Source organism: Flavobacterium sp. Root935 (genome assembly GCF_001429295.1).
Taxonomy (GTDB): domain Bacteria; phylum Bacteroidota; class Bacteroidia; order Flavobacteriales; family Flavobacteriaceae; genus Flavobacterium.
On record NZ_LMJL01000012.1, the window covers coordinates 687,171 to 744,841 of the forward strand.

At 33.4% G+C, this 57,671-nt stretch carries 47 protein-coding genes (2 of these 47 cut by a window edge); 22 read left to right on the plus strand and 25 right to left on the minus strand.

What is annotated here, in order from left to right; all coding sequences use genetic code 11:
• From ASE40_RS17745 to rpsF, 7 genes are all read right to left on the minus strand, one after another.
• Window positions 1–144, minus strand: the start of a protein-coding gene (locus ASE40_RS17745) for an OmpA family protein (protein WP_057118462.1). 1,794 nt of this gene lie to the left of the window's left edge; the window shows 144 of its 1,938 coding nt (coding positions 1–144); it begins with the start codon at window positions 142–144; its stop codon lies off the left edge, out of view.
• Window positions 145–155: 11 nt separating this feature from the next.
• Entirely contained in the window at window positions 156–1,088 is a 933-nt protein-coding gene (locus ASE40_RS17750) for a type IX secretion system membrane protein PorP/SprF (protein ID WP_057118463.1), read from the minus strand.
• Window positions 1,089–1,135: 47 nt separating this feature from the next.
• Window positions 1,136–10,840: a gliding motility-associated C-terminal domain-containing protein gene (locus ASE40_RS17755; RefSeq protein WP_057118464.1), complete on the minus strand. Its 9,705-nt coding sequence runs from the start codon at window positions 10,838–10,840 to the stop codon at window positions 1,136–1,138.
• Window positions 10,841–12,064: 1,224 nt separating this feature from the next.
• Window positions 12,065–12,538: a DUF6495 family protein gene (locus tag ASE40_RS17760; RefSeq protein WP_057118465.1), complete on the minus strand. Its 474-nt coding sequence runs from the start codon at window positions 12,536–12,538 to the stop codon at window positions 12,065–12,067.
• A gap of 144 nt (window positions 12,539–12,682) precedes the next feature.
• Window positions 12,683–13,123 (minus strand): 50S ribosomal protein L9, encoded by a 441-nt coding sequence (rplI, locus tag ASE40_RS17765; RefSeq protein WP_057118466.1) that lies wholly within the window; start codon window positions 13,121–13,123, stop codon window positions 12,683–12,685.
• A gap of 66 nt (window positions 13,124–13,189) precedes the next feature.
• Window positions 13,190–13,486 carry a 30S ribosomal protein S18 gene (gene rpsR, locus ASE40_RS17770; protein ID WP_002987043.1) on the minus strand — a complete coding sequence of 99 codons (297 nt, stop codon included), beginning with the start codon at window positions 13,484–13,486 and terminating at the stop codon, window positions 13,190–13,192.
• A 5-nt stretch (window positions 13,487–13,491) separates the two neighbouring features.
• Window positions 13,492–13,833 (minus strand): 30S ribosomal protein S6, encoded by a 342-nt coding sequence (gene rpsF, locus ASE40_RS17775; protein WP_007810575.1) that lies wholly within the window; start codon window positions 13,831–13,833, stop codon window positions 13,492–13,494.
• Between the two features lie 177 nt (window positions 13,834–14,010).
• Here rpsF and ASE40_RS17780 point away from each other — a divergent pair, with 177 nt between their 5' ends.
• Window positions 14,011–14,709, plus strand: coding sequence for a LytR/AlgR family response regulator transcription factor (locus tag ASE40_RS17780; RefSeq protein WP_057118467.1), 699 nt, complete (start codon window positions 14,011–14,013; stop codon window positions 14,707–14,709).
• Window positions 14,710–14,715: 6 nt separating this feature from the next.
• Here ASE40_RS17780 and priA read toward each other — a convergent pair whose 3' ends face one another.
• From priA to nadC, 5 genes are all read right to left on the minus strand, one after another.
• The gene (gene priA / locus ASE40_RS17785) at window positions 14,716–17,163 is read right to left on the minus strand and encodes a primosomal protein N' (RefSeq protein ID WP_057118468.1); all 2,448 of its coding nucleotides are present in this window, start codon (window positions 17,161–17,163) and stop codon (window positions 14,716–14,718) included.
• A 24-nt stretch (window positions 17,164–17,187) separates the two neighbouring features.
• Entirely contained in the window at window positions 17,188–17,934 is a 747-nt protein-coding gene (bla-B1-FLAV, locus tag ASE40_RS17790; protein ID WP_057118469.1) for a subclass B1 metallo-beta-lactamase, read from the minus strand.
• Window positions 17,935–17,943: 9 nt separating this feature from the next.
• Window positions 17,944–18,372 (minus strand): DUF2147 domain-containing protein, encoded by a 429-nt coding sequence (locus tag ASE40_RS17795; RefSeq protein ID WP_057118470.1) that lies wholly within the window; start codon window positions 18,370–18,372, stop codon window positions 17,944–17,946.
• 1 nt (window position 18,373) lies between these two features.
• Window positions 18,374–19,297, minus strand: a complete 924-nt coding sequence (locus ASE40_RS17800) for a YihY/virulence factor BrkB family protein (protein WP_057118471.1) — start codon at window positions 19,295–19,297, stop codon at window positions 18,374–18,376.
• 77 nt (window positions 19,298–19,374) lie between these two features.
• A complete protein-coding gene (gene nadC, locus ASE40_RS17805; protein WP_057118472.1) occupies window positions 19,375–20,232 on the minus strand; it encodes a carboxylating nicotinate-nucleotide diphosphorylase in 858 nt (285 codons plus the stop codon).
• A gap of 338 nt (window positions 20,233–20,570) precedes the next feature.
• On the opposite strand from nadC, the gene ASE40_RS17810 reads away from it, so the two are divergent.
• The 6 genes from ASE40_RS17810 to rlmH all read left to right on the plus strand — a co-directional run bounded on the left by ASE40_RS17810 (window position 20,571) and on the right by rlmH (window position 25,896).
• A complete protein-coding gene (locus ASE40_RS17810) occupies window positions 20,571–21,671 on the plus strand; it encodes a DNA alkylation repair protein (protein ID WP_057118473.1) in 1,101 nt (366 codons plus the stop codon).
• Between the two features lie 440 nt (window positions 21,672–22,111).
• Window positions 22,112–22,993 carry a pirin family protein gene (locus tag ASE40_RS17815; protein ID WP_057118474.1) on the plus strand — a complete coding sequence of 294 codons (882 nt, stop codon included), beginning with the start codon at window positions 22,112–22,114 and terminating at the stop codon, window positions 22,991–22,993.
• Between the two features lie 2 nt (window positions 22,994–22,995).
• Window positions 22,996–23,391, plus strand: coding sequence for an OsmC family protein (locus ASE40_RS17820; protein WP_057118475.1), 396 nt, complete (start codon window positions 22,996–22,998; stop codon window positions 23,389–23,391).
• Window positions 23,392–23,396: 5 nt separating this feature from the next.
• Window positions 23,397–23,678 (plus strand): GNAT family N-acetyltransferase, encoded by a 282-nt coding sequence (locus ASE40_RS17825; protein WP_057118476.1) that lies wholly within the window; start codon window positions 23,397–23,399, stop codon window positions 23,676–23,678.
• 239 nt (window positions 23,679–23,917) lie between these two features.
• Window positions 23,918–25,327 carry an adenosine deaminase gene (locus ASE40_RS17830; RefSeq protein ID WP_057118477.1) on the plus strand — a complete coding sequence of 470 codons (1,410 nt, stop codon included), beginning with the start codon at window positions 23,918–23,920 and terminating at the stop codon, window positions 25,325–25,327.
• A gap of 95 nt (window positions 25,328–25,422) precedes the next feature.
• Window positions 25,423–25,896 carry a 23S rRNA (pseudouridine(1915)-N(3))-methyltransferase RlmH gene (gene rlmH / locus ASE40_RS17835; protein ID WP_057118478.1) on the plus strand — a complete coding sequence of 158 codons (474 nt, stop codon included), beginning with the start codon at window positions 25,423–25,425 and terminating at the stop codon, window positions 25,894–25,896.
• A 38-nt stretch (window positions 25,897–25,934) separates the two neighbouring features.
• Here the strand turns inward: rlmH and ASE40_RS17840 are convergent, their stop codons facing one another.
• Together ASE40_RS17840 and folP are read right to left on the minus strand one after the other, a co-directional pair.
• Window positions 25,935–26,567 (minus strand): hypothetical protein, encoded by a 633-nt coding sequence (locus tag ASE40_RS17840; RefSeq protein WP_057118479.1) that lies wholly within the window; start codon window positions 26,565–26,567, stop codon window positions 25,935–25,937.
• Between the two features lie 141 nt (window positions 26,568–26,708).
• Window positions 26,709–27,533: a dihydropteroate synthase gene (folP, locus tag ASE40_RS17845; RefSeq protein ID WP_057118480.1), complete on the minus strand. Its 825-nt coding sequence runs from the start codon at window positions 27,531–27,533 to the stop codon at window positions 26,709–26,711.
• 146 nt (window positions 27,534–27,679) lie between these two features.
• On the opposite strand from folP, the gene ASE40_RS17850 reads away from it, so the two are divergent.
• The 15 genes from ASE40_RS17850 to ASE40_RS17925 all read left to right on the plus strand — a co-directional run bounded on the left by ASE40_RS17850 (window position 27,680) and on the right by ASE40_RS17925 (window position 39,766).
• Window positions 27,680–28,222: a DUF1599 domain-containing protein gene (locus ASE40_RS17850; protein ID WP_057118481.1), complete on the plus strand. Its 543-nt coding sequence runs from the start codon at window positions 27,680–27,682 to the stop codon at window positions 28,220–28,222.
• A gap of 88 nt (window positions 28,223–28,310) precedes the next feature.
• The gene (locus ASE40_RS17855; protein ID WP_057118482.1) at window positions 28,311–29,411 is read left to right on the plus strand and encodes a BT_3928 family protein; all 1,101 of its coding nucleotides are present in this window, start codon (window positions 28,311–28,313) and stop codon (window positions 29,409–29,411) included.
• A 77-nt stretch (window positions 29,412–29,488) separates the two neighbouring features.
• Window positions 29,489–30,148 (plus strand): hypothetical protein, encoded by a 660-nt coding sequence (locus ASE40_RS17860; protein WP_057118483.1) that lies wholly within the window; start codon window positions 29,489–29,491, stop codon window positions 30,146–30,148.
• A 317-nt stretch (window positions 30,149–30,465) separates the two neighbouring features.
• On the plus strand, window positions 30,466–30,963 hold the full coding sequence (locus ASE40_RS17865) for a TlpA family protein disulfide reductase (protein WP_057118484.1): 498 nt from the start codon (window positions 30,466–30,468) through the stop codon (window positions 30,961–30,963).
• 98 nt (window positions 30,964–31,061) lie between these two features.
• Entirely contained in the window at window positions 31,062–31,814 is a 753-nt protein-coding gene (gene tpiA, locus ASE40_RS17870; protein WP_057118485.1) for a triose-phosphate isomerase, read from the plus strand.
• A gap of 152 nt (window positions 31,815–31,966) precedes the next feature.
• Window positions 31,967–32,800 carry a 50S ribosomal protein L11 methyltransferase gene (gene prmA / locus ASE40_RS17875; RefSeq protein WP_057118486.1) on the plus strand — a complete coding sequence of 278 codons (834 nt, stop codon included), beginning with the start codon at window positions 31,967–31,969 and terminating at the stop codon, window positions 32,798–32,800.
• Between the two features lie 37 nt (window positions 32,801–32,837).
• On the plus strand, window positions 32,838–33,113 hold the full coding sequence (locus ASE40_RS17880; RefSeq protein ID WP_057118487.1) for an ATP-dependent Clp protease adaptor ClpS: 276 nt from the start codon (window positions 32,838–32,840) through the stop codon (window positions 33,111–33,113).
• Window positions 33,114–33,177: 64 nt separating this feature from the next.
• Entirely contained in the window at window positions 33,178–34,461 is a 1,284-nt protein-coding gene (locus tag ASE40_RS17885; RefSeq protein ID WP_057118488.1) for a sterol desaturase family protein, read from the plus strand.
• Window positions 34,458–35,138 (plus strand): lysoplasmalogenase, encoded by a 681-nt coding sequence (locus ASE40_RS17890; RefSeq protein ID WP_057118489.1) that lies wholly within the window; start codon window positions 34,458–34,460, stop codon window positions 35,136–35,138. Before ASE40_RS17885 ends, ASE40_RS17890 begins: the two co-directional genes overlap by 4 nt.
• Before the next feature lie 64 nt (window positions 35,139–35,202).
• Window positions 35,203–35,649 carry a hypothetical protein gene (locus ASE40_RS17895; RefSeq protein WP_057118490.1) on the plus strand — a complete coding sequence of 149 codons (447 nt, stop codon included), beginning with the start codon at window positions 35,203–35,205 and terminating at the stop codon, window positions 35,647–35,649.
• A 745-nt stretch (window positions 35,650–36,394) separates the two neighbouring features.
• Window positions 36,395–37,213, plus strand: coding sequence for a 3-deoxy-8-phosphooctulonate synthase (gene kdsA / locus ASE40_RS17905; protein ID WP_057118492.1), 819 nt, complete (start codon window positions 36,395–36,397; stop codon window positions 37,211–37,213).
• A 19-nt stretch (window positions 37,214–37,232) separates the two neighbouring features.
• Window positions 37,233–38,138 carry a hypothetical protein gene (locus ASE40_RS17910; protein ID WP_057118493.1) on the plus strand — a complete coding sequence of 302 codons (906 nt, stop codon included), beginning with the start codon at window positions 37,233–37,235 and terminating at the stop codon, window positions 38,136–38,138.
• A gap of 100 nt (window positions 38,139–38,238) precedes the next feature.
• Window positions 38,239–38,913, plus strand: a complete 675-nt coding sequence (locus ASE40_RS17915; RefSeq protein ID WP_057118494.1) for a YiiX family permuted papain-like enzyme — start codon at window positions 38,239–38,241, stop codon at window positions 38,911–38,913.
• 90 nt (window positions 38,914–39,003) lie between these two features.
• A complete protein-coding gene (locus tag ASE40_RS17920; protein ID WP_057118495.1) occupies window positions 39,004–39,459 on the plus strand; it encodes a hypothetical protein in 456 nt (151 codons plus the stop codon).
• Window position 39,460: 1 nt separating this feature from the next.
• Window positions 39,461–39,766, plus strand: coding sequence for a hypothetical protein (locus ASE40_RS17925; protein ID WP_057118496.1), 306 nt, complete (start codon window positions 39,461–39,463; stop codon window positions 39,764–39,766).
• Between the two features lie 73 nt (window positions 39,767–39,839).
• Here the strand turns inward: ASE40_RS17925 and ASE40_RS17930 are convergent, their stop codons facing one another.
• From ASE40_RS17930 to pta, 11 genes are all read right to left on the minus strand, one after another.
• A complete protein-coding gene (locus ASE40_RS17930; RefSeq protein ID WP_057118497.1) occupies window positions 39,840–41,231 on the minus strand; it encodes a M20/M25/M40 family metallo-hydrolase in 1,392 nt (463 codons plus the stop codon).
• Window positions 41,232–41,396: 165 nt separating this feature from the next.
• The gene (locus tag ASE40_RS17935) at window positions 41,397–43,316 is read right to left on the minus strand and encodes a discoidin domain-containing protein (protein WP_057118498.1); all 1,920 of its coding nucleotides are present in this window, start codon (window positions 43,314–43,316) and stop codon (window positions 41,397–41,399) included.
• Window positions 43,317–43,344: 28 nt separating this feature from the next.
• A complete protein-coding gene (locus tag ASE40_RS17940; RefSeq protein WP_057118499.1) occupies window positions 43,345–44,130 on the minus strand; it encodes a glycerophosphodiester phosphodiesterase family protein in 786 nt (261 codons plus the stop codon).
• Between the two features lie 90 nt (window positions 44,131–44,220).
• A complete protein-coding gene (bglX, locus tag ASE40_RS17945; protein ID WP_057118500.1) occupies window positions 44,221–46,521 on the minus strand; it encodes a beta-glucosidase BglX in 2,301 nt (766 codons plus the stop codon).
• Between the two features lie 10 nt (window positions 46,522–46,531).
• Window positions 46,532–47,245 (minus strand): prolyl oligopeptidase family serine peptidase, encoded by a 714-nt coding sequence (locus tag ASE40_RS17950; RefSeq protein ID WP_057118501.1) that lies wholly within the window; start codon window positions 47,243–47,245, stop codon window positions 46,532–46,534.
• A gap of 9 nt (window positions 47,246–47,254) precedes the next feature.
• A complete protein-coding gene (locus tag ASE40_RS17955; protein WP_057118502.1) occupies window positions 47,255–48,628 on the minus strand; it encodes a glucoamylase family protein in 1,374 nt (457 codons plus the stop codon).
• 68 nt (window positions 48,629–48,696) lie between these two features.
• Window positions 48,697–50,172 (minus strand): RagB/SusD family nutrient uptake outer membrane protein, encoded by a 1,476-nt coding sequence (locus ASE40_RS17960; protein ID WP_057118503.1) that lies wholly within the window; start codon window positions 50,170–50,172, stop codon window positions 48,697–48,699.
• Window positions 50,173–50,176: 4 nt separating this feature from the next.
• Complete coding sequence (locus ASE40_RS17965; RefSeq protein ID WP_057118504.1) at window positions 50,177–53,206, minus strand: SusC/RagA family TonB-linked outer membrane protein; 3,030 nt, start codon at window positions 53,204–53,206, stop codon at window positions 50,177–50,179.
• A 244-nt stretch (window positions 53,207–53,450) separates the two neighbouring features.
• Window positions 53,451–56,195 carry a LuxR C-terminal-related transcriptional regulator gene (locus ASE40_RS17970; protein ID WP_057118505.1) on the minus strand — a complete coding sequence of 915 codons (2,745 nt, stop codon included), beginning with the start codon at window positions 56,193–56,195 and terminating at the stop codon, window positions 53,451–53,453.
• Window positions 56,196–56,294: 99 nt separating this feature from the next.
• On the minus strand, window positions 56,295–57,479 hold the full coding sequence (locus ASE40_RS17975; RefSeq protein ID WP_057118506.1) for an acetate/propionate family kinase: 1,185 nt from the start codon (window positions 57,477–57,479) through the stop codon (window positions 56,295–56,297).
• Between the two features lie 102 nt (window positions 57,480–57,581).
• Window positions 57,582–57,671, minus strand: partial view of a phosphate acetyltransferase gene (gene pta, locus ASE40_RS17980; RefSeq protein WP_057118507.1) — the end only. Its footprint extends 2,004 nt past the window's final position; 90 of the gene's 2,094 nt are visible here — the last part of the coding sequence; its start codon lies beyond the right edge, outside the window; it ends in the stop codon at window positions 57,582–57,584.

Sequence of the window (57,671 nt, forward strand, 5' to 3'; positions counted from 1 at the left end):
GTTCTGCAAACATTCCTCATAAGCTTTAGAAGCATCTAGATAAGAAAAGTTTCTAAACAAGGCATCTGCTTTCTTTAAGTTTGTTTTTTGAGCGAAACTAAACGTAACGCTCAAAATTAAACATAGGATATATAGTTTTCTCATAGGTTTTATTTTTAGAAGAATCGAGGAGATTTAATTTTGCTTTGGTTTTTAACAAATTGATAACGCAAGATGATTTCGTGAGAACCATCATTGTACTTATTCAATTGGCTTACAGTGTAATCAAAAGCATATCCAAGATAAAAACTTGGTGAAATTTGAAAACCTGCCAGTATACTCACAGAATCATCTGTTCGATACGCTCCTCCTATAACAAACTTTTCCTGAATCATAAAATTTGCTGATATGTCTGCCGTAAGTGGTGCTCCGCTTACTGCTTTTACTAAAAATGCTGGTTTAAATTTCAAATTTGGATTCAAATCAAAAACGTAACCTCCCATTAAAAAGTAATGCAGACGATCATAATCAATAGATTCCTGAACATCGTCATAGTAATCATTTCTAATAAAACTTGGAACAGAAAGCCCTACATACCATTTATCAGTATAATAATAAATTCCGGCTCCGACTGCTAATTTCATTTGATTATTGATGTTCTGATTTAACAAAACATCATCATTGTCGTAGTATCTTCCTTTAGACCAATCTATGTTTAACATTCTCATTCCTGCTTTTAATCCAAAAGCAAGTCTTTTTTCATAACCTAATGGTACTGAATAAGAGAAATTTCCATCAAGATACAGTTCATCAGAAGGACCAATTTTATCATTTACAACACTCAAACCCAAACCTATTTTTTCATTTCGAAGAGGAGAATGAATGGAGAAGGATTGTGTTTCTGGAGCTCCATCAATTCCAATCCATTGTGAACGATATAAAAGTGCTGCTTCTATGGTGCCGGTAGATCCAGCGTAAGCTGGATTTACCGCCATAGTGTTATACATATACTGTGTATATTGAGGATCTTGTTGCGCTGTGGCACAAAACGTGATAAAAGAACATATTAAAATGAAATACGTTTCTAATGATTTTATATATAGTTTCATAACGATACTTATTTAGTTTAATTAATTAGATGATTAATAGAAGTGGATTATCTCATAATAGACAACCAGCCTTTTTTAACCGTTCCATCTCCAATGGTTATCACATAAAAATAAGTACCTGTTGGCAGCATATCTCCTCTATTAACAACTCCAGATACATTTGCTGTACCGTCCCAATCATTTTCATAATGCACTTTGCTGTACACTAATGCTCCCCATCTGTTGAATACTTTCAACTCGTTGTTTGGATGAGTTTCAATACAATCAATTCTGAATAGATCATTTTTCCCGTCATTGTTTGGCGTAAACTCATTGTAAACTGTTAAACAAATTGGTACTAATGTAACCGAAGCTGAATTGTTAGAAGCATCAACATCTAAAGGAGTTGAAATTTCTACAGCTGCAACGCTTGTGTAATTTCCGTTAGGCAATACTTCTGCAACAATTGTTAATACTACACTTTGGCCAGCATTTAAACTTGGTATTGTCCAAAGTTGTGTAGTCGGATCATATGTTCCTGAAGTTGCAGATGAACTTACTAATTCTAAACCGCTTGGAAGTAAATCACTAACTATAGTATTTATGAAATCTCCTTCTCCAACATTGTTAACCGTTATAGTAAAGGTTACTTGATCACCAAAATTTGGAGTCGGGTTATCTACTGTATGCGTAATTGTTAAATCTGAACAGCTTGTCACACTAACATTTAATGTTTTGATTGTTCTTTCATCACAATTATTAACATAAGCTACTGTAACTGTACCAGGGCCAATATCAGACCAAGAAACTGTAACAGATCCGTCGGTTGTACCTCCACCAGTAATTATTGTTCCTCCATTAACTGTCCAAACATAATTAGATTTTCCATTTGCAATAGAATATGTTACTCCTTTGAATACACATGGAGTGTCGTCTGTAGTTGCTATTTGAACTGCAGCATCATTTTCGAATGCTATAGTAATTCCTAATCTTGGTCCGTTATCACAACCATTAAAGGTATTTGTCAATGAACTTGCGTAATACGTTGTTGCTGTAAGCGGCGTATTTGCTGCTAATGGTGTTCCTCCTGTTGCACTAGTATAGAAAACTACATTTGCTTCGTTTACTAAAATATTAGCTAACGTTGGAGCTGCATTCAAACAGAATGTTTGAGTCGTTCTTGGCGTTGTAACTACACTTGGTGTGTTTACATTTACTGTTACTGCTAATCTAGCTGGGTTTTCACAACCAATAGCACTAGAAACTGCACCATAATAAGTACCTGTTGTCAATGCTGTTGCAGCTGGAATTGCTGTTCCTCCTGTTGGTGTGTTGTACCAAACTACATTTGCTTCATTTACTTGAATATTCGCCACTGTTGGTGAATTTAAAGTACAGAAATTTTGCGTTGCACTAGTTGTTGTTGGTGTCGCACTTGGATTAACAACTGTAACTGTCACTTGTAAACGTGTTGTGCTTTCGCATCCTGTTACAGCGTCTACAATATTTCCGAAATAAATTCCAGAAGTAAGAGCTGTTGTAGCTGGTATTGCAGTTCCGCCTGTAGCAGATGAGAACCAAGTTACATTGCTTTCATTAACTTGAATGCTGGCAACTGTTGGTGCATTTGCAGAACAGAAAGTTTGAGCGGTATTGTTAGTTGTCGGATTTATTGTGTTTCCAACTGTTACTGCTACTTGCAATCTCACACTGCTTTCACAACCTGTTGCAGGATCTTTTATAGCTCCAAAATAAGTTGCTGTTGTCAAAGCGGCTGTCGAAGCTAAGGCAGTTCCTCCTGTTTGAGTTGTATACCAAACTACGTTGCTTTCGTTCACTTGAATGTTAGCAACTGTCGGATTTGTTCCTGAACAGAAAGTTTGTGCAGCGGCATTTGTTGTTGGCGTTGCTGGATCATTTACAATTACATCAACTGTTAATCTAGCAGCACTTTCGCAGCCAGAAGCTGGATCTAAAATTGCTGCAAAATATTGTCCTGTTGTTAAAGCTGTCGTTGATGGAATAACTGTTCCTCCTGTTAAAGCTGTATACCAGACAATATTTGTTTCATTAGTTTGAATACTTGCAAATGTAGGTGCATTTACCTGACAGAAGTTTTGTGTTCCTGCTGTTACCAATGTTGGTGTCGCTGGATTATTTACAATTACATCAACTGTTAATCTTGTTGCGCTTTCACAGCTAGAAGCTGGATCAGAAATTGCCGCAAAATATTGTCCTGTAGTTAAAGCTGTTGCAGATGGAATAACTGTTCCGCCTGTTAAAGCCGTGTACCACACAATATTAGCCTGATTCGTCTGAATACTTGCAAATGTAGGAGCATTTACCTGACAGAAGTTTTGAGTTCCTGCTGTCACCAATGTTGGTGTTCCTGGATCATTCACAATTACATCAACTGTTAATCTTGCAGAACTTTCACAGCCAGAAGCTGGATCTAAAATAGCGGCAAAATACTGTCCTGTTGTCAAAGCTGTTGTTGATGGAATTAAAGTTCCTCCTGTTAAAGCTGTGTACCAGACAATATTTGTTTCATTTGTCTGAATGCTTGCAAATGTCGGTGCATCTTCCTGACAGAAGCTCTGTGTTCCTGCTGTTACCAATGTTGGGGTTGCCGGATCATTTACAATCACATCAACTGTTAATCTTGCAGCACTTTCGCAGCCAGAAGCTGGATCTAAAATAGCGGCAAAATATTGTCCTGTTGTTAATGCTGTTGTTGATGGAATAACTGTCCCGCCTGTTAAAGCTGTGTACCATACAATATTTGTTTCATTAGTCTGGATACTTGCAAATGTCGGTGCATTTACCTGACAGAAGTTTTGTGTTCCTGCTGTTACCAATGTTGGTGTCGCCGGATTATTTACAATTACATCAACTGTTAATCTTAAAGCACTTTCACAGCCAGAAACTGGATCAGAAATTGCTGCAAAATATTGTCCTGTTGTTAAAGCTGTTGTTGATGGAATAACTGTTCCGCCTGTTAAAGCCGTATACCACACAATATTAGCCTGATTCGTCTGAATACTTGCAAATGTAGGGGCATTTACCTGACAGAAATTTTGTGTTCCTGCTGTTACCAATGTTGGTGTTCCCGGGTCATTCACAATTACATCAACTGTTAATCTTGCAGAACTTTCACAGCCAGAAGCTGGATCTGAAATTGCTGCAAAATACTGTCCTGTTGTCAAAGCTGTTGTTGATGGAATTAAAGTTCCTCCTGTCAAAGCTGTGTACCAGACAATATTAGTTTCATTAGTCTGAATACTCGCAAATGTCAGCGCATCTTCCTGACAGAAGTTTTGTGTTCCTGCTGTTACCAATGTTGGTGTTGCTGGATCATTCACAATTACATCAACTGCCAATCTTGTACCACTTTCACAGCCAGAAACCGGATCAGAAATAGCTGCAAAATACTGTCCTGTTGTTAAAGCTGTTGTTGACGGAATTAAAGTTCCTCCTGTTAAAGCTGTGTACCAGACAATATTAGTTTCATTAGTCTGAATACTTGCAAATGTCGGTGCATTTACTAAACAGAAGTTTTGTGTTCCTGCTGTTACCAATGTTGGTGTTCCAAGATTAGTAACTGTAACCGTTACGGCTAATCTTACACTGCTTTCGCAGCCTGTTACAGCGTCTGTTGCTGCTGCATAATAAGTACGGCTTGTTAAAGCTGTAGTCGAAGCAATTACATTTCCTGCTGTTGGTGCATCGTACCAAACAACATTGCTTTCGTTTACTTGAATACTAGCAACTGTTGGCGTATTAGATAAACAGAAATCCTGAGTATCGTCTGTCGTTGTTGGTGTGTTTGGATCACTAATCATGATTACTGCATCTTGCAATGTTCCTGCAAGATTTTCACAAGTATTAGTACTTGAAACAGCTACATAATATGTAATTGGACTCATTGCTTTTGTTAGTCCTACAGCTGTAAGAACGCCCGCAGCATCTATTGTATAAGTTACATTATTAATAACTGCACCATTTGTAATTGGCTGTGTTTTGTTAGCATCTAAATACCAAGTAAATACAGGTGCTGTTAATGAAGGTGCTGTTGGTGTTAATGATGCTGGTAAACTATGACAAATAGTTAAATCATCAACCAAAATATCATTTACTGTTGAAGGAGGCAGAATTGTGAATGTAATTTGTTTCCTATCTGCTGCTGCAGTTTCACAAAATTGATCTGAACTCACTCCAACATAATATGTATAAGTTCCCGGAGCTAATCCGTTTACTACTAATTGAGCTGTTGTTTCGCCAGGAATTAACACGCTTGTTGTTCCATTAAAGCTGTACCATGCATAAACTGGATTAGTTAAAACAGGCGTTCCGCTTAAACCAGTTGCTAAAGTTACAGTTCCAGACACAGAACAAACTGAAGTTGATGTGCCACCGTTTAATGTGATATCAGTCAAAGCATTTACTGGAGCAGAAGCTTTTACTTCAACTGTTACTTCCCCTCTAGCAAAACTTTCACATCCATAACGTACTGGCTGTACATAATATTTATAAATTCCTGCAGCTAAATTTGCTGGTATTGTATAGGTAAGACCTGTAGCAAGCGGATTTCCTCCAGTTTCAGCATCATACCAAATATAAGTTGAACAGGCTTCTTCTGGAATTTGAAGTGTAATGTCTGTTCCTGGGCAGACCGTAATTTTATTTTGAGGATCTGCTCCAATAACTGTTGTGTTTGCTGTTCTTTCTACAGTATGAACTCTTAAGAAATCTAATACTCCTGCAACACCTCCTAAACGAATTCTTACTCGGTCGTAAATTTCTGTTGGTGAAGATACCAGTACCATTGCCAAAGAGTTACCTGGCAGCAATCTTATGCTTAATAAATTACTCGTATTCTGAATTGGAGCTCCAACGGCAACATTACCTAAATAACGCTGAATTGTAAATCCAGTAAGTAAATTAACATCTAAAAGCGCTCCAGGTTTAGAAATTACTATTCTTAGAGAGTCACTCACTACAGATGGAGTTTTAAATTGCACTGTTAAATCAGCCGCTGCTAATGCACCAACGCCGCTATACATAGTTGCAAAAGTTGTTACATCATTATCTGCGACATTCCATGCATCACTTACTCCTACTGCAGCCGTTACAGCTCCCACAGGAAGACCTAAGTCGGTCGTTCCGTAAAAAATATCCTGAATATCTCCAGGCGTACAAGCTACACTGGTAACTTGTCTATTATAGTGTGCATCAAAAACTTTTGTGTTTTGGGCAACACTTACAAGTGAAGCTGACTGGATACGAATTCCATCATAATCTTGTGGACCTGATGCATCTGAAGGAACAAAAGTAAATTCATAAGTATTATCTCCTGAAATTAAATTTAATAGAGATCCAGATACTGGCTGCATTGCTCCAATATCAACTCCTCCAATAGTTCCGACTACAGATAGATTTTGACCCACAGCCAATAAACTGTATTCAGATCCAAGTTTAACAGTTACTGGCGTTCCTTTTGTTACAGTACTTGCCCAAGTTAAATTCTGCCATGTTGTACCAATTCCTAAAAGACCTAATCCTGTAGTAATTGTTGAAAATGTTTGTGGATTTCCATCGATAGCATTTGCAGGATTAGAAACTGTCCCAGTAATTATATTTCCAGTTGACTGAGCATTTGCATACACTCTCTCTGCTAATGTTTGGCAACTGCTAAGATCGATAACATTAATTATTTTTGTTGCAGTTGCTGTACAAAATCCATCATTAGCAACAGCAGTGTAAGTATAAACTCCTGGTGTATTTAAAACACCAGTTGTAAATGTAGGTCCTGTTAATGCATTTCCTTGTGGATCAAACCAAGTAATTGTTCCAGTTGAAACTGCTGCTAAAGTAACATTTGAACCAACGTTCACAGATTCTTGCGGATTAGTTACAACCAAACTTGGTAATGCTCTTATAACTACTGCTATAGTAGCTCTTGCTGAAGGACATGTATCAGTATTCAACTGGGCTTCAACTGAGTAATTTCCGCTAGTAGTAATATTGGCAGCTGCGTCAGCAGTTATTACATTATTTGATGAATCGTAGAAAGTATAAGTTGTATTTCCTGATACATCAAAGTTAATAATAGCATTTCTTAAACTAGCACTTCCGCAACCTTCTAACGGAGTTGCAATTACACTTAAAGTAGTAGTTGACGGAGCATTAATAGTTACTTGTTTTAATGTTCCGTTTACATTCTCACAAGTTCCTCCATTCAAAATAGAAACAAAATAATTGAAAGGAGCTCCACTAGTACTTAAACCAGCGATTGTAAGTGCTCCCGTAGTAGCATCTTTTGTGAATGTTACTCCTGGCTGAGCTGCTACTGTTGTTCCTGTTATTATTTCCTGAGTTTTATTTTGATCTGTATAATATTTAAATTGAGCTCCAGCAATAGTAGAGGTTGGTGCTATAACCGCCCCACCCGCACAGGTAGCTTCAATAGGAGTTGTAACAACGACATCGGCATCGGTAGGAAGCGGTACTACTGTAACCGTAACTCCCTGACGCAAACTGTTTACGCAAGTTCCTCCACGTGTCCCTTCTAAATAATATGTTGTAGTTGAAGTCAAAGGAAGAGTTGGATTAACCGCTACAATATTGCCTCCAATTGGTGCATCATACCATGTAAAAGTTTCTGTTCCAGTAGAAGCAGCTGTTAAAGATGCTGTTTGTCCTGCACAAATTGGAGTAGATGCTCCAGTTATTGTCGCATTTGGGAATCTGTAAGAAGCCTGATAAATATATAAATTTGTCAATAATGAAACCCCTGCATTATATCTTACTTCAACTCTATCAAATGGTGCTGTAGCAATAATACTAGCTTTAAACCTATTTCCTGAGAGTAATTGAATATTAATTAAATTATTATTGATTGCCGTTCTGTCACTATTATAAGTTGTTCCATTAAAAGTCGCTAAACTTATAAAAGATAATGCACTTACATCGAGCACACCTCCTGGGACCTCTAATTCAACATCAATAATATCACCAGTCTGACCTGAATTACCAAAAATTAATTGTTGTTCGATATATCCTCCAGTACCAATAGGAACAGAAAGCTGAGCATATGTACTAATATCTCCATCTACAGAATTATTCGGATTTGCAACAGAACATAAAACACATATCGCTGGATTAAAGTCTGTTACCTGAGTTCCCGCCTGCAAACATGTACTTGTATTAGCAATCACAATTACATTTATAGCCCCTCTCGTTGGGTTAGCACAATCAGTCGCTATACTTGAAGCCTCCACATAATACGTTTGGTTCGCAGTTAAAGCTGGACTTGGTGTATATGATGTAGTATTAAATGCTAAGACATTCCCGCCGGTTGGCGCATCCAGCCAGTTGTATCTAACTCCAGCAACAGGATTAGAAACTGATAATGTTATTGTTTGTCCAGATTGTATAATAACATCTGACGAAGCAAAAGTTGGAACGGCTGGAATAGGGCTAATAGTTAATGGTACAGTAGTACGTGTTGGTGTTGAACAACTTCCAATAACAGCCTCCACATAGTAAGTTACATTTGCTGTTAAAGCAGGTGTAGTAAAAGATGTACCAGTAAATAATAAATTCCCTCCTGTTGCATCATCGTACCAATTGTAAGTAGTACCAGCAACTGGAGTATCAACTGTTAATGTCGTTGAACGCCCACTACAAATTGTGGATGGAACTGCTGTAACAACAGGTAATACTGGATTAACTATTGATATAGCAACTGGAGTACGCTCGCCATTCACACATCCATTTCTCGTTATTTCAACATAATAAGTTGTTGGTACAGTTATAGCAGGAGTTGTAAATGCTGCAGTAGATGCCAACGAAGCTCCGCCTGTAGCAGCACTATACCAATTAGCAGTTTCACCGACAGCAAGTGAAGCTGTTAATGTTGTTGTTTGACCACTACAAACACTTGTGTCTCCAGTAATAGTTGGAGCCTTATATCTGTAAGTTGCCTGATAAATATCTACGCTAGTTAATACTGTTGCCAAACCTCCCAATCGAATTTCCACACGATCAAAATTTGCTCCAGCAACAACACTGGCTCTAAAACGATTACCACTTAATAGCTGCAAAGTAATTAATGGATTATTAATTGCAGTTCTATCATTATTATAAGTGGCTCCATTGTAAGTTGCCAAATTAACAGCTCCTAATAATGCAACGTCTGCTAAACCGCCAGGTAATTCCAACTCTACATCTACAATATCACCAGCTTTACCTGGATTTGTAAATTGCAAAGTCTGCTGTATCCAGCCATTAATTAATCCAACAGGAACTGTAAGTCTTGCCGCTGTTGCAGGATTCCCATCTACAGAGTTATTAGGATTTGTAGAACTACACAATAAACATAAACCGTTTTGTGTGGTAGATTGACTGCTTGCTTCAAGACATCCTCCTAAAGCTGCTGGTTGAACCGTTACTGTAACAGGAACTCTAGCTGCGCTGACACAATTTCCGTTTGGACTTTCTGCTTCAACATAATATGTTTTTGTAGCAGTTAAAATTGGTGTAATAAAAGTAGCTGTATTCGTTGCAACTGCCGTTCCGCCTGAAGCCGCTTCATACCAATTTAATTGTACTCCTGGTTCAGAAGTAGTTGCGTTTAAAGTTGCATTCTGACCCGATTGAATTGTAACACTTTGTGTTAAAACTGTTGGAGTCGCAGGTACTGCTGTAGAAACAACATTTACTTGCGCACGCGTTGGGCTAATACAGCTTCCAATAGAGGCTTCTACAAAAAATGAAGTTGTCCCTAAAGAAACCGTTGGAGAATAGGTAGTTCCCGTTGCTAATACTGTACCTCCGCTCGCTGCAGAATACCAAGTATAAATAGTTCCAGGCACAGCATTTAAAACTGACAATGTCGTTTGCTGTGTTGGTCCTGTAGAACAAACCGTAAGTCCGGTATTATTAATTGCCGGTGCAACCGGATTAGAAACATTTAAAACCACAGGGACGCGAACATTTCCTTCGCATCCTGCAACTCTAGATATTCCTATATAATAAGTAGTTGTAGTTGTCAAAGCAGGAGTCGTATAAGTATTTCCTGTTGCCAATGGTGTTGTAGAAGCCGCAGAATCATACCATGCAAGAGTAGTTCCTGCTGCCGGAGTCGCAGTAAGAGTGGTTGGAGAACCAGCACAAACTGTTTGCGATAGACCACCAGTTACCGTTGGCTGAGCAAATTCTAAACGAATATCATAAATCCTCAAACTCACCAACAAACTTAATAGTCCGCCGACTTGAACTTGAATTTGATTCGCATCACCTGTCAAAGTGTATCTTGCGACTGCAACTGTGTTACCATTTAACAGGTTTAGGTTCAGCAGCGGACTGTTTAAAGGCACGCTGGAACCTACATTGACACCTGAATTTTTTGCCTGAATAGTCGCGTTCGCTAACAAACTCACATCCAGCAAGCCATTACCCGTGCCAAAGTAAATAGCAATTTGATCTCCGGCCCTCGCCGTCTGATTCAAGGTTACTGTTTCTTCAACAAAGCAACCTACACCAACGGCATTCGTCAAAGTTGCGAATGTCGTTAAGCCAGCGCTGTCATAAGCATTGGCAGGACTACTAACATTTAAACCTACACACAATAACCCACCTTGACTATTAGTTTGAGACACAGGTCTACAAATAGTCTGAGAAAATGCATTAGTGCATAAAAAGAATAAAGTTAAAAGTCCTAATAATCTCTTTTGAAGTTTGAGATTACAAAAAGTAAAATTTTTTTTCATAATTTGGAAGATTAGAAAATGGACAATAAAACACCTCTCGCAGTAAGTGCAAGCACCTACGCAATTAAACAATCAGTTAAAAATCAAATAGTTAAAACAAAATTTAAAATCTTAAAAAAAAGTTTTCAAATTATGTTTATTAAAAAAATTATGTTGAATTCGACATATCAAAATATGCCATAGAACATATCTTATCTCGAACAGATAAAAAACGTTCTAGTTTTTGTGAGGAAAAATGATTGTAGTCAGTTTTCCTAGAGGAGTGATTTGTTGCAGGTCTAATTTTCATAATGAAAATTTTTAGTTGAAGCAGAATTGGGGAATTCTGTTTTTGTATAATTAAATCCAATTTTCTAAGAAAGTTGATTAGTCATTCTGAGATTACTTAAACAAAAAAGATATTTAAGACTTGAAATAATTATAACAATATAAAAGATTACAGCTCTTTCCCAAGCCACCGAAATGGATAGAAAAGACACGGTAATAGAATATGTGGAGTTTTAGTTAAAAAATTAGATTTAAAAATCGCATAACGATTCATCTCATCATTATTAAGACGAAGTAAGCTTAATAGAATAAAAACTAAAGCTAAAATAAAATGAACAACTAAAGTAAATTTGATGAAGAAAGTAATTGTCAATTCCATAAGCAGGTCTATTAAGTTATAAATAATTGTAAATTTCTATCTCAATAAAACATAATATGAATAATAATTTTAGAAGTATGAAAAACTATTTTTTATCGTTATGTTTTTGAAAAAATACCAAAGCAAAACTTTGTTTAACTTTTGTATTCTAAAATTAGAAAAAACACAAACACAAAACAAGTGTAAAATTCTTATGTTTCACGTTTAAAAAGAAAAACAAAGAACCTTCAAACCTTTGAAACATCAGAAAAACCTACTATTTTAACATTTTTATGATGTAAAAAATTTCCTAAATAAAAGTTAAACAAAATATGTTAAAAAACAAAATTGAAATATTAATCTTACATTTATCAAAATTTTATCGACAAAATTATCCGCAATATAGACCAACTACATCTAAAATTTGAAAATCGCTTGTAAATTACTAAAATATTGAAAGATTCAAAAAAAACAGGTAGAAGTACGCGTAAAATTTTAAATTAAAGTTTAAACAAAAGTTAAAAAGAAGCAAAAAAGGCAAACAATTAACAATCAATTGTTTGCCTTTTCAAAATCGATATACACTAAATTTTAGTAAACTACGACTCTATTATTGTATTAATCTGATTAAATAACTGGCCATCACTTAAAAATGCACCCTGTTTTATCAATTCAAAAATTGAACTATTTCGTTCTTCAGTAAATAATTTTTTCCCTACTTTCATTTCGATGTTATCAGTAAACATATTATCACTTAACCATTGAAGTCCATCCTTAGTTAAAAAATCAGTTTCAGGAGAAAGCGATTTTAAAACAATTGATTTTATGTAAGTATCAAAACAATGAAACAAAAAGATATGATTTTTTGAAAAGTGTTCTAGATATTCAGCTCTAGTTAATACGCCTTCCCAAATTAAATCTGAAAAAACATCAAGTTCCTGCTCAGCAACTTCAGGTTTGTTAATTTTAAGCTCTTCCCATTCTTTTCTATCAATTGCCTGCGTTGCTAAAAAACTTGCAAATTCTGCATGCAGTTCATCAAATTGTTCCTTTGTTAATCTTGCGTATTTCATTTCTTTTTTAGGCTTTATGCTTTACGCTGTACGCTAGAAGCAATATGCTTTAACCATCAACATCAAGTCTAATAATTAATAATCATTTCATTAAACAAAAAAATCCCGATTTACATCGGGATTTTAGTATAGATTTTAAAACTATTACTTTTCAGCAATAATTTCGTATGGTAAGTCAACGATTACATCTCTATGTAAACGGATGCTTGCGTTGTATTTTCCAGTACGTTTAACGATACCGCTAGTGATGAATTTTCTATCGATAGCATTTCCAGATTTCTCTAAAGCTTCAGCAATATCGATGTTAGTGATAGAACCAAAAAGTTTCTCTCCACCAGCTTTTGCAGTAAGTTTAATTTCAAGAGCTTTTAAAGTTTCAGCTAATGCTTTTGCATCAGCAACAATTTTAGCTTCTTTATGTGCTCTTTGTTTTAGGTTTTCAGCTAAAACTTTTTTAGCAGAAGGAGTTGCTAAAGCAGCAAAACCTTGAGGAATTAAAAAGTTACGACCGTAACCAGGTTTTACAGATACTACATCATCTTTAAATCCTAAGTTTTGTACGTCTTGTTTTAAAATAAGTTCCATGTTGTTGTCCTTATATTTTAGAAGTTAGGTTCTGTTTCAACAGAAACCAGCGACTAGAGTTTTTAATTATTTTAATAAATCGGCCACGTATGGCATTAAAGCTAAGTGACGAGCTCTTTTTACAGCTACAGAAACTTTTCTTTGGTATTTCAATGAAGTTCCAGTTAAACGACGAGGAAGAATTTTTCCTTGCTCATTAACGAATTTCAATAAGAAATCAGCATCTTTATAATCGATATATTTGATTCCTGATTTTTTGAAACGGCAATACTTTTTAGTTTTGTTAGTTTCAATGTTTAAAGGCGTTAAATATCTGATATCTCCGTCTTTTTTTCCTTTTGCAGATTGCTCTATTGTAGACATAATAATTAAGCTTTAGTAGATTTTAATTTTGCTCTTCTTCTTTCCGCCCATGAAATAGCATGCTTGTCTAAACTTACAGTTAAGAAACGCATAACTCTTTCGTCACGTCTAAATTCAGTTTCAAAAGCAATTAGAACTTCTCCAGCTACTTTGAATTCGAATAAATGGTAAAAACCACTTTTTTTGTTTTGGATTTCGTAAGCCATTTTTTTCAGACCCCAATCCTCTTTCGATACCATTTCAGCTCCTCTACTAGTAAGAAATTCTTCAAATTTCGTTACTGTTTCCTTCACCTGAACCTCAGATAAAACGGGATTTAAAATGAAAACAGTTTCATAATGATTCATAAATAAAAATTTTATTTGTTAAAATTGGGTGCAAAAGTAATGATTATATTTATATATACAACACTTTTTTCCTTTTATTCGTCATAATGCAAAAAATGTGCGCTCATTTTAGTTTTTTTTCCAAAAAAATAATACATTTACTACTGCTATCCTGAATTTATTCTAAATGTAAATGTTATGAAACTAAACTGTGTTGTTGTAGATGATAGTTCTATACAAAGGACAATTATTGCCAAATTGGTTAATAATCACCCAGGCTTGCATTTAATTGGTGACTTCTCTAATGCTATTGAAGCGAAAAGCTGTATCTCTTTAAATAATATCGACTTAATATTCCTTGACATAGAAATGCCTGTTATTAATGGTTTTGACTTCTTAGACGGCCTAAAATCAAAACCTCAAATTATATTCATTACTTCTAAAGCTGAATATGCTTTGAAAGCTTTCGACTATGATGCAACAGATTATCTACAGAAACCAATTGCAGTAGATCGTTTTAACGCCTCTGTTAAAAGAGCAATCGACATGCACTTGCTTAAAAAAGATGTCAAAGAAGAAGAAGGCGAGCATATTTTCATCAAAAGTAATCTAAAAAAACTTAAAATTTTCACTTCTAAAATTAAATGGATTGAAGCTTTTGGAGATTACGTAAGAGTTGTGACAGAAGACGACAGCAATCTTGTTCTTTCAACAATGAAGTCTTTCGAAAATGATTTATCAAAAGATAAATTCATTCGTGTGCACAAATCCTACATTATTAACATAGATAAAGTAGAGCGCTTTAACAGCAAGTTTGCTGAAATTGGGATAACCAAAATACCGTTAAGCCGTAACAAAAAAGAAGATTTAGTAAGAGCTCTTTCTACTTCTTCTTAATTATCATTAATAGAAATCTACATTACTCACAACTTTTATAGCTCGGTATTGAGCCACGGCCTCAAAACTATTCAACATTTTCTGAATAGTTTTTTTTGTGTTTCCGAGATGGAGGTTTTGCGGAATCTTAATTAAAATAGTCCTTATATACTCATTTCGAATTCTGCTGATAGCAGGCTCTTCTGGTCCTAAAACAGGCATTCCTAAATTTTGGCTTAAAACCTGATACAACCACATTGATCCTTCTTTTAGTTTATCAAAATCCTTGTGTTTTAAAGTCAGTTTTATAATTCTGAAATAAGGCGGATATTTATAAATCTGCCTATCATACAATTGCTCTTTATACATACCCATATAATTATGGTTTGTAACTTGCTGAATTGTATTATGGTTTGGATTATAGGTTTGAATCACTACTTTTCCTTGTTTTTCAGACCTTCCGGCTCTTCCGGCAACTTGAGTCATCATTTGAAAACTGCGTTCAAAAGCCCGAAAATCTGGATGATGCAGCATATTATCTGCATTCATAATTCCAACCAGACTTACATTATCAAAATCCAGGCCTTTGGCCAGCATTTGAGTTCCGACCAAAATATCAATTTCTCGATTTTTAAAGGTATCAATAATCTTTTCAAAACCATATTTACCTCGAGTGGTATCTTGGTCCATCCTAGCGGTTTTAGCCTTCGGAAAAAGAGAGATTAACTCCTGCTCGATCTGCTCGGTACCAAATCCTTTTGTAGTCAAATCGATGCTGGAACAGCTGTGACAATTGGTAGGTTTTGCGATAGAATAGCCGCAGTAATGACAGCGAAGCTGGTTTTTATGTTTATGATAAGTCAGACTTACATCGCACTGCTGGCAATGCGGCACGTGACCGCAAGTCAAACATTCTATTATGGGAGAATATCCTCTTCTGTTTTGAAACAAAATCACTTGTTCGCCTAAAGATAAAGCTTCAGCAATTTCCTCTATTAAAAGATCACTAAAATGACCTGTCATTCTTTTTCTGAAATGTTTGTCTTTTAAATCAACCAAAACAACTTCGGGCATACGAACATTTTTATAACGTTCTGTAAGCGTAACCAAACCATATTTTTCATTTTGAGCATTAAAATACGTCTCAATACTTGGAGTTGCAGAACCTAAAAGAACTTTAGCATTATGAAAATTTGCTAAAACAATTGCCGCATCCCTGGCGTGGTATCTCGGTGCTGGATCAGTCTGCTTAAAAGTCTGCTCATGTTCTTCATCAACAATCAGCAGGCCTAAATCATTAAAAGGCAGAAACAAAGCTGACCTTGCTCCTATTACAATTTGTGCTTTCTCTGAATTTTCGAGTGTTTGCTTCCAAACCTCAACTCTTTCATTATTACTGTATTTCGAATGAAAAACTGCAACTTTATCTCCAAAATGAAGTCGTAAACGAGAAACCAATTGTGTTGTAAGCGCAATTTCTGGAAGCAGGTACAAAACTTGTCTTCCCGTATGAAGATATTCTTCAATTAATTTAATATAAATTTCCGTCTTTCCGCTTGAAGTTACACCGTGAAGCAGACAAACTTCTTTTTCAGAAAAACTTTCTTTAATTGCCGTAAAGGCATTTTGCTGCGCTTCACTTAACTGAAGTTCTTTTTCAGATTTTTCTCCGTTAAACGAAACGCGATCATGCTGCAGATAATACTCCTCAAAAATTTCATTCTTAACCAGAGTTTTCATAACAGCCGAAGTGCAGCCTGAAACTTCTACTATTTTTTTCTCGGTTACAGGTTTCTTTTCTGAAGCGCTAATTTGAAAATAAGCCAAAACAATTTCCTTTTGTTTATTACTTTTCAAAACTTCAAGCAATTCTTGTAAACCTCGATCTGTTTCGTATTGCTGATGCAATTTCACATAGCGAACCAATTTTGGCTTATATGTTTCTTTTATTTCTTCTTCTAAAACTATAATATCTCTGGCGATTAATTTTTGAAGAATTGGCAGAATATTTTTTCGATTTAAAATTGAAGCAATTTCCTGAACTTTAAGCGAACTCTGATGTTGCAGCGCTTCATAAATCAAAAATTCATCGTCAGAAAGTTCAGAATCATTGACAATAACTTCTGGTTTATGCGAGACAATTGTTTCACTTTCTAACAATAATCCAGTTGGAAAAGCTCCACGATATACATCACCAATTCCACACATATAATAGTTGGCAACCCAAAGCCAGTGTTTGATCTGTGTTTCGGTTGCAATTGGCTTTTCATCTAAGATTTGGTGAATTTCTTTTGCCTCATATAATGTTGGTGCATTTTCATGTATATCCAGAACAAGCGCCGTATAGATTTTATTTTTACCAAAAGGCACCGCAACCCTCATTCCTTTTTTAATAAAATGGAATTCTGCCTCAGAAACGCGATATGTAAAGGTTTTTGCTAAAGAAAGCGGTAAAATAACTTCTATAAAAAACATGCAATTATATATATGAGTGGAAAATTACTTTTTTCCTAAAGATTTTTGAGCCAAATACTCATCAACCAATTTTAAAGTATGATTTAAAGATTCTGTATTAGTCCAATCTTCGTGACCTGGAATAATATAAATTGGATTTTTAAATTTTGACTTTACTTTACCTATTGATTGCTTCCATTCTTTTACATGAGAATCTCCCAAATAACCTAAATCTTTGGCATCGGCACTCTTAATAAAACAACCTCCGTAAAGTACTTTTTCTTTCTCAAACCAAGCTACAATATTATCTGATGCGTGTCCTTTTCCTGGATAATAAACTTCAAAAGTATACTGCCCGACTGTAAAAGTTTTATCATTCGGAATTATAAATTCTGCTCTTGGTTTGTTTTCTCTTTTAAGAATATCATCCGTTAATTTTATAGTATAAGTTTTGATTCCTTTTTTTCTATAAAAATCTAATCCGCCAGCACGATCATCATGAGAATGTGTGGCAAAAAGCATCACAACCTCTTTATGATGCTTTGTTTTTATACTATCCAATAACGGTTGAAACTGAGTTTTATCCCAAGGCGCATCAAATAACACAACACCTTTGTCTGTAACCAGATACATGGCATTGGCAGAAATCTTTGTTCCCTGATAATCACTAAAAGTTCTATAAACATAAAAGTCACCTGTAAGATGACTTATTTGTAATGGCGAATTCTTAGATTGTGCAAAACTATTTGAAGCGATGACTAAGAATAAAATTATTGAAGCTAATTTTCGCATTATTTTGATTTAATTTTTCACACGTGTCCAATACTGTGTTCTTCCCATAATAGAAACTCCCACATAACCACGAAGTTTTAATTTATCTGCAGATTCTAGTGCAATATAACATTTGTATTTTTTACCGCTTGTTGGGTCTAGAATTGTTCCTCCGTTATATTCAGAACCATCTTTTTTAAGGCCGTTAATAATAACCATTCCTAAAATAGGTTTATTTTTTTCTGCGCCATCACATTTAGTACAAAGATCTTTTTTATGACTATCACGAAGAATTTCTATAACTTTTCCATAAACTTTTCCTGACTTTTCGTAGATTTCTACAATAGATTTTGCTTCACCTGTTTCGTCATCAATGGTCTTCCATTTTCCAATTACACTTTGACTTTGCATGGTCAGGGCAAAGAAGAATACTCCGATAGTTAGCATCAAATTTTTCATATTATTTTTCTTTTTTTTGTTTTAATTTTCTGATAGAAGCATTCAATTCGAACCCTAAAAGCAGAATCATACAGTTTATCCAAATATAAAACATTAGAATTAATAATGTTCCAATAGAACCATAAAGTTCGTTATATTTTGAAAATTTTATAACCCAAATCCCAAAAAAGAACGAAGATATAACAATTAAGATCGTGGTAAAAACAGAACCTATACTTATAAAAGGAACTTTATTATACTGTTTTGTTCCATAACGCAATAATATTGAAGATGTTATCAAAATCATTAAAATAACAAATAAATATCGTCCTAAAATAATCAGAGGAATCCTGTCACTTAAAACATCCTGAATGATCGTTTTTTGAATGAATACCTCAAAAACAACAATTGTTGCCACTGTCACAAACAAAATAATCGTCATAACAAGCGAAATTGCCAATGCAACCAAATACTGACTAAAAAAACCACGTTTATCAAAAACGTGTTTAGAAGATTCAAAACCGCTTAAAATTCCGTTAATACCATTTGCCATTAAAAAAATAGAAAGCAAAAATCCAGACGATAATAAGCCAGAGTGACTATTATTTAAAATATCGCTGATAATTTTACTAATCGCATCGTATGTATTTGGAGGGACACTCTGCTGCACAAACTGCAAAAAATCTTCCTGAAAATTGTCTATCGGAATAAACGGGATCAAGTTTAAAATAAACAGCGCAAAAGGAAATAAAGCCATAAAAAAGCTAAAAGAAACCGCACTCGCATGATATGAAAATGCTCCTTCAAGAATTCCTAAAGTATACATTTCAAGCAAATCATATAATGAGAAACCTTCGAGCCAAGGCAGCTTTATTCTTTTTAAAAGTCGGGCCAGGTTGCGTATTACAGGCAATTTTTCAATCCGAGCTTCTATCTCCTGCGACATATTTTTTTTGATTTTAGATTGTTGAGTTTAGATTTTAGACTGCAAACCTAACTCATAACTTATAACTCAAAACTCCACTAAAAAGCTTTTAAACTCAAATCCATGTTGTAAACTGAATGTGTTAAAGCGCCAGATGATATATAATTGACACCACAAAGAGCATATTCGCGAATTGTTTTTTCGTTGATATTTCCCGAAGATTCTGTCTGGCATTTTGTACCAATCAATTTTACTGCCGTTTTTGTGTCTTCGTAATTAAAATTGTCGATCAAGATTCTGTGAACGCCGTCACTCAACAAAATTTCTCTGATTTCATCTAAATTACGAGCTTCAACAATAATTTTTAAATCGAGATTGTTTTCTTTTAAATATTCTTTTGTTTTCGAAATTGCGCGCGTAATTCCGCCTGCAAAATCAATATGATTGTCTTTTAGCATTACCATGTCATAAAGCGCAAAACGGTGATTTTCTCCACCTCCTATTTTTACCGCCCATTTTTCAGCCGCTCTAAAATTTGGAGTTGTTTTACGTGTATCTAATATTTTAGCACCAGTTCCTTCTAAAAGCTGAACATATTGATGAGTTTTAGTAGCAATAGCCGACATTCGCTGCATAGTGTTTAAAACTACTCTCTCAGCTTTTAAAATAGACTGCGAACTTCCCGAAACTTCAAAAACAACTTCGCCATATTCTACATGCGTTCCATCTTCGATAAAAGTTTTTACTTTTAATTTTGGATCTACATGTTCAAATATCATTTTGGCGACTTCAACTCCGGCAATTATTCCCTGATCTTTTACCAATAATTTAGCCTGACCGTGTGCAGTATCTGGAATACAGGCAAGCGAACTGTAATCACCTGTACCAACATCTTCTCTAATGGCGTTGCTTATCAAAAGTTGTAATTCTGCTTGAAATTGGGCTTCACTAATCATTTTTCTATTTTTAATAAGATGCTAAATTAGGATATATTTTATGGATTTGAAAGTTTACTTTCTGCAAAAAGTTTCTTATTAACTTAAATTTATATTTAAATCGCCTATTTTTTTAAACACATAGGAACATAGATTTTTGCAGACTTTTAAAAGAAGTTCACTTATATAAATTCACATAGCAGCGCTTATAAACTATGTGTTAGAATCTAGATTTTTTTAAAACTTTTTATTGAATGTTCCTATAAAAACCTATATCTCTATGTATTAATTTTTCTAGCACAATTTACGTCATCAATTAAAAACATTAAATATCTTTGAGGTTCAATCAAGCAAAATCTATGGGGTTAATTAAAGACATTTATTCGGTTTCTTTTTACGAAAAATTTAGTCAGGCTGTCGCCGAAGTCCATCCTTCATTCAACAAACAAAAATTTATTGAAGCAATTTACGAAGACGATTTTGCTCAAAAAGAATGGAAAGAAAGAATGAAACACACCACAGTTGTGTTACACCAATTTATGCCTCAAAATTTTCCTGAAGCTGTTTTTGTAATTGATAAAATCATCGAAAATCTCAAGAAAAATAAATTTACTGAGGGCAATCTCGCATTCATATTCTTTGCAGATTATATCGAAATGTACGGTTTAGACGATTTTAAAACCTCAGCAAAAGCCTTTGTTTCGATAACACAATTTATAAGCTGTGAATTTGCTGTTCGTCCTTTTATTTTAAAGTATAAAGAACAAATGATTGACGAAATGGTAAAATGGTCACTTAACGAAAATCATCACGTACGAAGATTAGCCAGCGAAGGTTCACGCCCGAGATTACCGTGGGCAATGGCTATTCCGTTTTTAAAAAAAGACCCTTCTTCTATTCTGCCTATTTTAGAAAATCTAAAAAAAGATCCTTCAGAATATGTACGCAGAAGCGTAGCCAATAATTTAAATGATATTGCAAAAGATAATCCGCAGATTGTACTTGAAATTGCTTCGAGATGGAAAGGTCACACCAAAGAAACCGACGCAATCATAAAACACGGAAGCAGAACTTTATTAAAACAAGGTCATCCAGAAATTTTAAATCATTATGGCCTAGAAAGCACTAATATTGAACTTTCTAATTTTGAAATTAAAACACCAACTGTAAAAATTGGAGACTATCTTCAGTTTCAATTTCATCTTAATAATAAAAACGAAGAACCTAAAACCGTTCGTTTAGAATATGCTGTTCATTATAAAAAAGCAAAAGGGCATTTGGCAAAAAAAGTTTTTAAAATCAGCGAGAAAATCTATCAGCCTAATCAATTAACTAAAATTGAAAGAAATCAGTCTTTTAAGTTAATTACAACTCGAGTTTTTCATACGGGAAATCATCAACTGTCGATTATCATAAATGGAACTGAAAGTGAAGTTTTAGAGTTTGAATTGATTGATTAAAAAAACATTTCGCAAATAATCAAGTTTTAGTCGTCTAGTTTGTCATTTCGACGAAGGAGAAATCTTCGCAAGAAACTCGACAAAGATTGAATTCTCGTTGCGGAGCTACTTGTGGAGATTTCTCCTTCGTCGAAATGACAAAAAAAACATCAAAACATCAAAATCAACAGAGAACATACATCGAAAACAACAAGCTCCAGCGGAGCGATATTATTTCGGTCCACTGGAGCTTTACGATTAGGGTATTCTTTTTCTATAAATATTTCGTCCCGCTGGGACTACATTCATCAACTTAATTTAATAAATATATAAAAACTTAATAAACGATTTTCCTTACTTTTATAATTCGAAAATCCAATAACAACTTTTCTTAACCTAAATTAAGTTACAGATTTCTATCACAACTGTAATTTTGTTTTCAAATCAAATCAAAATACCACATGTCAAATATCAGTTTAATTATCGAAGAACGTGCTGCCAATATTGGCAACTTTATGGTAGGCCGTTTACTGCCTTTCCGTGAAAAAAGAGCTGTTGGTCCATTTGTTTTTATCGATCATATGGGACCTGCACATTTAAGTGATCATGAAAATATGGATGTTCCGCCGCACCCGCATATCGGACTTTCGACTCTTACTTTTTTGTTTGAAGGAAGCATAATGCACCGCGATAGTTTAGGAACCGAATTAGAAATAAAACCCGGCGCCGTAAACTGGATGACGGCCGGAAAAGGAATTGTTCACTCTGAAAGAACGCCTGAATATTTAAGACATTCAGATAAAATGCTGCACGGATTACAGATTTGGGTGGCGCTTCCGAAAGAATTGGAACAAATGGACCCAAATTTTACCCATGTTGAAGCAGATGACATTCCGGCTTGGGAAGAAGATGGCGTATCTTATAAATTAATTGCAGGTGAAGCTTTTGGCAAAAAATCTCCCGTTCCTGTTTACAGTCCGTTGTATTTTATTGAAATTAAAAGTACTGAGGCAAAAAAAATCAATATCGGACATCATTTATTCGGCGAAAGTGGTTTGTATATTTTAGAAGGAAGTATCAAAAACGGCGAACACGTTTACGATCCGAAACAAATTTTAATTACAAACGACAGTACACTTTGTGAGTTTGAAATTGCTGAAAATTCTACAGTATACATCTTTGGAGGACAGCCATTTCCTGAAGAACATTTTATCTTTTGGAATTTTGTTTCTTCGGATAAAAACCTCATCGAAAAAGCAAAAACTGACTGGACAGCACAGACTTTCCCGAAAGTTCCTGGCGAAACAGAATTTGTTCCATTACCAGAACCAAGAATCAAATAAATATGGATACAATTTCAGCAAAAATAGATACACGTTTGTATCGAACGGAAGTAAAATCAGCGAGCGATAATGTTCTAATTTCCGATGAACCGCAAGAATTGGGAGGCAAAAATTTAGGATTGAATCCAACAGAACTTTTAGCAGCTTCACTGGCTTCGTGCACCGTAATTACGTTGCGAATGTACATCAATCGCAAACAATGGGACGTTTCGGAAATAAATGTCAAAATTGATTTTGAAAGAGATGCTGAGCGAAGTGTATCAGTATTCACAAGAAAAATCGAAGTAATCGGCGAAGTCGACGAAACACAGAGACAACGTTTGGAAACCATTGCAAACAGCTGTCCGATTCATAAAACACTTACGCATTCAATAGAAATTAAAACCACATTAATATAATAATCATGGAAATTCAACAGATAAACGATACAAGAAAAGGATATTTTGAAGCAATAGAAGACGGAAAAGAAGCAGGAAAAATGACTTACACTTGGGCAGGAGATTCAAAATTCATAATCGACCATACAGAAGTAAGCCCAGATTTTAGCGGAAAAGGTGTAGGTAAAAAATTAGTTTTAGCCGCTGTAGATTATGCAAGAGCTAACAATGTAAAAATTATTCCGCTCTGTCCTTTTGCAAAAAGTGTTTTTGATAAGGTTGAGGAAATACGTGATGTACTTTCTTAAAAGAAATGCTAAGGTTCTAAGTTGCTAAGATTCTAAGTTTTTTTTAACCGCAAAGCACACAAAGAATTACGCAAAGTTCGCAAAGTTTTTAGGCAAAGCTTTGCGAACTTTTGCGTTTGTATTAAGCTATGTCTGGAATACAACCTTGCGTTCTTTGCGTTAAAAAACAAACACAAAGAAATTCGATTTTTAAATTTCTCCGAAAAGTCGTATATTTGCATGTAATTTAAACTTAGAGTATGACAAGGATAATTACGCTTTTCTGTATTTTTATAACACAAATCGGCTTTTCTCAATCGGCTGAAAGTTATTTAGAAAAAATCAGAAATAATGAAGCCCTCTCAACAGCTTTTTTTCAACAAATGCCAAAAGGAGGCGATTTACACCACCATTTTTCAGGATCAATTTATGCAGAACCACTTTTGGAAAGAGCCATTGCAGAAGACTTTTATTTGAATCTGGAAACTATGGCAGTTTCGAAAACCAAACCTGCAAAAGGAAACTGGGAACGCTTTTCATCTCTTAAAGAAAAACTACCATTTTACGAACAACAAATTATGCAGACATGGTCGGTTAAAGATTATAATGGTTCTGTACCTTCTGATGATCAGTTTTTTGATTCTTTTATGAAATTCGAACCTACAATTCCAGGTCATTTTGCCGAAGGAATGCTCGAATTAAAAAAACGCGCCATTGCTGAAAATTTATCTTATATCGAAACGCAATTGTCAACAATTCCCTGCGATATGAATGTTTCAGATTTGACAGATTTCAATGCGAAACTTCGACAGGCTTCTGGTCAAAAAGATGAAAAAGCAGTTTTAAAACTTTTAGACGAATTGTATAAATCAATTCAGAAAAAAGACGCTAAAAAATATGCGGAAGATTTCAACAATAATTTCCTAGCAAAACTTCACAAAGACTTAAAAATTGACGATGAGCGTTTTACAATGCGTTATCAAAACTTTGTACTGCGTTTTATGGAACCGGTTGATTTATTTAAAAATCTGGTTATCGCTTTTATTTCATCTAACGAAAGCAAACTAACTGCAGGCGTAAATATCGTTTCTCCTGAACATGGCGAAAACTCCATGAAAGATTATTGGTTACACATGGTGATGTTTAAATACTGTAATTCTAAATTTCCAAATGTAAAATATACGCTTCATGCGGGCGAACTGACTTTAGGTTTGGTACAGCCGGAAGATTTAACATGGCATATTAATGACGCGATTTATATCGCGGGCGCTAAACGAATTGGTCATGGAGTTGACATTGCTTACGAAGCAAATTCGTATGATTTATTGAAATATATGTCTAAAAACAATATTCCGATCGAGATCAATTTAGTAAGTAATGAGTTCATTTTGAAAGTGAAAGAAAACAGACATCCGTTTACACTTTACAAAGAGTTCAATGTGCCAATTGTAATTAGTACAGACGATGCAGGAATTTTGAGAAGCAATATGACAGAGCAATATGTTTTGTTAGCTAAAAGATATCCTGATGTTTCGTATGCCACAATAAAACAATATGTTTACAACAGCATCAATTACAGTTTTATTCAGGATGAAGCCGTTAAAAAGCAATTGATCAAAGATCTTGATAATAGATTTAAAACTTTTGAAGCGAAGTTTTCTAAAAATTAAACTCTAAACCTAACAGGTTTTTAAAACCTGTTAGGTTTGTCCATATATATCTATAAAAAATATAATTCGTGTAATTCGTGGCAAAAAAATAACTAATGAATATCAAACTTATCGCCATAGGTAAAACAGACAATAAATCATTGCAGACTTTGATTGACGATTATACCAAACGTTTGTCATTTTACATCAAATTTGATTTGGAAATTATTCCCGATATCAAAAACGTAAAAAATTTATCTGAAAGTCAGCAAAAGGAAAAAGAAGGTGAATTGATTCTGTCTAAACTTTCGCCAACCGATCAATTGATTTTATTGGATGAAAACGGAAAAAACTTCTCCAGCGTTGGTTTTTCTGAAGAATTACAAAAGAAAATGAATTCCGGAATCAAAACGCTTGTTTTCGTAATTGGCGGACCTTACGGATTTTCAGATATAGTTTACAGCAAAGCCCAAGGAAAAATTTCGCTTTCGCTGATGACGTTTTCGCATCAAATGGTTCGTTTGTTTTTTATAGAGCAATTGTACCGCGGATTTACAATTTTACGAAATGAACCTTATCATCATCAATAGTTTTTTGTTTATTTTGTTTCAGGTTTCAGGTTTTAAGTTTAAAATACAAATTCCTCATCTGTTAAATTCAGTGACAGAATTGGAAATTTTAACGTGCTAATAAAAATTTTACTCTTAATATAACTTCCGTAATCTAAATCTTTATCAAAAGAAAACATATATTTATTAGGTTTATCACTTACTAAGCTGTTTAAATAATTTTGCAATTCTTCTTTTTTGACTAAAATTCCATTTACCAAAACTGTATTGTCTTTTCTAAAATAAACTACTACTCCAAACTTTGGTTTCTCCATTTTATAAAACACTTTCGTGAAAGGCAAAAAGGCTAGATTTTTTCCAATAGAATCTGCATAAGAATAGTAGTTTTCGGCATTTTCGTTTTTATGCGCACTGTCGGCTCGCTTTTTTTCCTGTAATTTCATTACTTCTGGAATTACCAATTTTAATGGCAGACGTTTGTCAATGTTCAAAATCCAATTGGTCGAAATGATACTGCTTTTTCGGTTTACTTCAGGAATTGTATCTTTTCCTTCGACTTTAAAAAAGATGTAAATTGGCGAAAGATCTTGTACTTCTTTTACAATTGTCACGTTAGATTTTGGAAGTAAGACGTCTTCTTTTTTTCCACAGGAGAAAAAGAGAAGAGTTATAAGTATAGTAAAGTATTTCATGCTTTTTTATTTTTTTCCAATGCAAAGTTTGTCATTTCGACTAAGGAGAAATCTTCGCAAGAAACTCCACAACGAGAATTAATCTTTGTCGATTTAACAACGAAGATTTCTCCTTCGTCGAAATGACAAAAAATGTCGAGATTATGAATTCATTTTCTCAAACAAAGCCACACATTCCACCGCTTCTTTCACATCATGAACCCGAAGAATCTTCGCTCCTTTTGTCAATGCAATTGTATTTAAAAATATTGTTCCATTTAAAGCTTCTTGTGCCGTAATATTAAGTGTTTTATAAATCATAGATTTTCTAGAAATTCCTGCTAAAACTGGTAATTCTAAAATATTGAAAAGCTCCATTTTTTGCATCACTTCATAATTTTGATCGGTTGTTTTGGCGAAACCGAAACCTGGATCTAAAATCAAATCATTGATTCCTAAAGCTCTTGCTTTTTTAACTTTTTCAGAAAAGTAAAAAAGCATTTCTTTAATAATATCATCGTATTGTGTCAAACTCTGCATCGTCTGCGGATTACCGCGCATGTGCATCATAATGTAAGGAACATTGTATTTTGCAATTACATCAAACATTTTGTCGTCTAATTCGCCCGCAGAAATATCGTTTATAATAGTAGCGCCGCTTTCTATACTTGCTTTTGCAACTTCAGCTCTGAAAGTATCAATTGATAATAATGCATTCGGAAAATGCTTTAAGATTAATTCTATGGCTGGAACAATTCGGTCGATTTCTTCTTGTTCCGATACAAATTCGGCACTCGGTTTACTGGAATAAGCACCAATATCAATAAATGTCGCACCTTCAGAAATCATTTTATCTACCTGCGAGATAATCTCGTCTTCGTTTTTATATTTTCCTCCGTCAAAGAAAGAATTTGGCGTAACATTTAAAATTCCCATTACTTTCGGAATCGATAAATCTATAAGTTCGCCTTTGCAGTTAATTGTCATTTGTTTATTTTGTTTCAGGTTTCGAGTTTCAAGTTAGCGTTAACACTTTGTTTAGAAAAAACTTGAAACAAAGAGAACCTGAAACTTGAAACTCTTAAAAAATTATCCTTATTTTTGAAGAAATTTTAGCAAATATACAGCAATAAATGAAGAATACTTCCCTTGAATTTGATAATGTAATTACGGTTTGCCGCACCTTATTTATCAATAAAATGAAAGATTACGGCAGTGCATGGAGAATTTTAAGACTTCCTTCATTGACCGATCAAATTTTCATAAAAGCACAAAGAATCAGAAGTTTACAGGAAAATGATGTCCGTAAAGTTGATGAAGATGAAAAAGGAGAATTTATCGGAATTATTAATTATTCTATTATGGCTTTAATTCAGTTAGAATTAGGTGTTGTTGACCAGCCTGATTTAGACGTTGAAAAAGCAACCGAATTATATGACGCTAAAGTAAAGTTAACCAAAGATTTGATGGAAGCAAAAAATCACGATTATGGCGAAGCGTGGCGTGATATGCGTGTAAGTTCTTTAACAGATTTGATTCTGCAAAAATTACTTCGCGTTAAGCAAATTGAAGATAACAAAGGTATGACTTTAGTTTCTGAAGGAATCGATGCCAATTATCAGGATATGATTAATTATTCTGTTTTTGCTTTAATTTTAAACCCAATCAGTCAATAAAAATTCCAAAAAATAAATTCCAAATTCCAACTTTTCAACATGATTTTGGAATTTGGAATTTTAAAATTGGATTTTAAATTTAATATTTATGAAAAACATCATTACTCAATTTTCCCGATTATTTGTCGGTGTACTATTTATCATTTCCGGATTAATAAAACTAAACGACCCGGTTGGTTTCTCTTATAAATTAGCTGAATATTTTAGCGAACCAGTTTTCAATATGCCTTTTTTAGAGCCGTTGGCTTTAGGCTTAGCAATTTTCTTGGTAATTTTAGAAGTAGTTTTAGGAGTAATGCTGTTAGTTGGTTATAAATCAAAATTGACAATTTGGGCATTATTACTTTTAATCGTTTTCTTCACATTCCTTACCTTCTACTCTGCTTATTTTGATGTAGTAAAAGATTGCGGTTGCTTTGGAGATGCATTGCATTTAACACCTTGGCAGTCATTTACAAAAGATGTTGTTTTACTTTTCTTCATTTTGATTTTATTCATTAATAAAAAATTAGTAAAACCTTTATTTTCAAAATTAGTTACCAACTTAATTACTTTAATAAGCATTGTTTTGTGCGTTTTTATGGCAGTTTGGGTTTTAAATCATAACCCAATCAAAGATTTTCGTCCGTTTAAAGTAGGCTCTAGTATCCCAAAAGGAATGGAAATTCCAGAAGGAGCTCCAAAATCTGTTGTAGAAATGATTTTCGTTTACAAAGTAAACGGCGTTGACAAAGAATTTACAGAAAAAGATTTAATGAATATTCCAGAAGGAGCAACATTTGTAGATAGAAAAGACAAAGTGATTACAGAAGGCTATGTACCTCCAATTCACGATTTTACAATGACAAAAGATGATTCTGATTATAAAGAAGAATTACTTCAAGAGCCAAAATTGGTTATTTTTGTTACTTACGATTTGACAAAATCAAATCCAGAAGGAATGAAAAAACTAGCCAAAGTTTCGGCAGATGCCAAAGCAAAAGGTTATAAAGTAATTGCAATGACTGCTTCTGGTGCTGATGAAATTTCAAAAGCTAAAAAACAATACAACTTAGATACCGATTTTTATTTCTGCGATGCAACAACTTTAAAAACAATCGAAAGAGCCAATCCAAGTATCGTTATTCTAAGCAAAGGCGTTGTTGTGAAAAAAGTACATTACAATGATGTTGAAGATTTGAAATTGTAATATCATTTAAAATATTTAAAGCGCTGATAAACTTATTGTTTTATCANTGTGATCAAACAAAAAACCAAATTTAATAAATGAAAAAACTCATTAAAGCCTTAACTTTTTCGCTTACAATTTTATCTAGCATTTTATCTTTTAGCCAGGCAAGAAATGAGAACCAACGTTACATTTTCTTTTTTCACAACAAATTTGTTCAAGAAAATCCCTTAAACGCAGCTCATCCTGAATATGGAAAAGCAGAATACAATGAGATTTTAGAATCATTCCGAAAAGATAATTTTATTGTTTTTAGTGAAAAAAGAAAGAAAAACACAAATTCTGCTGAGTACGCAGAAAAGATTGTTAAACAGGTAAAAGCATTAATAAAAAAAGGCGTCTCTCCAAATCATATTACAGTAATTGGAACTTCACAAGGCGGTTATATTGCCCAATATGTTTCGACTTATCTCTCTAATCCAGATGTGAATTTTGTCTTTATTGGATTCTTTAGAGATTCTGATATTGAAGAAATTCCGGATATTAATTTCTGCGGTAATATTTTAACCATTTACGAAAAATCAGATATTTATGGCGTTTCAGCTGTCAAAAGAAAGGAAACTTCAAAACTCCAAGTAAATCACTCTAAAGAAATCGAATTGAATACCAATCTTAAACATGGTTTTCTTTTTAAAGCTTTAGACGAATGGATCGTTCCAAGTAAAAAATGGGCAAATGGAAATTATGATTTGAATTAAAAAAAATGATATTAAGGCCTTCAAAAATCAAATTTATTGAAGGCTTTTTTCATTGAAATCCGACGTTTTTTATGTCCTAAAATTGTTCTTCAATTTAAAAATTTCATCCATTTTTCAAATCTCATAAAATTCATTTAGAAAATTACACGATTTTAACCTCAACTATTACGTTTTCATTCACCTTTTTCTAACCCAAAATTGTTGTTTTGTTACAAAATATACGACTCTTCAAATTTTGTTAATCTACATTTCGCTTTCAATTTGTTTGTTTAACTTTGTGAATTCAGTACTTAATTTTAAAATAATTTAATTTACATATGAAACAAATTGCCCTAATTGTAATTGCATTTATTACTTTTTCATGCTCACAAGCTCAGAAAACTAGTTTTTCTAAAGAAGCTTTATCCGAGAAATTATTAGGAACAGACAATAGTCAGACTACATTTAAAAACATTCTGAAAAAATATAAAGGAAAAACTTTAGTTATTGAAGTTTGGGCTTCTTGGTGTGGGGACTGTGTAAAAGCAATGCCAAAACTAAAAGAATTACAAGCTAATAATCCTGATGTTTCTTACTTATTCATTTCGGCTGATAAAACTGCTGATAAATGGAAAGCTGGAATCGAAAAACACGAATTAAACAAAGGCGATCATTATATGATGAATGATGGCATGAAAGGTCTTTTTGGAAAAGCCATTGATTTAGATTGGATTCCGAGATATATTGTTGTGGATAAAACAGGAAAAATTGTGCTTTATCGCGCTATAGAAACTGATTTCGCTAAAATAGACGAAACTTTAAAAGGATTGAAATAATTTTCAATAACAATGTCAATTCAAAAATCAATTTCAATTTTTTCTTTGACCTTACTTCATAAAACAAAAAACAAATAAAATAATATAAAACTACCAAAATGAGAAAATCGATTGTTGCAGGAAACTGGAAAATGCATAAAAATGCTGCTCAAACTGAAGAATTATTAAACGAGTTAATTGCTAAAATTCCAGCTAAAACAAATGCACAAGTTATTGTAGCTCCCACATTTGTAAACTTACAAGCTGCCGCTGCAAAATTAAAAAATACAACTATCGGAGTTTCCGCTCAAAACGTTCACCAAGCTGAAGGCGGTGCTTTTACAGGAGAAATTTCTGCAGATATGTTAACAAGCATTGGAGTTAATACAGTTATCTTAGGTCACTCTGAGCGTAGAGCTATTTTCCACGAAACTGATGCTTTAATCGCAAATAAAGTTGATACAGCTTTAAAACATGACATGACAGTTATTTTCTGTTTTGGAGAAGAATTAAAAGATCGTCAATCTGATAATCATTTCAATATTGTTGAAAATCAATTACGTGACGGATTATTCCATATCGCAAAAGAATCTTGGGAAAAAGTTGTTCTAGCTTATGAGCCAGTTTGGGCTATTGGAACTGGAGAAACTGCTTCGCCTGAACAAGCGCAGGAAATGCACGAATTCATTAGAGAGACTATTCGTAAAGCTTTTGGAGCTGAAATCGCTGATGAAGTTTCTATTTTATACGGTGGTTCTGTTAAACCGGAAAACGCTAAAGAAATCTTTGGTAAACCAGACGTAGATGGTGGTTTAATTGGTGGTGCTGCTTTAAAAGCTGATGACTTTTTAGCAATTGTTACTGCTATCTAATTTTAGATTTTAAATTTTAGATTTTAGATTTTAGATTTATACTTACAAAAACCATTCGCGATGCGAATGGTTTTTTCGTATTGGGATTTGGAATTTGGCTTTTTTAAATTGAATTTTATAATTTAAGAATTACCTTTGCAAAAAAATTATTTATGTCGAATATATATTTAGGATATCATTTTACGATTGAGCCAAAAGAACTTGGTTCGGAGATTTTAGTTGCTGAGTTGGGCGAAAAAGCGTTTGAAAGTTTTACAGAAACAGAAAACGGGATTTCGGCTTTTGTGAAGAAAGATTTATGGGACGAAAATATTCTAGACGATATTTATATTTTACAATCTGAAGAGTTTAAAATCGAATATACTGTTGAAGAAATAGATCAGGTAAACTGGAATGAAGAATGGGAAAAGAATTTTGAACCTATTGATGTTGACGGAAAATGCCATGTTCGCGCTCCTTTTCACCCAAAAACTAATGCCGAATTTGATATTGTAATAGAACCAAAAATGAGTTTTGGAACTGGTCATCATGAAACGACACACATGATGATTCAGCATTTACTGGAAATGGATGTTAAAGGTCTTAAAACTTTAGACATGGGCTGCGGAACAGCAATTTTAGCAATCTTGGCTGAAATGAAAGGTGCTGAACCAATAGACGCAATTGATATTGACAATTGGTGTTATTTGAATTCTATTGAAAATGCAGAACGCAATAATTGTAAACATATCAGCGTTTATGAGGGCGATGCAGCTTTATTGGCAGGCAAAAAATATGATTTAATTATTGCAAACATCAATAGAAATATTTTATTGAATGACATGCAGGCTTATGTTGATTGTTTGAACCCAAAAGGAATTATACTTTTTAGCGGTTTCTATGAAGAAGATATTCCGTTTATCGATGCTTCATGCGTTGAAAAAGGATTGACTTATGTTAAAAAGTTTCAAAGAAACAACTGGGTATCATTAAAATACGTAAATTAGATATTAGTAATTACCTCAGTACAAAAACTTAAAAAAAATGAGTACTAAAGAAAAAGTTAGAGAAAGAATTCGCGAGAAAGAAGCAACGGGTTTCAATAACGAAATTATAGTTTACAATGACGATGTAAACACTTTTGACCACGTAATTGATACTCTTATGCGTGTATGCAGCCATACGGCTGAACAAGCTGAGCAATGCTCTTTAATTGTACATTACAACGGAAAATGCACTGTAAAAACAGGGCCAATAGACAAATTAAAACCTCAATGTACACAACTTTTAGAAGCGGGACTTAGCGCTGAAATCGTTTAGTTGAAAATATTTTAAAAAACATTCTATTTTATTCTATATTTGAATTAAATAGAATGTTTTTTTTATGGAGGAATATGGAAAGATATTGATTATTGCAATGCCTATTTTTTTGACCTTGATTATCATCGAAAAAATATACGGTATTTATGTAAAAAACGACACCGCTCCTCTTATAGACAGTGTATCAAGCATAAGTTCTGGAATAACCAATTCTGTCAAAGATGTTTTGGGTCTCAGTATTACTTTTCTGTCTTACGAATGGCTGGTTTCTAAAATTGCATTACAGCATTTAGAAGCAAATGTCCTCTCCTATTTCATTGCTTTTTTTGTTATTGATTTTTACGGATATTGGAGCCATCGACTAGCACATCAAATTAACTTTCTTTGGAACAAACACGCCATTCATCACAGTAGTGAAGAGTTTAATCTTGCGTGTGCGCTTCGTCAGCCTATTGCCAGCTTGGTTAATTTATTTACGTTCTTATTGATTCCCGCAGCTCTTTTGGGAGTTCCAGCTTCTGTAATTGCAATAACACTTCCTATTCATTTGTTTTTACAATTTTGGTACCATACCAAACACATTAAAAAAATGGGATTTATTGAACAAATTCTAGTAACTCCTTCACATCATCGTGTACACCATGCGATTAATCCAGAATATTTAGACAAGAATCATTCGCAGATTTTTATTTTCTGGGATAAACTTTTTGGCACTTTCCAGGAAGAATTAGACGATGTTCCCCCAGTTTTTGGAATCACCAGACCTGCTAATACTTGGAATCCTATTAAGATTAATTTCCAGCATTTAAGCTTATTAGTAAAAGATGCCTGGCGAGCTCCTAAATGGAAAGACAAATTAACGATCTGGTTTAAACCAACTGGCTGGCGTCCGGAAAACTTTGAAGAAAAATATCCCGTAAACAAAATTGAAAATGTTTTTGATTTTGAAAAATACGGAACACAAAACTCTCAAAGATTAATCTACTGGTCTGTAATTCAAGTTTTAATCACTTTATTATTTGTAAGCTATTTATTTGAAAACATTGCCATAATTGGCTTACCGAATATCTTTATTTATGGCTTTTTTATTTTTGTTACGATCTACAGTTACTCAGAATTAATGGATAAAAGCAGATTTTCTATTTTATGGGAAAGTTTGAGATTGATAACAGTAATTGGTATTGTGGCTTACTTTGGAGATTGGTTTGGCTTAAATCGTGTAATTCCGATTAGTAATTATGTTATTTTTACATACTTAATATTCTCTCTTTTGGTGACAATCTATTTTGTCAATATTGAATTTAAGAACAAACCAAAACCATATATCAATCATAATCCCCTATTATGAGAAACTCTTATTTTTACAAAATTTATGTAGCGTTCAGTATACTATACCTGATTATTCTGGTATCTGGTTACGAGCGATTCGATCTGTTTTTAAAACCCATATTAATACCAATTATTGGGTTTGGTGTTTATTTTTTTAGAAAATTTCCAACTAAAAATACCTTATTAAGCGCACTTGTATTTTCTTGGATTGGAGACGTTATTCTGTTATTTACAGATCTTGGTGAAATATATTTCATATTGGGTTTAGTATCTTTTTTGACAGCCCATATTATCTATTGCATATTGTTTAATAAACTGAATAAGATTAGAAAAAAGCAGAACAGATCACTTTTTATTTTTGGAAGCATTTTAATTGCTTTATATTTAATTGGCATGGTTTCTTTTTTAATGCCATTTTTAGGAGATTTAAAAATTCCTGTTACAATTTATGCATCAATTATTTCTATTATGCTTTTATTTGCCTTTAACGGATTTTTAGTTTGGGAAAAACCTGGTAATTTACTCGTTTTTTTAGGAGCATTTTTCTTCATTATATCGGATAGTATTTTGGCGATAAACAAATTTTATGCTCCAATTCCGAAAAGCTCATTTTTTATTATGCTGACTTATCTTCTGGCACAATATCTGATTGTAATTGGTATTTTAAAACTAAACCGCAAAAAAGTAGAAGAATAATTTTTGAGTGTTCAAAACTGTATTTGGAATACTGAAACTAACTGTTATTACAATATTATAACCCATGAAAAAAATAACCCTTTTTATTGTTTTATTAATCACTGCAACTTCTTGCGTGAGTACAAAATCAACCTTAAAAAATGTAGACGACAACGCGCCTGATTTGATTTTGAAGAAAGACAATACTTTCCTTATCACTCAATTTGCTAAAGACAAAAAATACGGTTACGATCCTGATTATCCAATTAATATATTTTTTCAAAATACTAATAGCGAAACTCTTAATGAATCTCGTTTCCTTAATGCTCTGGCGGGGCCAAGCGGTGAAAAAATTACTTATACAAAATTAGAAACCTGTTGTCCGTTTCCAACCAAAAGAAGTAATATGGGCGCTGGTTTTTTAAATGTTTACGAATTGAAATGGGAAGGACAGAAAAAGCCAATTAAGCTTTATTTGAATGTTTATGAAAAAGGAATTTTAATGGTTCCGATGGGATTGAGACTGAAGTAAGAAAGTTCGTTATGATCAAAACAAAATCTGTTTTTATATTTTTTTTTATTTTATGTATAAGTCTTTTTCCTTACCATATTACTATTCTCTGTATTAATTCTGATTTATTATCACCTATCGTTCCTGGCTGGAAGACCAATATTATTCCAGCTGAAATCGTTTCTAATTTCATTAAGTTTCTTGGTCTTCTGGTAACTGTAATTTGTTATTGGAAACTTTCTAAAATTTATGATGAAATAAGATTTAAGAGCTTTGTAATTCATTTTTTACTTACAATTCCTACTGTCTTTATTGGAAAAATCAGTCTTTTCGAACTCCTTCCAATAAGTTCAAATTCTGAAAATTTTATCAATCGCATTAGTATTATCGTTTTTATAAACATTTGTCTAAATATTTTATTTTTTACTAGTCAAATTATTTTTTGGAGATTTTATATTAAATCAAAAAGAAAAGTTTAAAAAAATCCAGCTCGATTAAATTAGAAAATTCAAACCCAGTAAATTAACTTAAATTTTATTAATACCACTAAACTAGCCCTGATAGAAGCGGAAATCCTTTTTTGAGAAAGCCTGTTTTTTCTGGTTGCTGCAGAGCGACCAACGGAAGCTCCTGCAGTAACCAAGAAAAAAAGGATTGCGATAAAAAGATTGAAGCGGATAGCAGGATTGGCTTCATAAAATAATCTTAAATCTTCATCTGGTATTCATAAATCATGACTACCTTTGCACTGTCAAAAAATCATATTATGAATTTACAACATATTCCACAAATTAAGCATACTGACAGCGGAAACTTCTTTTTATTGGCGGGACCTTGCGCTATCGAAGGAGAAGAAATGGCTCTTAGAATTGCTGAAAAATTAGTTGGTATTACCGACAAACTTCAGATTCCCTATGTTTTCAAGGGATCTTTTAAAAAAGCAAACCGTTCTAGAATTGATAGTTTTTCTGGAATTGGTGACGAAAAAGCTTTAAAAATTTTAAGAAAAGTTTCTGAAACTTTCCATGTTCCAACTGTTACTGATATTCATACTAACGAAGATGCTGACATGGCTGCACAATATGTAGATGTTTTGCAGATTCCAGCTTTCTTGGTGCGTCAGACTGATCTTGTAGTTGCTGCTGCAAATACTGGAAAAGTAGTTAACTTAAAAAAAGGACAATTTATGAGTCCTGAGAGCATGAAACATGCTGTACAAAAAGTATTAGACTGTAATAATGAAAATGTTATGGTTACAGATCGTGGTACTATGTTTGGTTATCAAGACATGATTGTTGATTTTAGAGGTATTCCTACTATGCAACAATATGCTTCTACGGTTCTAGATGTAACGCATTCTTTACAACAGCCAAATCAAACTGCTGGTGTTACAGGAGGAAGACCTGATATGATTGAAACTGTTGCTAAAGCTGGTATTGCAGTTGGAGTTGACGGAATTTTTATCGAAACACATTTTGATCCGGCAAATGCAAAAAGCGATGGTGCTAATATGCTTCATTTGGACTATTTTGAAGGTTTAATGAACAAATTGGTAGCTATTAGAAAAACAGTTAACACATTTTAATTTATAATACTTAAGTTCTTTGAAAACAAAAATTTTATTTTTTCTTCTGACTTGTGTTTCATTAAACGCTTTTGCTCAGGAGGAAATTCCAGTACAAAAATACGCTGCTCATAATAAAGGAAAATTCTTTGTGATGTGGGGTGGAAATAGAGAGAGCTACTCAAAATCTGATGTAAACTTTAGAGGTAAAGATTACAACTTTACAGTTGAGAATATGGCAGCTCATGACAAACCAAAAGGATGGCATGTTGATTATGTTAATCCTGCAAATATGACTATTCCACAAACCAATTTGAGATTAGGTTATTTTTTTAGTGATCATTACAGTGTTACAATTGGTGTTGACCACATGAAATATGTAATGGCGCAGAATCAAATTGCAAACGTAAACGGAAGCATTAATTTACCTGCCGATGATCCAGCTTCAATTTACAATGGTAATTACAACAATACTCCTGTCGATATTTCTCAGGGAGGAGCTAAAGAAGGTGGTTATGGCAATGGCGAAATAAATGTAAATGGTCCAGCTTTTTTAATGTATGAACATACTGATGGTTTGAATTACATTAATACTGAGGTAGCGAGATTTGATGATATTTCAAAATGGTTTGGATTGCCAAATATTGATAAAGTTCAGATTAATTTAACTGAAGGTTTAGGGGCTGGAGTTTTATATCCTAAAACCAATACAACACTTTTAGGAAAAGAACGTCATGATGATTTTCATGTTTCTGGTTATGGTGTTTCTGCAAAAGCTGGTTTAAATATCACCTTTTTTAAACATTTCTACGTTCAAGGAGAGTTAAAAGGTGGTTACATCAACATGCCAGATATTAAAACTACAACAAGTCCTGAAGATAAAGCTTCGCAGCACTTTACTTATTTCCAACGTATTATTGCTGTTGGAGGTATTTTTAGAATCTAATATTTCGCGAAAATATATTTGTAAAATAGCTGTCAATTTATTTGGCAGCTATTTTTTTTATTATTTACTTTGCAATTCAAAGTACTTTAAATCATTCTTTATGAAAAGTAAAAAATTTCTATTTCCGTTAATCACATTACTCATCAGTTTTGGGTGTGCGCTGTTTATTTCCTTAAAAGTTTTTCCTAACAATCCGTTTACGGGAAATAAGCAAGAAAAAACAGCACGTAGTAAGTTTAAAGATGGTGATCTTATTTTTCAAACTTCAGAATCAAAACAATGTGAAGCGGTTCGTATAGCAACTAATTCGAAGTTTTCGCACTGCGGCATTATTTATGACATAAACGGAAAATGGTTTGTTTTTGAAGCTGTTCAACCTGTGAAACTTACACCACTTGAAGATTGGATTAAACATGGAAGAAACAGTAAATATGTTGTGAAAAGATTAAAAAATGAAAGTATTTTGAAGCCTGAGGTTTTACAAAAAATGAAAGACTACAGTCAGCAGTTTGATGGCAAAGAATATGATGCTTATTTTGAATGGAAAGACAATCGAATTTATTGTTCTGAATTAATCTGGAAAATCTATAAAAACGCAGCTGGAATTGAATTGTCTAAACTTAGAGAATTGAAAGACTTTAACTTAACCGATCCAAGAGTTCAAAAAATATTGAAAGAACGTTATGGCAATGAGATTCCGTTAGAAGAAAAAGTCGTTGCCCCTTCTGATCTTGCTGATTCTAATTTACTGAAAACTGTAGTAGACACTTATTAAAAATATAAAAAAAAAGCTAGTCGATATTCTTTCTAGCTTTTTTATTTCATTCTTTACTTTGAAATTCAAAGAACTTTTAAAATGCATTTTATGAGAGATTATTTAATAGAAAAATTGTATGAATGTTCTAAAAAGCCTTATCAAAAATATTTCAAGAAAAATGAACCTTGGAAAATTGATAAAACCAAATTAATGGATTTTCCCGAAGAAAGCTTAGGATATGGATTGGGCGGTTTTCTTCATAACAATCATTTTGATATTCAAGAAAAATTGGAAGATCACGACATTATTCATGTTTTGACTAATACAGGAGTTTCTGTCTATGAAGAAATCGGAATGCAGTATTATTTATTTGGAAATGGAAAGAGAAGCTTGTATCTGTATATGGTAATTCTAACTGGAACTATCTTTTATCCAAAGCGAATAAACTACTTCTTTCAGCAATATAAAAGGGGCAGAAAAGCGCTGTCATTTCATTATTTGGATTTTTCAAAGATGCTGTTTATGCCCATAAAATCTATTCAACAAACTTTTAATATTTATTAAAATGAAAACAATTAACGAACAACCTTTCAAGGAAAAACAATCTCTAGAATTAACGATTGGTTCATTTGTAATTACTACATTCTTGTTTGCATTATATATTATTTCCAACGAGGATCCAACTGTTTTAGTTATTGCCTGGCCATTTGCTTTAGCGGCAATAATTGTTAATGCAATTATGTTTATTCATCTGGCAGAAAAATTTCTTCATTTACCGCAACAGCGAAAAGAAATAGGTTTTAAAATCTTGCTACTGCTTTCTAATATTCCGATAACCTTTTTGTACTATTTGATTGTGATGAAATCTTGATTCTGAAAGTTTAATTCATAAAAAAAGCTATAAGTGTAAACTCATAGCTTTTTTTATAATGCATTTTAAAATCTTAATTTGCTTTTTTAATGTCAATTCCGTTTTGGTCTAACAAATAGATTAGCGAAGTCATTGTTGCCGCTCCAAGCTCTAGCTCTCTTTTATTGATAGCATCAAACTTGTCATTTGCCGCATGATGATAATCGAAATAACGCTGTGAGTCTGGTTTTAAACCTGCTTTAACAATTGCCTGCGAAGTTAAATGACTAATATCTGAACCTGCGTGGCCAATTGTAAAACTATGTACTAAATAGGGCTCAAAAAGATCTTTGTATCCTTGAATTTTTTTCAAATTAGCATCATCTGCTTCAATTGAAAACCCTCTTGGTGAAAATCCGCCAGAATCACTTTCTAAAGCAAAAATGTGGTTTTCATTTTTTTGTTTTGATACTTTTTCATATTCAGCACCACCTTTTCCGCCATTTTCTTCGTTCATAAACAATACCACACGAATAGTATTCTTCGGTTTGTAGTTTAAGTTTTTTAAAATTCTGATAACTTCCATACTTTGCACTACTCCTGCTCCATCGTCATGAGAACCATCTGCCAAATCCCAAGAATCTAAATGTCCGCCAACTACCATGATATTTTCTGGACTAACCGTTCCAGTCAATTCTCCAATCACATTATAAGATAATGCGTCTGGTAAAGTTTCACAAGATTGTTTGAAATAAAACTTTAAAGCTGGATTTACTCTTAAAGATTTACTCAACAATTCTGCTCCATTTGTACTTATCGCTGCTGTTGGAATATATTGCTCTTTTGGTAAGTCACCATAACTTTGTGCACCTGTATGAGGAAAATCGTCTAATCTTAAATTCATTGAACGAACGATCGTTCCTACCGCTCCTAGTTTTGCAGCTTCTTTTGCTCCTGCATATCTTTGGTCAACACATGCTCCATAAGAAGTAAAAGTTTCAATATTTTCAGGGTTCATTGGTCTGTTGTAAAAAACAATTTTCCCTTTTACTTTATCTGCTCCTAATTCAGCTAATTCTTTAATTCCCTGCACTTCGATTATCTCTGCAGTAATCCCAGTTTTTGGAGTTGCTACAGAACCTCCTAAAGCACAAATTGGCACTACAGTTTTTATTTTTCCGTCTAAGATGTAGGCTGTTTCTTTTTCACCTCTAACCCAATGCGGCACCATAACTTCCTGAAGATATACTTTATCTAACCCGAGTGATTCTAATTGTCTTTTTGTGTAATCGACAGCCAGTTCAGCTCCTTTAGAACCCGATAATCGAGCTCCAATATCATTAGAAAGATATTCCAGCCAAGTGTAACATTTTGCTTCGGTTAAAGCTTTCTTATAAAATAATTTGATGTTTTTTTCGTCATTTGACTGAGCAGACGACAGCAATCCGTTTAAAACTAAAGCAGTTAAAAGAATCGTTTTTTTCATAGTTTCTATAGTAATTTGGAGTTTATTCTGCCTTTGGCATGTTCACAAAGGAACAAAATTCTTAAGAGTTAAGAAGCTATTTTTTCAACCTTTTCTCAAAAAAAAACTCCAATTGCAAATTCTTCAATTTGCAATCGGAGCTTTTAAATATTTAATAAATAAAGATTATTTTACTTCGATAATCTTATTTTTTGTTCCAATACCGTTTTCATTAAAAGGCTCAATTGTAAAATAATATTTTGTGCCTTTATCTAAACCTCTAAAATCGTATGAACTGTCTCCATAAACCATAATGCTATTGTATAATTTATCTGGAGAAATTCCGTAATAAATATTATACCCAATTGCATCATTTTGTTTTTTCCAAGTAATCATTGCATTTCTAGAATCTGCTTTGTTTCTATCCACTTTAAAAGAAGCAACTGCTTTTGGTTTTGTGGCTAAACCATTTCCAAAAACCCTGAAATCAGAAATTGCGAATAATCCAGAAGCGTTATGAATGTTTTCCATTTTGATATAACGCGCTTTAATCGCTTTTGTAAGCTCTACATAATCATGTGGTACATCTTTATCGTTTTTAGATTTATCTACAACCAGAGTCCAATTAACAGCATCATCAGACATGAATATCTTGTATTGATAATAAATATCCATTGCTTTATTGAATTGAGTTGCTTTATGATCTGCATAATTAATCTGCAAAGCATTAATTTCCATTTGTCTTCCTAAATCCATTTGAAGCCATTCTCCTGGATTACTCGTTTTAGAAGACCAATAGGTTTGAATGTTTTCATCTGTAAGGTTATCAGGTCCGTAACAGAACTTCTCGTATACTTTTTTGCCTCCGTTATCCATTCTGTGTGTTTCTACTTCCATACATTCTTCTGAAGAAGAAACTGTTACTGGTTTCTTATACGAAAGCAACATCCAGCCTGATGAAGCTCCTTTTGTCTGATCACGCTGACTTGTTGGAAGAACAATAGGAAAATCTCCGTAAGAGGTAATAGAATACATAACATCATCTTTATCGAATCCAGCAGGAAACATATCTATACGGCGCTCAAAACGATCTTTAATAGAGATTTTACAAGTTCCAGTATTCCAATAATTACCATAATTATCTGAAAAAGTATTTCCGTGTCCAGCTCCAATCACAAATCCGCCTGGCTTGTAAGACATTGGATTGTGCTTTTGGTATGTAAAAGGCCCAAGCGGATTATCACCTACATGAACTCCATTTGCATACCCTTTAAATTCAGTTGCTGGCGCGCCATACTGCATGTAATATTTTCCGTTATGTTTGGTCATCCAAGCTCCTTCAATAAAATTTCCCCAAGGTGCTGGTTCCATATCATTATTTGGTCCGAAACGTTCCCAGCCGTGAGCTGAAGGTTCTAAAACTGTAACTTCTTTTATTTGCCCATACGGACGCTGAATATCTTCTACTTCTGTTGCTTTGTATAATTTAGCATAATCAGCCTGATTTCCTTTTGGAAGCCAAGTTTTATAATCAACCTCAACACCTACAAGAGGCAGTTTTCCGCTAGAACCATAATACATATAGACTTTTTTATCATCATCCTGAAAAATTGCAGGATCCCAAGTCGGCAGCATTGCTTTATCAACGTGACGTGTCCATCTTCCTGATTTTGGATCGGCAGTTTTCCAAATCGGATGATCTCTTTTCCAAGTTGAACCTACATAAAATAAAGTGTCGTTTACAACCCAAGCTGCTGGAGCGCATTGGTCATCATCGCCTGGCTGTCTTTGGAAACTTCCATAAACAAAATTCCAATCAGACATATCTTTACTCCAAAAGAAACCTGCCTGATTTGTCGCAAATAAATAGTATTCGCCTTTATACGTAATAATTACAGGATCTGCACTGGAACGGCGTGATTCTGGAATTCCGTTGTGATTATGAGTTGTGTAATTGTACCCAATATTAATTGGATTACAATAGGTTGTTGCTGGTTTGTTAGGATCAAACCATTCTGTTTTACCTAAATTTTGCGCCAATAAATTGTGACTAAAAAGTATCACAAATAAAATTGACAAGGTCATCAGTTTATATATCTTTTTCATTGTTAGATTTTTTTGGTAGGTTCTAAGATTATTTTTTAAGATTTAATCTTTCCTTTAGAAGTTCAGGTTCATTCGTCGTTATATAATTGAATTTATGCTCAATAATCCAATCCATATCTGCAGCTTCATTCACTGTCCAAGCATTTAGGATAATTTTGTTGTCTTTTGCTTCTTGTATCCATTCTGGATGTTTTTGAAAAACTGAATAATGATAATCTACACCATTAATCTTATCTGCTTGTACTTCTTTTGGTGATTTATTCCCTTCTAAATATTGTAAAGAAGTTTTGGCATCAACCATTCTAATTTGTTTTAGAATATCATAATCAAAACTTATGTAGCAGGTATTTTTATCTGCTTTAAGTTTTTTAATAGTTTCGACTGTCAATAACGCTGTCTTTTTCCCTCTTTCCTTACTTATTTCTGAAGGTTTTATTTCGCAGACCAAAAGAGTTTGTTTGTTGTTTCTTTTCCCTTCTGAAATATATTCATGCAATGTTGGAAGTTTCTCTCCATTGGAAAGTTTAAATTTGATCAAATCTGCATAATTGGTTTCTTCAATCAGCATTTTGTTGTAATGTGCATCATGATTGATAACAAGAGAATCATCTGCAGTTCTCCAAACATCGAATTCTGAACCTGGTAATTTTAAATCAATTGCATGTCTCAATGATGCAATAGAATTTTCTGGCAGGTTATTTTTTTTCCATGCACCGCGATGTGCTACAATTGCATTTTTTTGTGAATTGCAAGAAGAAAAAGCAATCAGCATTGAGAATAAAAAAATCGAGCGGGATATTTTAAACGTATTCATCATAACCGTAGTTAAAAAATTACAAAAAAGGTTTTTCAGTTTAAAAAAAAGCCCTCCAAATGAAGGGCTTCTCACTAATCAATAAACCAACTATTTAGTTAACTCAAAACTAACTTTCTTATCGGCATTTGAATTTCCTCCAACGAAAATATCAAACTGTCCAGGTTCTGCTACGAATTGTAAATCAGAATTATAAAATTTTAAATCTTCAACAGTAATATCGAAACTTACTGTTTGTTTTTCACCTTTTTTAAGTGTTATTTTTTGGAAACCTTTTAGTTCTCTAACTGGTCTTGTTACTGAACCAACTAAATCTCTAATGTATAATTGAACTGTTTCTTTTCCGTCAAAATTTCCAGTGTTTGTTACATCAACTGTTACTTTTAATTTTCCGCTGAAATTCATTTTATCAGAAGAAATTTTAAGGTTTGAATAATCAAAAGTAGTGTAGCTTAAACCAAATCCGAACGGGAATAATGGCTCGTTTCTTTCGTCAATATAGTTTGATCTGAATTTCTCGAATTTTCCTTCTGTGTTAGAAAGAGGTCTTCCAGTATTTTTATGAGCGTAGTAAATTGGCAATTGTCCAACACTTCTTGGAAAAGTTGAAGTTAATTTTCCTGATGGATTTACATCTCCAAATAAAACATCAGCAATAGCGTAACCTGCTTCTGTACCCGCAAACCAAGCATTTAAAATCGCTGGAACTGTTTTTTCTTCTTCAGTAATCACTAGTGGACGTCCGTCAAATAAAACTAAAACAACTGGTTTTCCTGTTTTTAATAAAGCGTTTAATAAATCTTTTTGTGCTTGTGGAATTTCCAAGTTTGTACGGCTGCTAGATTCCCCGCTCATTTCTGCAGATTCTCCAAGAGCAGCAACAATTACATCTGATTGTTGAGCAACTTTTAAAGCTTCTGCTAACAAATCTTCTTTTGAACGTGCATCACGGTGTAAAGTTTTTCCAAACATTGTGGCATTTGTTTCAAAAGTTTCATCATAATCTAAATTACTTCCTTTAGCATATAAAACTTTAGTTCCTGCTCCTGCAACTTCTTTAATACCTGCTAGTAATGAAACAGCATTTTCCATTTTAGTAGCTACACTCCAAGTTCCGGGCATATTTTCTTTAGCATCAGCTAATGGTCCGATAAGGGCGATAGTTCCTGATTTTTTAAGAGGTAATAATTGGTTTTGATTTTTCAATAAAACCAATGATTGAGAGGCAATTTGACGTGCTTCTTTTCTGCTATCCATTGTAAAGATTTCAGTTTTAGCTCTTTTTTCATCACAATATTTATACGGATCTTGGAACAATCCTAAATCATATTTTGCTTCTAAAATAAGTTTAACAGCATTATCGATTGTTTCGATTTTTACTTTTCCTTCATCCAAAGATTTTTTTAACGTTCCTAAGAAACCTTCTCCAACCATATCCATTTCAACTCCAGCGTTTAAAGCTAAAGCAGAAACTTGTTGTAAATCTCCCATTCCGTGTTCGATCATTTCAGGAATTCCTGTAAAGTCTGTTACCACAAAACCTTTGAAACCCCATTGTTTTCTAAGAACATCTGTCATTAACCATTTATTTCCTGTTGCTGGAATTCCATCAATTTCGTTGAAAGATGCCATAACCGAACCTACACCTGCATCAACTGCCGCTTTGTAAGGAGGAAAATAATCATTAAACATTCTGATATGGCTCATGTCTACAGTATTATAATCACGTCCTGCTTCTGGCGCGCCGTATAAAGCGAAGTGTTTCACACAAGCTAAAATTGAGTTATTTTTTGAAAGATCATGCTGCTGATAACCATTTACCATTGCCTTTGCAATCTGGCTTCCTAAATATGGATCTTCTCCTGAACCTTCAGAAACTCTTCCCCAACGAGGATCGCGAGAAACGTCAACCATTGGAGAGAATGTCCAGTTAATTCCGTCTGCACTAGCTTCTTTTGCAGCAATCTGCGCACTTCTTTCAATTAATCCCATATCCCAAGTACAAGATAATCCTAACGGAATTGGGAATGTTGTTTCGTAACCATGAATAACATCCATACCAAAAAGCAACGGAATTTTCAAACGGCTTTTTTCAACCGCAATTTTCTGTACTTCTCTAATTTTTTGAACTGATTTAATGTTGAACAAACCTCCCACTTTACCTTCAGCAATATTTTTTGCCACATTTGAGCTGTTTGCCTGCCCTGTAGTGATATCACCAGATGTTGGCAAGTTTAACTGACCCAATTTCTCGTCTAAAGTCATTTTTGACATTAACTCCGCCACAAATTCAGACTTTGGTTTAATTTTCACTGTATTTTTAGTGTTCTTTTTTTGAGCGTAACCCAAAACAGCACATCCTAAAAAAAGTAAGACTAATTTGTTTTTCATTCTATTTTATTTATTTGTTTGTATTCGTTTTTCTCTGCTGTAACATCCAGTCGTAAATAGCTGCATTATCATAAACTCTTGTCCAGCTGTCATGATTGGCATCATCAAAAATGGTCAGCTTTACATCTTTTGCATTACATTTTTTCAATTCTTTGTAAATCGTGATCGCATAATTCACGTTTACAACATCATCCAATAATCCGTGAAAAATTCTGGTTGGAATATTGGCTATTTCACAAGCGTGCTCTAACTGAATTAAATCTACAAAACCAGCGACAGGTACGTTTGCTGCAAATAGATCCGGATGTGCAAAAGCCAAATTCCATGAAGCCCAGCCTCCTGAGCTCAAACCAGTAACATATATTCTTTCTGAATCAATTTTGTTTTCTTTCTGGATTTTTAAAATCAGCTGATAAATCGATTCTATATCCCAGTTTTCATTTTCTTTACATTGCGGGGCCAGAACGTAAGCATCTAATTGATGTGTTTTTAGATATTTTAAAGGACCATTAATTTTTACTTTTTCAAGATCATTTCCTTTTTCTCCATCACCAGAAATAAAAACTATTAAAGGCTTTTTTTCTTTTGTATTTGCGGGTTTATGTAATACATAGCCCAGCTCATACTTTGCCATTACTACTGTATTAATTTTTCCAGTTGTTTCACTTTGGCTAAAACCAAATGTCGAAATCAACAGGGATAAAAAAATTAATTTATACTTCATACTAATTTTTTAAATCCCGTATTTTCCTGATTTAAATCCAAGTTTTGTCAAACCTTGTTTTACTTCAGGTGCATTCATAAATAATTTCCATAATAGACCTGTTCTGTAGTTCTCGATCATAACTACTTCTGGTCCTTGATCGATTGCTAAATAACGTTTTGCAACCCATTTATTTCCTAAACTTAGAGCATCATAAAACCCGGCATTGCCCCAAGTTTCTTCTTTATGATTTTCGTAAAGATTGCGTATGAAAGCCATTGATTCTTTTGGCGTATATACAATTGAACTGATTGCTGCGGTTGGCGAAATCACACCTTGATCATTGCCTGGCATATGTGCATTGTATCCAATAGAACCATCAGGGTTTCTGGAATATGATGCTGTTAGTCCCCAATAATCAGCACCATATCCCTCAACCTTTTTTGGATTTTCAATACAGTATTGATAATTTATTTTAGTCTGATTTACGTTTAAATCCCAGTAATTCGCATATTTATCGCTCAATTGGTTTGGATCTAAACCTACATAAGAATAGTGTGCCCAGAATAAAGGACCGCCGAATTCTTCTGCACCATTATGTTTTAAAATTAAAGGAATATTATATTTTGTTTTAGGAGAAACGATGTCTCCGCTTCTCGCCCATCCTTCATGATACGCTTTCGCATCAATTGAATGTGTTGGCGAAGATGCTGCCATTACATAAGTAATTAGACATTCATTATATCCTTGTAAAGGAAAATTCATCTGCCATTCGTAAGTAGGTGACCAATGCCAGTACAAAACATTTTTATTGTTTGTATACCATTGCCAGTCAACACCTTTCCAAAGAGCATCGTATTTTTGAGCAACCGCTTTTTCTTTTTCTGAACCATCTTTAAGATATTCACGAACAGTAATCATTCCTGCAACCAAAAATGAAGTTTCGACTAAGTCGCCGCCATTATCCTTGGTTCCAAAAGGTTTTACTTTTCCTGTATTTCCGTCGATCCAATGAGACCATGCTCCATGAAAACGATCTGCCTTGCCTAAAAAATCTGCAATTTTGTTCAGTCTTTCAACTCCTTGCTCTTTTGTAATATAACCTTGAGACATTCCTGAAACAAGAGCCATTAAACCAAAACCAGAACCACCTGTTGTTACAATATTTGAATCATTTTCAGGATAATTTCCGTCTGGATGGTAACGTTCTCTGGCTAATCCAGAGTTTGGTTCTGCGTAATCCCAGAAATATTTAAAAGTTTGTTTTTGAACAGCATCTAAAAGCTGTTCGTCTGTTAATGTAGTAACAGAAGTATTTTCTGCTGCATTTTCTTTTGCCTTATCCGCATTCGATCCACAACCAAAAAGAGTAAAAGCTAAAAATAAAACTGAAATTCTAATCATTATAGAGATTTTTGAGATTGTAATAAGATCACTTCCTTCAAAATTTTGAAGGAAGTGATTTATGAATATTAATTATAACCAGGATTTTGAGAAGACATTCCCTCTGTTATTAAAAGGAAAGATGCCGGAATTGGAAACAATTCATTTTTACCTTCTGTGAATACTTTTCCATCTGCAGTAAAAGCATCTTTTGCCTGACCAGTTCTAACTAGGTCAAAGAATCTGTCAAATTCAAAAGCTAATTCAACTCTTCTTTCTTTCCAGATTGCAGTTCTTACTGTTGCCTGAGAAGTTGCTGGAGTATCACCTAAACCAGCTCTGTGTCTGATGATATTTAACAATGGAATTGCATCTGAAGTTTGTCCTAATTCATTTAAAGCTTCTGCCTTCATTAATAATACTTCAGCGTATCTTAAATATTTAATATTAGCATCAGTTTCCCATGCGCTTGTATATGCAGAAGAATAAGCTTTAAAATTATATCTAGGATTAGGATCTACTTCTCCTTCTGGTAACACTAATTTAGGAATTACTCTTCCGTCGTATAAAGTTGTACCTCTGAAAATTATAGTTGCGTCTTTTCTAACGTCTCCAGGCTCATAAGCGTTTACTAAACTTTGAGAAGGCTGATTGAATCCCCATCCCCATGCATCACGAACACCTTGAGTATTAGAATATCCTTGAATTCCACGTGCAGGTACTGCGCCATTACCATTTATTTCAAAAATAGATTCTCCATCATTTTCTCCTTCTAGTCTAAACATTTTAGCATAATCTGGAGAAATAATATAACCTGTAACAAGATTACAGTTATCGACAACACTCTGCCATTTTTTCTGATACAAACTTACTTTTGCCAATAAAGCATAAGCTGCTCCTTTTGAAGCTCTCGCTTTATCATCACTACCATATTGAGATTTATTTGGTAAAACTGCCGCAGCCTCTGTTAAATCTTTTTCAATAAAAGCATAAACTTCAGCAGCTGTTTTACGAGTTAACTGCATTGCTTTATCTTCTGGTGATAATGGAATTTTTGATATGTGATCTACAATAGGAACTCCTCCATAGCATTTTACCAAAGTAAAATACATAAAAGCTCTTAAAAATTTAGCCTCAGCCATTAATCTTTCTCTTAATGCAGGATCAGCTTTGTCTAATTTAGGCAGAATCTCCAATGCTTGATTACATCTATTGATCCCGTCATAGTTTGCATTAAAAGTACTTTCAGCAGATGGATTCGATGCATTATATGTTAAAGCATCCAAAACATCTTTATCTGTACCTGTATCACTTGGTGTTGAACCTTTATCAGCATCATCAGATGTAATACTTGCTAATCCAATCCATCCAAAAGAACTCATATCCCAGTCTAAAAATTTACTGTAGATAGAGGTAACAAACGTTTTTGCTCCGTTGTCATTGTTAAACAACTCGATATCATCTGTAGAAATAGTCTCAGTTTGTTTAACATCTAGGTAATCATCAGCACATCCTGTAAAAGTGAATGCCGACAATACAAAGATTGATATATATATCTTTTTCATAATATTAAAATTTTAAATTAGCACCAATTACGAATGATCTTAATGTTGGATAAGCATCCAATTCAACACCTTGTGTTCCATAAGGATTACCATCTCCATTTAACTCAGGAGAGAAACCAGAATATTTCTGTGTAATAAATGGGTTGATTGCATTAAGATAGATTCTGCAAGAACTAATGAATTGATCTTCTTTAAGAGGTAGTTTATAACCTACAGTGATGTTGTTGATTCTAAAGAAATCTGCAGATTCCATATAATAAGTTGAAGCAACAGGAACAATGTTAAATGGTTTTGGATTTGGCGATGTTGTATTTGTTGGTGTCCAATAATCATTTGTCATAGAAGCTTCGATATTTTCACCTCCAAAACGCTGTGCTTTTTTACCATTGTATACTTTTGCTCCACCAGTTCCATATCCGTCAACTGAGAAATCAATGTTTTTGTAAACAAGACCTAAAGAAACTCCATAGTTAGATGTTGGTAAAATTGAACCTACATATTTTTTATCTGCTGTTGCAGATAAAGCATCTTGAGTTACTTTAGCACCAGAAGCATTATAATAAAGCATATTTCCATTTGCTGGATCTACACCTGCATATTCATAAAGATAAAAACTTCCTAATGGCTGACCAATTGAGTTATTGTATAATAATTTAGTGTCTTGACCATTTCCTAAATTACCTCCAATAACTTGAGACAATGAAACATCTTTTAAACTTGTAAGTTCATTTTTATTGTGAGAGAAGTTACCTCCAACCCAGTAGCTTAAATCGTCTGTAATTTTATCATCCCAACGTAAAGCAATTTCATAACCTTTGTTTGAAACTTCACCAACATGAGAAGGAGAAGCAGTTGTAATTCCAGAAGTTGGATAAGGTTTTACATATAAAATTACGTTATCTGTATTTTTGTTATAAACATCAAATGATCCTTTCAATCTGCTGTTCAAAAATTCGAAATCTACACCGGCAGATGCCTCTTCAGTAATTTCCCAAGTTAAAGTTGGGTCAATTTGTGAAGTAATACTTGTTCCTTCATATAAAATTGAACCTCCTAAATAACTATTTAATCCAGAATTATAACTTTGACTGTTTAATGGTACATTTTGGTTACCCAATTTACCCCAGCTTCCTCTTAATTTAATCAAATCAACTCCTTTAATATCAGACAAGAAGCTTTCTTTTGTCATAATCCATCCAAGACCTACAGATGGGAAAGTTCCCCAACGGTAATCTTTAGCAAAGTTTGAAGATCCGTCACGTCTAATAGTTCCAGTTACTAAATATCTGTCCATTAATTTATATTGGAAACGGCCAAAATATGAAGCTAATTTGCTTTCGTTAAATACAACATCTTGTAAACTTGTAACTGTACCAACATAATCTACACCTTTTGAATCTTTTGAATTATATAAAGACCAGTAATTTGAATCAGGACTTACATTTTTTCTTATGATAGTTAACTTTTCTCTAGGTCCTTTTACAGAAGTTTCGATACCGGCAGTTAATTCAACATCATGAATTTTAGCAAATACTTTATTATAAGTCAAATAGTTAGATAAGTTCCAGTTAAAATATTGTTCTCTACCTCTAGTTAATAAATTGATAGGATCAGAACTTGTATAGTCAGCATCTTTACGAGTTGGATTTGCAGCTAACCAAATATTTTTGGTATCCTCGAAATTATAATTTTTCCAAGTGTAGTATTCTCCGTTAAATTGCGAAGTAAATTTTAACCCTTCTAAGATTTCATAATCTAATTTCAAACCACCTTGAAGTGTAATACTTCTTTGTTCTTCATCATAAAAATCTAATTGTGAAACTGGATTTCCAACATTGTTAAATGATGAACCAGTTGGACTTGCCACTCCGCTTGCATCTACAAAAGGAGCACCATATTGACCATTTGCAAAACGAACAGGAACAATTGATGACTGTTTGTATGCATTTGTAAATGCACTTAACGGTTTTGGTGTAGAATTAGCAGACGTAAAACTAAAGTTTTGATTTAAAGTGATTTTTTTAGAAAGCTTAAATTCATTATTATTTCTAAAACTTGTACGGCTATAATCTAAGCCATTAAGAATTGCTTTTTCTTGATAATTACCTGCACTAAAAAAGTATTTAATATTTTCAGAAGCACCAGAAATAGAGATATTATTTTGAGTGTAAGTACCTGTTCTTGTAATTTCATCAAACCAATTAGTATTAATAGGCTGGTTTGTAGAAAATTTATTAGTTCCTAAAGATGCATTAGAATAGCTTGCATATTGATTTGCATCTGCCATTTTAACCTTTTTTAGCGGTGTTCTAACACCTCCAAAACTTTCAACTTCTACAGAAACTTTATCTCCTTTTCCTTTTTTAGTAGTAATAATGATAACTCCATTCGCAGCTCTTGTACCGTAAATAGCAAGAGATGATGCATCTTTTAAGATCTCATAAGAAGTAATATCATTTGTATTGATATTATTGATGTTTTCTGTTGGCATACCATCAACAATATATAAAGGATTTCTTCCTCCTAATGCAGTACCTAAACCTCTAATAACAACAGAAGGTGTACTTCCTGGAGCATCAGAAGAAGTAACTTGAACCCCAGCAGCTTTACCTTGAATAGCCTGAGAAGCATTTAGTACCTTTGTTCTTGTAACATCTTCTGCTTTTAATGAAGTGATTGCGGAAGTATTATCAATCTTTTTTCTGGTACCGTAACCAATAACAACTACTTCTTTTAATGCAGTATCACCTGCTTCTTTCAAAGTAATCGACATAACGCCAGCAGCTGCAGGTACAGAAACTGAGTCGAAACCAAGCATAGAGATTTTAAGAGTTTCTCCAACCTTAGCATTAATGGTAAAATTACCGTCAAAGTCAGCATCAGCAGAAGTTCTAGATTCTGGAGCACTAATAATTGCACCAGGAATTCCCATTCCACTACTGTCTACTACTTTTCCTTTAATTGCTTGTGCCTGTACCATCATATATGATGGCAGTAACAAGAGAGCTAAAAAGCTAAAAATAAAATTTTTCATACAGTACGTAATCGTTTAAGTTAGTAGAGCCAAATTAAACAATTACAACGTTGTAGTACATCAAATAGCACTACAACACAGCTACATCATTATGTTAAAATATTAGCATATAATAATGATAATCAACATACTAAATATTAAATAAAATTCATTAACATAACGTTATGATGTAGTAATGATGTATTGGAATTCTGTAAAAATAGGTATGTAAAAATATAAATTCTGTAAAAAATAAAATCAAATCTTACAGACTTAATAAAAACTTTGACAGGTTTTCTTCTTGAGTCAGATTTAATTTCTTTCTTAGACGATATCTATGCAATTCTACACCTCTAAAAGAGATATTCATCATTGGTGCAATTTCCTTGGATGAGAGGTTCATTTTGAGATAAACACAAAGCTTAATATCTTTTGGAGTTAAGTGTGGATATTTTTTAGAAAGATTTATAATAAACTCGTTATGGATTTGATTTAAATTCGTTTCAAATGTTTCCCATTCGTGCTTATTAACCTCATTAATTTTAATAGCTTTTTTGATTTCACTTTTGAGTTTGCTAAAATCTTTTTCTTTGTCTAGAATTTCTTGAATTTTATCAATCATTTCCGTTTGTTTGGCAATTGACAAAGATTTACCAGCCACTTCAGAAGATTTTGTTTGAAGTTCAAGTTCTAAAATATGCTTTTCGTATTCCTGCAAGTTGAGTTCGTTTTCTTTCTTCAATTCCATCTCGAGAATTTCTCGTTGATGTTTTAGTTCTTCTGCCTGCAATTTTAACTTTTGCATGTAGCGAAGCTTATTCCATTTATAATAAAAAAACAAAACCGCACTAACAACAAGCAAGTAAAGAAGAATCATCCAAAAAGAAAAATACCAGGGTTCTGCTACTTTAAACTTATAAAACGAAACCTTATCATAAGTTGATCCATCGTGCTTAAAAATTTCTACCGCATGATAACCGCTGTTTAAATTGTTTAAAACAATCGATCCATCAGAAATAGGTATATATTCTTTTTCTTTATCGAGTTTGTAAAACAGGTTTGGTTTGCTTGCTCCATAAATTCCAGAGATTACATTAATTTTTAATTCTGTATTGAATTTAATTTTTGATTCGTTCGGAATTAAAGCATCATCACTAAAAGCTTCAATTTCTACTTTTGAATTTTGTTTGTTTTCATATTCGAGTTTAAGAGAAATAAATCCGTCATCAAGATTGAATAGATAATAATTGTCATTCTTAAATATTCTTAAATTTTCATTTATCAGTTTTCCTTTATAATATTTCTCCTGAATAATATTCCAGATAAATTTATTTCCTTCCGCGTAAATGTGATATAAAATTCCATTTTGCAAAACCATAAAATGATCTTCATCTATAGAAACAACATCTGTAACATTTTTAAAACTGGCATTGAATAATTCGTTTTCTTCTAATTTATTGGAAATAGAATTGTAAGTATACCAAGAGTTATTAATGAGAAAAAGTATTTCTTTTCTAAATTCAAAAATCTTGATTCCGAAATCATTTTTTATTTTGCTTTGCTGCGTAACATTTTCGACTTTCAGCGTTTTATAATTGTCATCTAATAAAACACGATACAAACCTCGATAATTATCAGCAGCCCAAATTTCATTCTTTTTATTCTGCGCTACATATTTTATAGGTTTTGCAAGGTCTTTAATAATTTTGTAATGAGAAAGATCTGAAGGATTATCATACACTAAAATACCGCTGTAAGTCGATTGAAAATATGTATTGTTAATACTGCTTTTGGACATATTCCAACCGCCGCTAACTCCGTTTATTTTTTTTAAAACATTATTTTCATATGAAAAAGTTCCATCGTTATGTCCAATAATGTATTTTCCGTCTATAAGAGAAATATTCCATCCCTGCCCCTGCGTGTTGGGCATCATATTGAATTTTCCAGAACTATATTCGAAAATACCGTGATTTGAAGCAATTAGATAACCTTTATTAATTGTTGCCACAGCATAAACAGATCCTAAGATTCCTGAATTATCATAAAAGAAAGAGATCGGCGAGTTAACTTCAACATGAGCAATTCCATTGTCTAAACCCAGCCATAAGTCATTTTCTTTATCAAAACCTAGACTTAAAACCGAGTTGTTCATTAAAACATTATCACGCTCAATATTTTTATACGTATTGGTTTTTAAATCCAAAATAATAATTCCTCGATTTCCCGTTCCAATAACTAATTTTTCTCCTTTTATAAATTTTGCCACATTAATCGTAGCCGATTTTAAAGTTTCATTTATCGGATTATCCCAGCTTCTTAATCCATTATCATCCGCCACAAAAACACCTCTTTTCTGCGTAAATATGTAGGTTTTATTTTGATACTTTTCTATGGCATGAACAACGGTTTTCTTTAAAACATTCCAGCCTTTTGGATTGGAAATATACTTATCGTTCATTCTAAAAATTCCATCCTTAACAGAAGCTACGTACAAATTTTTATCTACAGCAAAACAATACGAGATAAGAAAAGGAAATTTAATTTTCTTAATCGCTTTTCCATCATAAATAAAAACATCATTGAAGGATTGAAAATAAAGCGAACCATTGAATCTAAAGATTTTCCAAATTTCTTCGTTATCTTTTTCATCAAATAATCTCAGATTTTTAGTGATCGAAACATAATGCATTGTTCCGTCTTTTCTATACCAATAACCAAATTCTTTATAAGAACCTGAATAGATTTTGTCGCCTTCTATTAAAATAGATCGAATAATAGTTTTGTTCGGAAGGGTATATTTTTCCCATTTCACTCCGTCATAACGAAGTAAATAATGGTTGTTTGCAAAATACATAGCATCATCGTTTCCTTGCGCCACATTCCAAATTTGATTATCTCCTTGATAATCAGACTTACTGTAATTTTCGACAAAAGGAAGTAATTCTTGGGCTTGAAGTTGTAAAGCGATGAAAAAGAAGAAAACTGATTTAAAAAGTATCGATTTCAAGATATTCAGATTTTATTTCAAAGATACTGACAAAAATTTAATTTATAAATGCAAAAAGCTTCTCTATTGAGAAGCTCTTTTATTATTTGATTTTGTTTTTTAATTCTCTAGTAACTGATAAACCTGATTTGCAATTTCATATTCTTCATCTGTTGGAACAACCAAAACTTTTACAGTTGAATCTGCTGTATTGATTTCTCTCAATTCTTTAGAACGAATTTGATTTTTTGCTGCGTCAATTTGAATCCCGAAGTAATCCATATCTGTACAGATTAGATTGCGCATAAATGAAGAATTTTCGCCAATTCCGGCAGTAAAAACAATAGCATCCAATCCGTTTAAAGCTGCGGCGTAAGCACCAATTGTTTTTCTAATTCTGTAGGCATTCATTAATAAAGCCAATTCACAGTCTTTATTTCCTCCCTCTGCTTTTGATTCAATATCCCTTAAATCGCTGTAGCCCGTTAAACCCAGCATTCCGCTTTGTTTCAACAGAATCGAATTTACCTCATCTGGTGTATAACCCAAACTTTTAACCATATAAAAAATAACGGACTGATCTATATCACCGGCGCGCGTTCCCATAATTAAGCCATTTGATGGCGAAAATCCCATCGTGGTATCGATACTTTTTCCGTCTTTTACAGCGGTCATACTACAGCCATTTCCTAAGTGAATGGTAACTATCTTAGAATTCTTATCTAAATAACTGATCGCTTTTTCTGAAACATATTTATGACTTGTTCCATGAAAGCCATACACACGGACTTTATGTTCTGTCAAAAGGAAATTTGGAATAGCATATTTGTGTGCCTCAACTGGAATTGTCTGATGGAAAGCTGTGTCAAAAACTGCCACTTGTTTAGCATCTGCAAAAATTTCTTCTGCAACATTAATTCCAACTAAATGTGCAGGATTGTGAAGCGGAGCTAATTCAGAAAGTTCTTTAATTTTCTCTTTAACTTCATCTGTTATAATTGTTGTGTCAGAGAAATAACTTCCGCCGTGAACTACTCTATGTCCAACTGCCGCAATTTCGGATGTCGTTTTGATTACGCCGGTTTCAGAATCCAAAAGTAAATCTGCAACCTTTTGTAATCCTACTTTATGCGTTGGAATCGGCAATATTTCTTCATACGAATTTGAAGCCGTTTTAAAGGTAATATTTGAAGTTTCTAAACCAATTCGATCAATCATACCACTGCAAATTACTTCATTTGTCGGCATGACCATTAATTGATATTTAATTGAAGAACTACCTGAATTTATAATTAATATTTTCATTCTTTTTAAGTTGCTAAGTTTCCAAGAAGCTAAGTTTCTAAGGTTTTTAGTTTTAAGTATATTATTTAATTTTTAATTCTCAATTTTTAATTTTTAATTGATTTACATTCCCTGCGCTTGAATAGCCGTAATTACAACTGTATTGATAATATCATCTACCGTACAGCCACGGCTCAAGTCATTTACAGGTTT

What these genes read in the sequence shown, in the direction of transcription:
- ASE40_RS17750 (WP_057118463.1), bottom strand. Translation starts at nt 1,088, where the DNA reads ATGAAACTATATATAAAATCATTAGAAACGTATTTCATTTTAATATGT.
- ASE40_RS17755 (WP_057118464.1), bottom strand. Translation starts at nt 10,840, where the DNA reads ATGAAAAAAAATTTTACTTTTTGTAATCTCAAACTTCAAAAGAGATTA.
- ASE40_RS17760 (WP_057118465.1), bottom strand. Translation starts at nt 12,538, where the DNA reads ATGAAATACGCAAGATTAACAAAGGAACAATTTGATGAACTGCATGCA.
- rplI (WP_057118466.1), bottom strand. Translation starts at nt 13,123, where the DNA reads ATGGAACTTATTTTAAAACAAGACGTACAAAACTTAGGATTTAAAGAT.
- rpsR (WP_002987043.1), bottom strand. Translation starts at nt 13,486, where the DNA reads ATGTCTACAATAGAGCAATCTGCAAAAGGAAAAAAAGACGGAGATATC.
- rpsF (WP_007810575.1), bottom strand. Translation starts at nt 13,833, where the DNA reads ATGAATCATTATGAAACTGTTTTCATTTTAAATCCCGTTTTATCTGAG.
- ASE40_RS17780 (WP_057118467.1), top strand. Translation starts at nt 14,011, where the DNA reads ATGAAACTAAACTGTGTTGTTGTAGATGATAGTTCTATACAAAGGACA.
- priA (WP_057118468.1), bottom strand. Translation starts at nt 17,163, where the DNA reads ATGTTTTTTATAGAAGTTATTTTACCGCTTTCTTTAGCAAAAACCTTT.
- bla-B1-FLAV (WP_057118469.1), bottom strand. Translation starts at nt 17,934, where the DNA reads ATGCGAAAATTAGCTTCAATAATTTTATTCTTAGTCATCGCTTCAAAT.
- ASE40_RS17795 (WP_057118470.1), bottom strand. Translation starts at nt 18,372, where the DNA reads ATGAAAAATTTGATGCTAACTATCGGAGTATTCTTCTTTGCCCTGACC.
- ASE40_RS17800 (WP_057118471.1), bottom strand. Translation starts at nt 19,297, where the DNA reads ATGTCGCAGGAGATAGAAGCTCGGATTGAAAAATTGCCTGTAATACGC.
- nadC (WP_057118472.1), bottom strand. Translation starts at nt 20,232, where the DNA reads ATGATTAGTGAAGCCCAATTTCAAGCAGAATTACAACTTTTGATAAGC.
- ASE40_RS17810 (WP_057118473.1), top strand. Translation starts at nt 20,571, where the DNA reads ATGGGGTTAATTAAAGACATTTATTCGGTTTCTTTTTACGAAAAATTT.
- ASE40_RS17815 (WP_057118474.1), top strand. Translation starts at nt 22,112, where the DNA reads ATGTCAAATATCAGTTTAATTATCGAAGAACGTGCTGCCAATATTGGC.
- ASE40_RS17820 (WP_057118475.1), top strand. Translation starts at nt 22,996, where the DNA reads ATGGATACAATTTCAGCAAAAATAGATACACGTTTGTATCGAACGGAA.
- ASE40_RS17825 (WP_057118476.1), top strand. Translation starts at nt 23,397, where the DNA reads ATGGAAATTCAACAGATAAACGATACAAGAAAAGGATATTTTGAAGCA.
- ASE40_RS17830 (WP_057118477.1), top strand. Translation starts at nt 23,918, where the DNA reads ATGACAAGGATAATTACGCTTTTCTGTATTTTTATAACACAAATCGGC.
- rlmH (WP_057118478.1), top strand. Translation starts at nt 25,423, where the DNA reads ATGAATATCAAACTTATCGCCATAGGTAAAACAGACAATAAATCATTG.
- ASE40_RS17840 (WP_057118479.1), bottom strand. Translation starts at nt 26,567, where the DNA reads ATGAAATACTTTACTATACTTATAACTCTTCTCTTTTTCTCCTGTGGA.
- folP (WP_057118480.1), bottom strand. Translation starts at nt 27,533, where the DNA reads ATGACAATTAACTGCAAAGGCGAACTTATAGATTTATCGATTCCGAAA.
- ASE40_RS17850 (WP_057118481.1), top strand. Translation starts at nt 27,680, where the DNA reads ATGAAGAATACTTCCCTTGAATTTGATAATGTAATTACGGTTTGCCGC.
- ASE40_RS17855 (WP_057118482.1), top strand. Translation starts at nt 28,311, where the DNA reads ATGAAAAACATCATTACTCAATTTTCCCGATTATTTGTCGGTGTACTA.
- ASE40_RS17860 (WP_057118483.1), top strand. Translation starts at nt 29,489, where the DNA reads ATGAAAAAACTCATTAAAGCCTTAACTTTTTCGCTTACAATTTTATCT.
- ASE40_RS17865 (WP_057118484.1), top strand. Translation starts at nt 30,466, where the DNA reads ATGAAACAAATTGCCCTAATTGTAATTGCATTTATTACTTTTTCATGC.
- tpiA (WP_057118485.1), top strand. Translation starts at nt 31,062, where the DNA reads ATGAGAAAATCGATTGTTGCAGGAAACTGGAAAATGCATAAAAATGCT.
- prmA (WP_057118486.1), top strand. Translation starts at nt 31,967, where the DNA reads ATGTCGAATATATATTTAGGATATCATTTTACGATTGAGCCAAAAGAA.
- ASE40_RS17880 (WP_057118487.1), top strand. Translation starts at nt 32,838, where the DNA reads ATGAGTACTAAAGAAAAAGTTAGAGAAAGAATTCGCGAGAAAGAAGCA.
- ASE40_RS17885 (WP_057118488.1), top strand. Translation starts at nt 33,178, where the DNA reads ATGGAGGAATATGGAAAGATATTGATTATTGCAATGCCTATTTTTTTG.
- ASE40_RS17890 (WP_057118489.1), top strand. Translation starts at nt 34,458, where the DNA reads ATGAGAAACTCTTATTTTTACAAAATTTATGTAGCGTTCAGTATACTA.
- ASE40_RS17895 (WP_057118490.1), top strand. Translation starts at nt 35,203, where the DNA reads ATGAAAAAAATAACCCTTTTTATTGTTTTATTAATCACTGCAACTTCT.
- kdsA (WP_057118492.1), top strand. Translation starts at nt 36,395, where the DNA reads ATGAATTTACAACATATTCCACAAATTAAGCATACTGACAGCGGAAAC.
- ASE40_RS17915 (WP_057118494.1), top strand. Translation starts at nt 38,239, where the DNA reads ATGAAAAGTAAAAAATTTCTATTTCCGTTAATCACATTACTCATCAGT.
- ASE40_RS17920 (WP_057118495.1), top strand. Translation starts at nt 39,004, where the DNA reads ATGAGAGATTATTTAATAGAAAAATTGTATGAATGTTCTAAAAAGCCT.
- ASE40_RS17925 (WP_057118496.1), top strand. Translation starts at nt 39,461, where the DNA reads ATGAAAACAATTAACGAACAACCTTTCAAGGAAAAACAATCTCTAGAA.
- ASE40_RS17930 (WP_057118497.1), bottom strand. Translation starts at nt 41,231, where the DNA reads ATGAAAAAAACGATTCTTTTAACTGCTTTAGTTTTAAACGGATTGCTG.
- ASE40_RS17935 (WP_057118498.1), bottom strand. Translation starts at nt 43,316, where the DNA reads ATGAAAAAGATATATAAACTGATGACCTTGTCAATTTTATTTGTGATA.
- ASE40_RS17940 (WP_057118499.1), bottom strand. Translation starts at nt 44,130, where the DNA reads ATGAATACGTTTAAAATATCCCGCTCGATTTTTTTATTCTCAATGCTG.
- bglX (WP_057118500.1), bottom strand. Translation starts at nt 46,521, where the DNA reads ATGAAAAACAAATTAGTCTTACTTTTTTTAGGATGTGCTGTTTTGGGT.
- ASE40_RS17950 (WP_057118501.1), bottom strand. Translation starts at nt 47,245, where the DNA reads ATGAAGTATAAATTAATTTTTTTATCCCTGTTGATTTCGACATTTGGT.
- ASE40_RS17955 (WP_057118502.1), bottom strand. Translation starts at nt 48,628, where the DNA reads ATGATTAGAATTTCAGTTTTATTTTTAGCTTTTACTCTTTTTGGTTGT.
- ASE40_RS17960 (WP_057118503.1), bottom strand. Translation starts at nt 50,172, where the DNA reads ATGAAAAAGATATATATATCAATCTTTGTATTGTCGGCATTCACTTTT.
- ASE40_RS17965 (WP_057118504.1), bottom strand. Translation starts at nt 53,206, where the DNA reads ATGAAAAATTTTATTTTTAGCTTTTTAGCTCTCTTGTTACTGCCATCA.
- ASE40_RS17975 (WP_057118506.1), bottom strand. Translation starts at nt 57,479, where the DNA reads ATGAAAATATTAATTATAAATTCAGGTAGTTCTTCAATTAAATATCAA.